The organism is Fodinicurvata sp. EGI_FJ10296, from assembly GCF_040712075.1.
In the GTDB taxonomy this organism is placed as follows: Bacteria; Pseudomonadota; Alphaproteobacteria; order DSM-16000; family Inquilinaceae; genus JBFCVL01.
Genome location: NZ_JBFCVL010000004.1, coordinates 342028 through 399698, shown reverse-complemented (window position 1 = coordinate 399698; position 57671 = coordinate 342028). Strand labels below are relative to the sequence as shown.

Genomic DNA, 57671 nt, shown 5'->3' with positions numbered 1-57671 from the left:
CCGACGGTCGAGGCCGGCGGCAACTGCGTGGCCGACATCATCGCCGACGGGATCATCCCTGCCGGGCTGGAGATGATGGACAAGCCGGCCATCCATGCCGCTGAGGACTTCGTCCATGCCGGATACCCGCGCGACGTCGAGAGCCTGCTGATCTGCGAACTCGACGGGCCCGAGGTTGAAGTCGATGACCTGCTGGGCAAGGTCGAGGCGATCGCCCGGCGCAACAACGCCGTCTATAGCCGCATCAGCCAGAATGAAGAAGAGCGCATGGCGTTCTGGTCGGGTCGCAAGGCGGCATTTCCCGCTGTTGGCCGCATCAGCCCTGATTACTATTGCATGGACGGCACGATTCCGCGCAAACGCCTGCCCGAAGTGCTGGGCAGGATGACCGAACTGTCAAAAAGCTACGGCCTGGGCGTTGCGAACGTCTTCCACGCTGGTGACGGCAATCTCCATCCGCTTATCCTGTATGATGCCAACAAGCCTGGCGAACTGGAAAAGGCGGAAGATTTCGGCAGCGACATTCTTCGGCTGTGCGTCGAGGTCGGCGGCGTTCTGACCGGCGAGCATGGCGTTGGCGTGGAAAAGCGCGATTTGATGGAGGTGCAGTTCGACGAGGTCGATCTGGCCCACCAGCAGCGGGTGAAATGTGCCTTCGATCCCGAAGGCCTGCTGAACCCGGGCAAGATGTTCCCGAAATTGCACCGCTGCGCCGAAATGGGCCGGATGCACATTCAGCGCGGCCAGATACCGTTCCCCGACATCCCGCGGTTCTAGGCGCAGTGGTGGCCTGCCGGGCGCCAGACGATTCTTGCATGATGGAAAGAAACCGATGACCGACCGGGACGCGGGCGAGCGCTTATCTCCCACCACCGTGGATCAACTTCGCGATGCCGTGCGCTGGGCGGTATCGGAAGAGGCGCCGATGGAACTGGTCGGCGCCGGGACGAAACGATCTCTCGGCCGCCCGATCCAGACGAAGATGACCCTCGATACGCGCCAGTTCTCCGGGATCTCGCTCTACGAGCCCGAGGAACTGGTGATGTCCGCCCGGGCTGCGACACCTCTGGCAGAGATCGAGGCGGCCCTGGATGCCAAAGGCCAGGAACTGGCATTCGAACCCGCCGATTACGGTCCGCTATACGGGGGAACGCCGAACGCGGGGACGATCGGCGGCGTATTTGCGGCCAATCTGTCCGGTCCCCGGCGCATGAAGATTGGCGCCGCCCGCGACCATCTGCTGGGATTGCACGCCGTGTCCGGGCGGGGCGAGGTGTTCAAGACCGGCGGCCGCGTGGTCAAGAATGTCACCGGCTATGACTTGTGCAAGCTTTTGACCGGGGCGTTTGGCACGCTCGGCGTCTTGACCGATGTCACGTTCAAGGTGCTGCCCCGTTCTGAAGCGGTGCGGACCTTGTCGGTGTCGGGACTTTCCGCCGCCGACGCTGTCGCGGCGATGACGGTGGCCCTTCGATCGGCCGTTGAGCCCACTGGCGCTGCCTTTCTGCCGTCAGCGCTCGGCCCCGATTCATCTGAAATCGGCGATACCGGCAGGCTGTTGATACGGATCGAAGGATTCAGTGCATCCGTCGATGACAGAGCCCGTACCCTGACCGCACTTTTGGACAAGTATGGCGGGGTCGACAGCCACGACGATGCCGAGAGCCGGACGCTGTGGCGCGGCATCCGCGACGGGGCGGCTTTTGGCAGCGACACGCCACTGGCGCAGATGGCGCTTTGGCGGGTCTCGGTGCCGCCCGTCGCCGCGCCGGCCATACTCGATACGATCCGGGCGGCGATCCCGGACATGCGGTATCTGATCGACTGGGGCGGGGGCCTGTTATGGATCGCCGCGCCTGAAGCCGCAGATGGCGGGGCCGATGCCATTCGCGGCGCGATCGCCGCTTCGGGAGGCCACGCCACCCTGATCCGGGGCAGCAGCCAACTGCGATCCGCGGTGCCGGTCTTTCAGCCGCCGGCCGGCCCGCTGCTGGCACTGTCGGGCCGCATCAAGGAGAGCTTCGACCCCGGCCGGGTCCTTAACCCCGGACGAATGTACGCGGGTATCTGAAAACCCCGGCAAATCAGAAGACGTGTTCGCGCGGAGTAGGCGATGCAGACGAATTTCTCACTGGCCCAACTGGCCGATCCCGATACCCGGGAGTCGGAAAAGATCCTCCGGGCCTGTGTGCATTGTGGCTTCTGTACGGCCACTTGTCCGACCTATGTGCTGCTGGGCGACGAACTCGACAGCCCGCGTGGCCGGATTTATCTGATGAAGGACATGCTGGAGAACGACAAGCCGGCGACGCCGCAGGTCGTCAAGCATATCGACCGGTGCCTGTCGTGTCTGTCCTGCATGACCACCTGTCCGTCCGGTGTCCACTACATGCATCTGGTAGACCACGGCCGCAAACATATCGCGGAGACCTATACACGGCCGCTGCCCGACCGGTTGATGCGCCGGTTGCTGTCGGTCGTGCTGCCGTCGCCATGGCTGTTCCGGCTGGCGCTGATGGGTGCGTGGCCCGTCAGACGGGCGGCGGGTCTGTTCCCCGGGCGGCTGAAGACATTGATGGGGATGGTGCCTCGCACGATTCCGGCCCCCAGCGGTGTCGACAAGCCGCAGGTGTTTCCGGCGGACGGCGTTCACCGGACCCGGCCCAGGCAGCGTGTGGCAATTCTGAACGGTTGCGCCCAGCAGGTGCTTGACCCGTCGATCAATGAGGCGACGATACGGCTTCTGACCCGACACGGCGTCGAAGTCGCGGTTTCCCGCGGTGCCGGATGCTGTGGCGCCCTGACCCACCACATGGGCATGGAAGAACCGGCGCTCGAATCGGCGCGGGCGAATGTCGACGCGTGGTGGCGCGAGACGAAAGAGGGCGGCGGTCCGGGCCTGGACGCCATCGTCATCAACACGTCGGGATGCGGTACGACGGTCAAGGACTATGGCTTCATGCTGCGGGAAGACCCCGACTATCGCGACAAGGCCGAACGGATCAGTGCCCTCGCCAGAGACGTGACCGAGGTGATGGCCGATATCGGATTGAACGCCCCCGTGGCGCCGCGCGGGCAGCGTGTGGCCTATCACTCGGCCTGCTCGATGCAGCACGGCCAGCAGCTGCGCACACAGCCGAAATCGTTGCTCAAGGATGCCGGATTCGACGTCGTCGACGTGCCCGAGGGGCATCTCTGTTGCGGATCGGCGGGAACCTACAACCTGTTGCAGCCCGAGATCGCCGGTCGGCTGCGTGACCGCAAGGTCGCGAATATCGAATCGACGGAGCCCGAATTGGTCGCAACCGGCAATATCGGCTGCATTTCCCAGATCGCCGGCGGCACCGGCATTCCGATCGTTCATACGGTTCATCTGCTCGACTGGGCGACGGGTGGTCCCCGTCCGGCCGGACTTCCGGATTTGCACGGCGACGCGGCGGCGCTGCCGGCGGCCGCCGAATAGCCTGCCCATCGATCAGTATATAAATGGCAGGATCGCGACTGATACAGCGATAATCATTCGGCATCTAATGTAATGCGGCGAATTTGGATCGAAATTTGATCCGGAATTTATTCTTCCAGTAAGAAAACGCGTTTATGATCCACGCCATCATGTTGGATCGACTTTCATTGCGCGCCCAGATCATCGCCGTCGTCGCCTTTCTTTCGGTGGCGCTGGTCGGTGTTGCCGGAACTGCTGTCGGTGTTGTGGGTACCGACCGACTGCGTGGCATGATCACTCATTCGCTTGAAGGTTCGGCGGCGTCGGTCGCAAACGCTCTGGACCGCAGCATTTTCGAGCGCTACCGCGAAATCGATACCCTTTCCCGGATGGCGCATATCCGCCGCCATGCAGCGGATCCCGACGGTGTGGAGCAACTCCGCGCCGTTTTCGACACCGTACAGTCGGATGAGGACCGTTATGCCTGGATCGGTTTTGCCGACGCCGGGGGAACGATCAGGGCCGGAACCGACGACAGGATGATCGGTTTGTCTGCCGCCGACCGGCCATGGTTTCAGGATGGGTCGCGCCGGCCTCACGCTGGTGATGTCGCGCCGGCACCGCTGCTGGAATCCGCCCAGGAGGATCGGGCTTCGCAATCGTTGTCCAACGGGCGGTTCGTCACGATCGCATTTCCGGTTCGCGACAATGCCGGCGACCTGGTCGGCGTGCTTGCGGCCTATCTCGATTGGGATTTCGCGGACGAGATGCGGCGGACGGTGCTCGCCAACGGTGCGACGCCGGACGATCTGCAGATCATCGTCGTGAACATCGCCGGCGAGGTGATCCTCGGCGTCGAAGGCGTTCCGCGAGAGACGATGTTCACACCGCTGATGCCGCTCTGGGGCCGCGGAATCGTTGAAGGGCAGGGACCCGATGGTGGCCTGTACCTGCATGGCTATGCTCTGGCCAGCGGTTATGACAGCTATCCGGGGCCCGGCTGGTCGGTTGTCGCACGCCGGCCGGTCGATGCGGCCCTGGCGCCTGTTCAGGAAACGCGGGCGGCGATCATTGCCATCGCGGTGCCGGTTGCAGCGGCGGGAATTCTGGGCGTCTGGTTTCTCATTGGCCGTCTGGTGCGGCCGCTGGGACACATTACCGATGTGGCGGAGGATCTGGGCCGCGATCCCCGCAGCGGTCAGATGCCCATGGTCGGCGGCTCACGAGAAGTATCGGGCCTTTCTCTCGCGCTGCGCTCGCTGTTGCGGCGAATCGGCGGGCTGGAATCGGCCCTGGATCAGACTCAGCAGGTCATGGAACAACAGGTCGCCGAAAAAACGCGGCGGATGGCCGACGACATCGCCGCGCTCAGGACGCTGGCCGATTACGATCCTATGCTTCATCGCATGCTCAACCGTCGGGCATTTCTGGAGGCTGCTGGCCCGGTGCTGGAAGACGTTGTTGCCGGACGACGTGATGCCGCCGCGATCGTGTTCGACCTCGACCGTTTCAAGGCGATCAATGACACGCACGGCCATGCCGCCGGTGACGCGGTGCTGCAATCGGTTGCAGAGACCACATTGCGATCAACGCGCAATGCCGATCTGGTCGCGCGATTCGGGGGTGAGGAATTCACGGTCCTGATGCCGAACGCCACGATCAATGACGCGCGGTTGTTGGCAGAGCGCCTGCGCCGGGCCATCGCCTCGGAACCGGTCGCCTATGACGGCGGAAATCTGTTCGTTACCGCCAGTTTCGGCTGCGCGACCATCGTCGCGGCCGACCGCGATGTGCTGGAGGCGCTGGATCGGGCGGACCGGGCGCTGTATCGGGCCAAGGAAGGCGGCAGAAACACCGTGATGGCGGCCTAGGTTTCTGCCAATAGTAGGTCCCGGGAAGCGATCTTGGCCCCCACCGATATCGCTTCCCGGGTCGATCCGCCGCCTGACGACGACTGACGATCACTCAGGAGAATAGCGGTCGGCGTGGGGCGAAGCATTGATATATCTCAATTCGTGGGCCTACACAGCCGTATCACTGGAAATTCCGGCGGCTCTCGGCGATCGCGTCCGATACGTTCTCCCAGGCTGGCTCGTCGGTGAAGTGGTGGCGGATGAAAGCGACCAGATCGCTGATTTCGTCGTCCGGCATCGAGCTGAAGCCCGGCATCGACTTGTTCGGCACGCCATCGGGCGGTTCCACACCGTCGATGATCGCGTTGATCAGGTTGATCGGATCGTCCCCCTGGACCGATGACAGGAGCGCCAGCGGCGCAGTATCCGAGACCGACCGATGGCAATTGGCGCATGAATCGGCGAACCGCTGTTGGCCGCGCCGCAACGGTCCTTCTTCGAGTCGTTCGTCTTCGGGCACGCGGTCGTCAGCAAAGGCACGCGCCTCGGCGTCGGCCAGCAGATCGTCACGCGAAACGTCCGATTCATCGTCCTGGAACGACAGCAGATAGGTGGAAATCGCATAGACGTCGTCTTCCGGCAGCCGAGCCAGACTGTTGACGACCGGTTGCATCGGCCCGTTGGCGATGCCGTAGTCCATGTCCCACCCATCGATCAGGTAATTCACCATGCCGAATTCCGACCAGGGGACGGGTGCGGGCGAGTGCGGTATCAGTGGTGTTGCGTACCAGCCATCGACACGGGCACCGGTGAAGCGGGCGTCTTCGTTGACGGCGCCGAAGTCGTTTCGGGGCGTGTGGCAGGCGCCGCAATGGCCCAGTCCTTCGACCAGATAGGCGCCTCTGTTCCATTCGTCGTCCCGGTCCGGGTCCGGTTCGAACCGGCCTTCGTCGAGATACAGCAGAGTCCATCCCGCCAGCAGAGTTCGGACGTTGAAAGGAAAAGACAGGCCGTTTTCGGGTGTCGCCTGCTCAACGGGTTTCCTGGTCATGAAATAGGCGTAGAGCGCATCGATGTCGTCATCGGTGATGCGGGTGAAATGATCATAGGGAAAAACCGGATAAAGATAGGCACCGTCCCGGCGTATCCCCTGATGCATGGCTCGACGGAAGGCGTCGGCCGACCATCGGCCGATGCCGGTTTCCGGGTCCGGCGTGATATTGGTTGCGTGAACCACGCCGAACGGCGTTTCCATGGGCCGTCCACCGGCATAGGGCTCGGCGCTCGACCGGGTGTGGCAACTGGCGCAGAAGCCGGCCGCGGCCAGGGTTTCCCCGCGATCGATCAATTCGCTGTCAAAGGAAGCTGCGTCCGGTGGATCGATCGCATCAAGACTGTCGTGGCGTTCGGCCCAAAGATAGGCCCCGCCGCCTGCGACGACGAGGGTAGCAGCGAGGACGGCGGCGGTACCAAGGGCGATACGCTTGATTTTCATGGGATCGATCGGTCCGGACTATTACGGGCAGGGTATCGGGCGAACGGGAACCGCCGACAATAAGCCGGCGTGAAACGCGTGTTCACGCCGGCTTGTCAGGGTCGGGAACGGCGCCGGTAGACTTAGCTTCGCAACGCCGATTGCACGGCGCTCGGCGTGAACGGCACGCGCCGCAGCCGGATGCCGATGGCGTCATAGACCGCGTTCGCCACCGCGGCGGCAGCTTGCCCCGTCATGGTTTCGCCGGCGCCGAGATAGGGTTCGCCCGGACGGTTGATCAAAACCGTCTCGACGGTCGGCACTTCAGAGAAGGTCAGGATCGGATAGCTGGCCCAATCATTGGACTGAACCCGCGTATCGTCGAACCGGACCTCTTCCTTCAACGCCCAACTCAGCATCTGGATCAGACCGCCTTCGATCTGGTTGGTCAGGCCGTCGGGATTGACGATCTCACCGGCATCGGCAGCGGTCGCCGCGCGTATGACGCGGATCCGTCCGTTACGCGGGTTGACTTCCACTTCCAGCGCTACGGCCGAAAGCGCGGCGTAGTTCTTGTAACGGGCATAGGCAAAACCGCGCCCATGGTTTTCGCGGCGTTCGAAGCTCGCCCAGCCGAACTTTTCCGCCGCGGCATTCATCACGTCCAGGGCTCGCTGGTCGTCAGTATGCCGAAGTCGGTATTCCAGCGTATCGACGCCTGCATCCACCGCCAGCTCGTCCATAAAGGATTCATCGGCGAAGATGTTGGCGAACGCTCCCAATCCGCGGGTTGACGACACCCTGAGCGGAATTTGAGGCACATAATGATCGGTTACGACATGACCCGGGAAAGAATAGTCAGCGATGGCGTTTCGGGCCGTGTTGTAGTTCGGCGGGCCGCCTGAATTTTCAGGAATGCCGATGTCCTCGAACGGTGGATCGAGATACCGCGCGGGCAGCAGCCGCGCCGGGTTGCCGCTGGGCCGCAGGCCATGAGGTGTCGACCAGACGTCATGCTCGAAATCGAGTACGTTGCCGTCTTCATCGACGCCGGCCCGTGTCTTGATGACCATGGCCGAGCCATAGGGTTCCCAACGATGCTCCTGATCGCGTGTATATTGCAGACGGACAGGCCGGCCCGGGACCTCGCGTGCCAACAGCGCGGCGTCAGCGGCCGCGTCATCGGCCATATTGTGACCATAGCAGCCCGACCCCTGGACATGCTGGCAGCGGACCTTGTCCAGGTCGACGCCCAGCATTCCGGCAATCGCCTCGGCCGTGGCAAATACGCTCTGGCTGTGGGTCTGGATGGTCATGACCTCATCGTCGCCCAGTGTGGCGATCGCCGCCGACGTGCCCAGCGAACCATGCATGTGATAGGGGCGATAATAGGTCGCCTCCATCGTGCGGGCCGCCTCGGGGCCGCCGTTACGCGGTTCGTCCTTGGTCTGCTTGACGATCGCGTCCTGCGCCAGCAGCCAGTCGTAAATGTTGTCGTTGCCCGGCAAATTGGCGGGCACGTTCCATTCGGCCATCTGGTTCAGCATTTCGCCGGCGGAAATGGCCTGTTCTGGCCGCTCTGCGACGACACCGAGGAAACTGCCGTTGCGGACGACGGCAATGACGCCCGGCAACCCTTCGGCAGCTGAGGTGTCGACGTCGACCAGACTGGCGTCATAGGTCGGCGGGCGGACGATATAGCCGTGAACCATACCCTCGGGGCGCAGGTCATGCAGGAATGTCGGCTCACCGGTCATCATGCCCGGGATATCAAGCCGGCCGATCGATTGACCGACGATGGTATGTTGATCGGCCGTCTTGGGCGTTGCGGTTCCGCTGATCTCGCGGTGCAGTTCCTCGCCCGTGATCAGGTCCCAATAGGTCGCTTCTGCGCCATCGGGTCCGGTGACCGTGCCGTCGGAAACCGAGAGTTCCGACGCCGGGACGCCCAGGTTCTGGGATGCGAGTTCGAGCATCACCTGCCGAGCTTCGGCTGCGGCCATGCGCAGTGCGCCGTAACCTGCCGGCATCGAGTTCGAGCCGGCTGTCGTTCCCTGATCGGGTGACAGGAACGTGTCGCCGGAAACAATGTCCAGACGGCCGATATCGACATCGAGTTCGTCCGCCACGATCTGGGCGAAAGCGGTAACGATGCCCTGGCCCAGTTCCACCTTGCCGATCAGCATTCTGACCGTGCCGTCGGCATTGATCTGAATCCAGGAATCCAGCATGGGATTTCCGCGAAGATCGCCATGCAGTTGCGACCCGTCGCTGGCAAGGGCACTGCCGATTTTCAGGCTTACCGGCATGCTGAAAGCGATGCTCAGAAAGCCGCTGGTTTGCAGGAACCGGCGGCGGCTGACGCTAAGGAGTTCATTCATGGTCACGCCTCCTCTGCCGCGCGCAGAACGGCGCGGATGATCCGGTTGTGGGTTCCGCAACGGCACAGGATCTCGTTCAGGCCGGACCTGACTTCGGACTCGCTTGGATTGGGGTTGCGATCGAGGAGCGCCTGGGCCTGGAGCATCGCTCCAGACGTGCAGAAGCCGCATTGCGCGGCCTGTTCCTCGATGAACGCCCGTTGCAGCGGACCGGGTGAGCCGTCGGCCTCGCGCAGGCCGCGCAGGCTGGTCACGCTGCGTCCCGCAGCGGCCGATACCGATACGTCGCAGGACCGGACCGGATCGCCGTCGATCAGAACGGTACAGGACCCGCATTGCGATCGGCCACAGCCGTATTTCGGCCCAATATCATTCAGATCGAAATTGAGGACGTAAAGTAATGGCGATTCATTCGGAACGTCGACATCGACGTCCGTACCATTGAGCATGAAAGCTACCACTGGATTTCCTCCCTTGTCGTCCAACGCCGTCCGTTCACCTGAGAGAAGCGTTGCACCCGTCGATCGCCATATCCCGCATTCGTTGCTTTTGGCTGGGATGATGTTCGTTTGAATGGAAAGTATCTCACCGTCGATCGGCCGGATCAACATTTTTCGAGTCTTTCGATTCGAAGAATATTCGGCGGAAAACGATTTCGCAAACCTCGTTATCCTGCGCAGGCGCGCTTTGCGGAGGCCAGTCAGTATAATGTTTCAATTCTTGAATTTCGGAAACCGGAATCGGCAGGGAATGCCCATGCCGATCCAGCCGCCGGGCGGAACCGCGCTCGGCCGTCCCCGCATCCGTGGCTTCGTGTCTGCCGATTCCCTGTTATAATCGGCAGAACTGCGAGTCGGTCGCCGACTGCATCTTCTGGTATTAAATGGGAGGCCTGAGCTGTGGAACTGCTGATTATTCTGGTGATCGTTGTTGCGGTCGCCGGGTATGGCGTCGTGCTCTACAACCGACTGGTGACGCTCCGGAACACCTATCGCAATGCCTACAAGCAGATCGATGTTGCCCTCAAGCAACGCCACGACATGATCCCGGCATTGGTGGAAACGGTCAAAGGCTATGCCGCGCACGAGAAAGAGACTCTCAATGCGGTGATCGAGGCGCGCAACAGCGCCGAGAACCTCCGCGCCCAGGCATCTCAGTCGGCCCAGTCGTCCGGTCAGAGTCCTGACGGCGAGACCATCGCAAAGCTCAGCCAGGCCGAAGGAACACTGGGCTCCGCACTCGGTCGTTTGTTTGCCTTGTCCGAAGCCTATCCCGACCTCAAAGCCGATCAGACATTCCTCAATCTGATGGAAGAGATTTCGACGATGGAGCAGCGGGTCGCGGCGTCCCGGCGCGGCTATAACAACACGGTTCTGGAATACAACAATACTGTGCAGACCGTGCCCAGCAATTTCATCGCCAACATGTTCGCGTTCAAGACGGCGCAGGAACTGGAATTCGAAGACCGTGACGCGATCCAGCAGATGCCCAAGGTCAGCTTTACATGACCTCAGGCGATCGCAGCCACTATGCGATCCAGCGCGAGGCGCGTCGCCGCAGCAGTCTTTTTGTCGGTGTTTTCTTGCTGGCGACCGCCATAATCGCCGCCATTGTCGGCATGCTGGCGGGCGCGTTGCTCAGCCCGGGGCTGCAAACGGCGTTCGATACCGGTGATCCCGGCCGGATTGCGGCGTCGATCGACTGGGAGATCGTCCTTCTGGCCGGACTGGCGGTGGCGGCTGTCATTGGTGGTACGGCAATTTTTCAGATCATTCGGCTGGGGACGGACGGCGCGACCGTCGCCAAGGCGCTGGGCGCGACCGAAGTGACCGGCGAACATTCGAACTTCATGATCCGGCGCTATGTGAATATCGTGGAGGAAACAGCACTGGCGGCGGCGTTGCCGGTGCCGCGCATCTTTGTTCTGAAGGGCGAAAAAGGCATCAATGCATTCGCGGCAGGGGCAGAGCCGTCGAAGGCGGCCGTGGCTGTGACGCACGGGGCGCTGTCCAGCCTGAACCGGGCGGAACTTTCAGGAGTCGTTGCGCACGAAATGGCTCATATCCGCAGCCGCGACACCGCGTTGAACGTTCGGCTGATGGGGCTGGTTCACGGTCTCGTCGCCCTTTACATCATCGGCCGTATCGCCTTGCGCGGCGGTATGGTCGGCGGGGCCGGCCGCCACCGCCGATCGGGCAACAACAAGGGAGCGGGCGCTATTCTGGCCATCGGCCTGGCGCTGCTGATCCTGGGCGGTCTCGGAATGCTCTTCGGGCGCATGATGCAGGCGGCCGTATCGCGCCAGCGCGAATATCTGGCCGACGCGACGGCGGTCTCATTCACCGGCCATCCCGAGGGTCTGGCGAACGCGCTGAAGAAAATCGGCGCCTTGGGCAAAAGCGGCGCCATTGCGTCGCCCAAGGCCGAGGAAGCCCGCCACATGATGTTCAGCAACGCATCAGCGCGGCTCAGCGGTGGCATGATGTCGACACATCCACCGTTGCTGGACCGCATCCGGGCGCTCGACCCGTCGTTTGACCCGGCCACCGACCCGGTCTGGAATGGCCGCCAGAAGGACATGGTGCGTGAAGCCAGGACCGAAGCGGCCAGTGATGCGGGCGGACCGTGGGGCCTTGCCCGAGGAGGATCGGCCAGCCAGTCATAGCTGCCGCATGGGGCTGCCGCATGGGGCTGCCGTATGGGTGGATGGACAGGCTGTGGGCTATTCAGACGGCCGGAGCAAATATCCCAGTCCGGCCCCGGAGATCACCACCGCCGGGATTTCCGTTGCGGATATGTCGAAATAGGCCAGGCGCTGGGGTTCGTAGCGCCCTGATCGGGCTGCCCGCCAGTCGTAATAATCCGCCAGACGCTCCGCCAGTTCCAGGGTCTGTTCCGAACGCCGTTCGTCGTCTTCGACCTCGCCGCGCCGCTGGCGCAGCAGATAATCGCGCAGTGACCGGTTGACCTCCCGCTGGACATAGGGCTCGTTGCCGCTGTGGAGCCAGGTTCGCTGCACCATGAACGACGCCGTCGCAAAGCGGTCGTCGTCGCCAAGGCGATCGGCGGATTCCGCCAGAGCGACCCAGGCGCCCAACCCGTCGGGCCACAGCCGGCCAGCCTGTTCGAACGCGTCCGCTGCCGCAGCCGTGTCGCCTTCTGCGTCCAGTTCGAGACCCTGTTCATACAAACGTATTGCTTCTTCCAGGCGAAACATATCGTCGGGCAGGGCTTCGCCCCGCCGCTCGGCCTCGAAATAGGACTCATAGCTGCGCTGTTCTTCCGCCGGTTCGTCCTGGCCGGGCCATAGCGCCGCACAGCCGGGCAACATCATCACAACCGCCGCCATCGCGGCCGTTCGGATCGTCGAAAGCGTGCGGAATGGGAAGCGTGTCGTGTGTCCGGTCACAGATCCGTACTCTCTTCCTGGTATGCTGTTTTCCGCAAAAGCCGCATGGCCCGCGAATCGACAGTGCTGGCCAAGGTCATTGCGCGTTGATCAGGCCGGCGTCAAGACCCGCCTGACGGTGGCCTTTACCTGACTGTTGAGACGCTATATTGACGGATGTTCCCGACGGACGGAAGCCTGATGCCGCCGTTCGTCGGATGATAGCGGCCGTGACGGAGGAAATGACGTGAAGCAGGGTAACGCCGTGCTGTCGGGGCTGGGCACGACGGTATTCGAATCGATGTCTCGGCTGGCAGCCGAGCATCGTGCCGTCAATCTCGGCCAGGGTTTCCCCGACGACAAGGGTCCCGAGGACATGCTCCGCATCGCCGCCGATGCGGTCGTTGACGGCTGGAACCAGTATCCATCCATGATGGGCGTGCCCGAATTGCGCCAGGCCGTCGCCCGGCACGAGAATCGCTTCTACGGTCTCGATGTCGATTGGCAGCGCGAGGTCATGGTCACATCCGGCGCGACCGAGGCACTGGCCGGCGCGCTTCTCGCGCTGATCGAGCCCGGCGACGAGGTCATCCTGTTTCAGCCCATGTATGACGCCTATGCCCCGCTGGTTCGCCGGGCGGGCGGCGTACCCCGCTACGTGACGCTGACCCCGCCGGACTGGCGCCTGGATATTGCGGCGGTGAAGGCAGCGGTCGGGCCGGCGACCAAGGCAATTCTGTTCAACAACCCGCTCAATCCGGCGGCACGGGTGTTCGGCGAGCCGGAACTGCGCGATCTGGCAGACCTCGTGGTCGTGAACGATCTTTTCGCCATCTGCGATGAGGTCTACGAGCATATCGTCTTCGACGGCCGCCGCCATATACCGTTGATTACGCTACCGGGCATGCGCGAGCGAACCATCAAGATCGGCTCGGCCGGCAAGACATTCTCGCTGACCGGCTGGAAGGTCGGCTATATTACGGCGGCCCCGGAGCTGCTTTCGATTCTCGCCAAGGCGCACCAGTACCTGACATTTACGACGCCGCCCGGTTTGCAGACAGCCGTGGCGCACGGGCTCGAAAAGGACGATGGCTATTTCGATGGCCTTGCCCAAGAGATGCAGCGTCGCCGGGACCGGCTGACCGAGGGATTGCGCCGGACCGGTTTCACGGTTCTTCCGTGCGAGGGTACCTATTTCGTCAACATCGATCTGTCGGATGCCGCCAGCGTCGACGATGTAACCTATTGCCGCCGAATGACCGAAGAAGCCGGCGTCACCTCCATCCCCGTCAGTGCCTTCTGCCCGGAAAACCCGGTGACGACGGTCGCACGCTTCTGCTTTGCCAAGCAGGATCGGGTTCTGGACGAGGCGGTCGACCGGCTGGCCCGATGGCGCGACAGCATGGGCTGATCTCCGTCAGCCGGCATCGCCGGTCAGGCGCCCCGTATAGGCCACCAATGTTTTCAGCCGGTCGGCGGCCGGGCGCAGGAGCAGGCCCGCAATAATGGCCAGCGATAGCCAGGCGACGGGGGCGGGGATGATCTCGGCCGCCGCGCCGGTCAGTGCCGTGACCTGAAAGCCGGTCATGCCGATCAGCAGATCGACCACCAGCCCGACCGCAATCGAGGTCACGGCAATAGCGGCGACATAGCGAATGACGTCGGCCGTCCCGAACGCTGCTCGCAGGGCTGCGAGTGTGGCGAGGCTCGTCACAGGTCCGGCGATCAGGAAGACGAGTGCCGTGCCCGGCGTCATGCCGCCCACCACCAAAGCGGCGGCGATCGGCGTTGCCGCAGCTGCGCATATGTACATCGGGATGCCGATCACCGCCATAAGCAGCATCGCAGCGACGCCCCCGCCAAGTGCGGCCAGACTTTCCGGCGGTAACAGCGACATGATGGCCGCCGCCACCACCAGTCCCAGGACCACGGCCAGGCCTACATCGTCCATGAAATCGGTTACCGCGTCGCGCAGACCGGCGAACAGGGCGGGCGTGCGACGGTTGTCCGGGCCGTGTTCACCGGTGTCGGCCGCTGATCTGCCGTGCGCTCCGCAGCAGGACCCGCAGGCGGCGGGACCGGTGCTGGCCACAGCCGTCTCCCGGTTTCCGAGCAGTGCCGCGCCGACGGCGACAGCCGTCACGAACGCGCCGACGAGGCGGGCGATTGCCATTGCCGGCCCTAAAAGGACCGAGGTCAGGATAAAGGCGTCGGGCCCGATGCCCGGCGTGGCAACCAGAAATGACGCTGAAGGACCGCGTCCGGCCCCGCGCCGATGCAGTTCCAGCGCAACCGGTATGGCGCCGCACGAGCACAGCGGAAGCGGCAACCCGATAACCGACGCGCGCAGCACTGAACCCATGCTGTTGGTGCCGATATGGCGCGCCACCGTCGACTGGGGAAGCCACGCGCGGATCAGGCCAGCCAGCACCAGACCCAGCAGCAGCCATGGCGCCGTCGCCAGCGCCAGATCGAGGAATGTTTGCAGGAAAGTCGTTACCATGGTCATTGCCGTCACCTTGCGTGTCCGCGGCTCGATCCCAACATGGGACCTCTAGCCACTGGAGGTTCAAGGAGAAATCGCGATGGAGCGGCGGAACGCCATGACCATCGGCGCGGTGGCCAAGGCCACCGGGTGCAATATACGCACGATCCGATACTATGAATCGGTGGGTCTGCTGGCGCCGCCGGAGCGGACGGCAGGCAACCAGCGCGTCTACGATCATGGCCGGGTCGAGCGGCTGGCGTTCATCCGACGGGCGCGCGCCCTGGGGTTTCCGCTGGACGATATCCGCGAATTGCTGGGTCTTTCCGATCAGCCGGACCGGCCCTGCGCATCGATCGATGCCGTCGCGCGGCGCCATGCCGACGCGGTCGCCACGCGGATCGAGCAACTCAGCCGCCTGAAAGCCGAACTGGACCGAATGGTCGCCCACTGCGCGGGCGGCCGCGTGGCCGATTGCCGCATCGTCCGGATGCTGGCTGCTGAGGACTCAACCGGCGCGGACCCGACTGACGCATTGTCGGAAGAGGAGCCGGACGGTTTCGTTCCCGAACGGGCCTAGATTTGTGCGGCTTGCGGCGGCTGGCCGTGGGGTTGGGTATCTCCCGACTGTTCCGCCGTTTGTCCCGTGGTCTGCCCCGTGGTCTGCCCCGTGGTCTGCATCGACCAAAGCCGCGCGTACAGCCCGCCGCGGTTGATGAGTTGCTCGTGGTTGCCGGATTCCGCTACCCGGCCCTCGTCCAGAACATAGATCCGGTCGGCATTGACGATGGTCGATAGCCGGTGGGCGATGACCAGCGTGGTACGGCCTTTGATCAGGCGTTGCAGCGCGTCCTGAACCAGACGCTCGCTTTCGGTATCCAGTGCGGACGTCGCTTCGTCCAGCAACAGGATCGGCGCGTCTTTCAGCATCGCCCGGGCGATCGACAGCCGCTGGCGCTGACCGCCGGACAGCTTGACGCCCTGCTCGCCGACCATGGTTTCGTAACCGTCCGGCATTTCGGCGATGAAATCATGGGCCGCGGCGTTGCGGGCGGCGTCGATGACGGCATCGAGCGGCGCATCGGGCCGGCTATAGGCGATATTGTTGCGGACCGTATCGTCGAACAGCGTCACATCCTGGCTGACGAGCGCGATCTGATCGCGCAGCCATGTCAGTTCCAGATCCCGGAGGTCGGTGCCGTCGAGCGTGATCCGCCCCGCTTCGGCATCGTAGAACCGCGGAATCAGGTTGAGGACCGAGGACTTGCCGGCACCGGACGGTCCGACCAATGCCACGGTGCTGCCCGCCGGTACGGCGATCGACAGGTCGTGCAGGGCCGGAGGGCCGCCGCGATAGCCGAAGGTCACGTTGTCCAGCGCGATATCGCCCCTGACCGTCGCCAGCCGCCGGGCGTCGCCGCGGTCGGTTATGGCCGGATTGGCGTCAATGGTTCGAAAGACGCGGTCGGCGGCGGCCAGACCGTGCTGCAGGACCGTATTCAGATTGGCGAGCCGCTTCAGCGGCTCGTAGGCCAGCAGCAGTGCGGTGATAAAGGCGAAGAGCGATCCGGCGCTGCGCTGGTCGTTGATCACCTGCCAGCCGCCCCAAAGGATGACGCCGACGATGGCCATTCCGCCCAATATTTCCATGATCGGCTGCGTTGCGGCCCGGATTCTCGCTGCCTTTTGCATCAGATTGGCGACTTGCCAGATGACGGCGTTGATGCGGGCGGCCTCGCGATCCTCGGCGTTGTAGGCCTTGACGTGGCGAATACCCTGGAAGATCTGCGACAGTTGCGATGTCAGGACGCCGAAATGGGCGTTGGTTTTGCCGGCCACCTTGCGCATCGACCGTGCCAGCCGCGCGACCGGCAGCAGGGCGACGGGGAAGACGACGGCGGCGATGAGCGCCAGTTGCCAGTCCTGATAGATCATGACACCGGTGAGGGCGATTACCGTCAGCACGTCCCGGCCCATGCCGGTCATCGTTTGCGAGACGGAGGCGTAGAGTTGCTGGACGTCGTGCGTGAATCGAGACACCAGCTTGCCGGACGCCATGTCGTGAAAATCCGTCAGGTCGGCACGGACGAGGCTGGAAAACATGCGGACCTGGAGTTCCGCTATGATCGACCGCCCGACATGATCCATCAGCACCGATTGAGCATAGGCGGCACAGCCTTTGGCAAAGAAGATGGCGAACACACCAATGGCCACCGGCACGAGCATATCTTCGCGGCGGTTGGTGAAGATATCGTCTATGATAGGTTCCATCATCTGCGCCATGCCAGCGGTCGCGGCGGCAACGACGATCATGCAGATCGTGGCGATTGCGATCGCGCCCAGGTGATTGCGAAGATGCTCGTCCACCAATCGGCGCACGAGGGGGATGGATGCCGTCGCGGGCGAACTGCTAAAATCTAGACGTGCCAATCGATGCGTCCGCTTGGGTCCATGGGGACTGGCAACCGCGTCGTCCGCTGGTTCCCGCTATCGGTGTGGATCACGGCGACTTCCGGTTGAATGGCGACTGTGTTTAAGGCTACCGTCGATCAGGCGTACCGATGCCAACGGCGCGTCATGGGATACACCAGGTCGGGTCCGTGAACAATACGGCGCCGCCACCCGAGGGAGAAAACGACCATGGCCGAAATGGCCCGAGGCGAATCGAGCCATGTATGGGACCGGGGATACCCGTCCAACGTCGACTGGCGCGCGCCGATCGAGACCAAGCCCGTGTTTCAGGTGCTGGACGAAACCGTCCGGCGTTTTCCCGATACCACGGCCGCCGATTTCATGGGCAAGACCTGGACCTATCGGCAATTGGGTGAATTCGTCGATCGGGCGGCGAAGGGTTTTCAGGCCATCGGTATCGGCAAGGGAACCAAAGTCGGGCTGTTTCTGCCGAACACGCCCTATTTCGTCATCGCGTATTTTGCGGCGCTGAAAGCCGGCGCTACCGTCGTCAACTTCAATCCGCTCTATGCGGATCGGGAAATCCGCCATCAGATCGATGACAGCGGGACCGAAGTGATGGTCACTCTCGATCTCAAGGTGCTTTACGACAAGCTGACGCCGATGCTGACCGGCACAACCCTGCGGAAGATCATCGTCGCGCCGATGGCCGGCATACTCCCCTTTCCGAAGAACTGGCTGTTTCCGCTGCTGAAACACCGCGACCGGGCGCACGGCATTCCGCGCGACGATCGCCATGTCCGCTGGAAGGATCTGGTCGGCAATGACGGGCGGTTCCGTCCGGTCGACATCGATCTGAACGATGTCGCGGTCCTGCAGTATACCGGCGGAACGACCGGTACGCCCAAGGGGGCGATGCTGACGCATGCCAATGTGTCGGCGAACATTCACCAGGCCGCCTTGTGGTTCGACGGTGCCGAGGAAGGCGGCGAGACGATGATGGGCGTTCTGCCGTTCTTTCACGTATTTGCGATGACCGTGGTCATGCTGCTGTCCGTCCGGATCGCTGCGCGCATCGTCATGATGCCCCGATTCGATCTCGTGGAATGCCTGAAGCTGATCCAGCAGAAGAGGGCGACGCTGTTTCCGGCCGTGCCGACCATTTATACGGCCATCAACAATCACCCCAATGTGTCTCAATACGATCTTACCAGCCTCAGGTTCTGCATTTCCGGCGGCGCGGCGCTGCCGGTCGAGGCCAAATCGACCTTCGAAACCAGGACCGGCTGCAAGCTGGTCGAGGGCTATGGCCTGACGGAAAGCTCGCCGATCGCCTGCGCCAATCCGCTGTTCGGCGTGAACAAGCCCGGTTCCATCGGTCTGCCGCTGCCGGGCACGGAGGTGCACATCATTTCGCTTGAGGACGGCCGCACATCAATGCCGATGGGCGAGCGCGGCGAGGTCTGCCTGCGTGGCCCCCAGATCATGACGGGCTATCTGGGCCGTGAGGACGAGACTGCGAGTACCCTGGTCGATGGCCTGCTTCATACCGGCGATGTCGGCTATCTGGACGAAGACGGCTATACCTTCATCGTCGATCGCATCAAGGATCTGATCATCGCCGGCGGTTACAACGTCTATCCCCGCACCGTGGAAGAGGCGATTTATCTGCATCCGGCAGTATCTGAGGTCGTGGTCGCCGGGTTGCCTGATCCCTATCGCGGTCAGACGGTCAAGGCGTATATCAAGCTTGGCGAGGGGGAGAGCCTGACGGCAGAGGATCTGAAGGTATTCCTGAAGGACAAGCTCTCGCCGATCGAAATGCCCAAACAGATCGAATTCCGCGACGAATTGCCGAAGACGATGATCGGCAAATTGAACCGCAAGGCATTGGTCGAGGAAGAGGCTGCCAAGGTGTCGTCCTGAGCACTCTCGACCGTAGCGGTGGTTCGCTGATGCGCACGCCTTGATTGACGCGGCGATTGACGCAGGTGCTCGTAGTCGCTACATTCCCTTTACGTAAAGGGAATGCGGATGCGGTATGGCAGCGTGCGCGTGTTCGAGAACGGGGGAAACGTGATTTCGATGACGATGGCGAAGACCAAAGTCGAACGCGAGGACGACCGGCCCGACGGCCGGACATGGTCGATCGGCGATCTGGCCGACGAATTCGGTCTTACGCATCGCACGATCCGGTTCTACGAGGACGAGGGACTGGTCACACCGGCACGAAAGGGAACCACGCGGGTCTATTCGCGCGCCGATCGCGCCCGGGTCAAACTTATCTGCCGGGGTAAGAGGCTGGGTTTTTCGATCGCCGAGATCGCGGAATTCCTGAAACTCTACGATTCCCGCGACCGGCAGATCGGCCAGATGCGCTTCGCCCTGGAACGGGCCCGCGATCGTATCGGGGCATTGGAGCAGCAGCTTGTCGACGTCCGGCAGACTTTGTCGGAACTGCGGGATATCGAGCAGGCGATCGTCGACCATCTACAGGAACAGGGGGCCGCGGACGCCGGCCGCCCGACAGGAGAGTGAACGATGCACCAGGATGTAGTCATCGCCGCCTACAGGCGTTCGCCACACCATTTCGCCCATAAGGGCGACCTGAAGACCGTGCGTCCGGACGATCTGATCGCCCGCGTGGTGCGGGTCATGGTCGACGATCTGGGTCTGGAGCCGGCGGATATCGAGGATCTGATCCTCGGCAACGCGTTCCCGGAAGGTGAACAGGGCTTCAACATGGGCCGCATGGTCGCGCTGATCGCCGGCCTGCCGCTGTCGGTCGGCGGCGTCACGGTCAACCGCTATTGCGGTTCGTCGATGCAGGCGATCCATATGGCGGCGGGCGCCATTCAATGCGGCGCGGGGCGGGCCTTTGTCTCTGCCGGCGTGGAAAGCATGAGCCGGGTGCCGATGATGGGCTTCAATCCGGCGCCGAACCCCGCGCTGGAGGAGCGTATGCCGGGGGCGTATGTCAGCATGGGCATCACGGCGGAAAATCTGGCGAAGAAATACGACATTCCGCGCCGGGATCAGCAGGATCTGGCGATCATGAGCCACGCGCGCGCCGCCAGGGCCGCTGCTGCCGGTTCCTTCAACGACGAAATCGTGCCAATCGAGACCAAAGCCGGCACCGTGGCTGCGGATGGAACCATCCGGCCGGAAACCACGCACGATGCCCTGGACAATCTGAAGCCGGCTTTCGACGCCGCCGGCACCGTTACCGCCGGCACCTCCAGCCCGCTGACCGACGGCGCGTCGGCGACCATCGTCTGTTCGGCGGCCTACGCCCGCGAGCACGGATTGCAGCCGTTGGCGAAACTGCGTTCGATGGCGATATCCGGCTGTGCCCCGGAGATCATGGGCATTGGCCCCGTCCACGCCGCGCAAAAGGCGATGGAGCGGGCGGGCGTGACACTTTCCGACATCGATATCGTCGAACTGAACGAAGCCTTTGCTGCCCAGTCACTGGCCGTCGCCCACGATCTCGGCCTGGACTGGGACAAGACCAATATCGACGGCGGCGCGCTCGCGCTCGGCCATCCGCTGGGCGCATCGGGCGCGCGGATCACCGGCAAGGCGGCATCGCTGCTCAAGCGCGAGGGCCGGTCGCTGGCGCTCGCCACCATGTGCATCGGCGGCGGTCAGGGCATCGCAACCGTTCTCGAGGCGATCTGACCGGCGGGAAAAGGAGCAAGGCCATGACAGTAAAGAAGGCGGCCGTGATCGGGGCCGGCGTCATGGGCAGCGGTATCGCCGCCCATCTCGCCAATGCCGGAATTCCCGTGATGCTGTTGGACATCGTGCCCGACGGGGCGGCCGACCGGTCGACCCTGGCCAGGGGCGCCATTCAGCGCATGCTGAAGACAGATCCCGCGCCCTTCATGTCGAAGAAGGTTGCCCGGCTTGTCACGCCCGGCAATACCGAGGACGACCTGCAATCGTTGTCCGATTGCGACTGGATCGTGGAAGCGGTGGTCGAGGATCCGGCGGTGAAGGCCGATCTCTATGCCCGGCTGGAACCGGTGATCAAACCCGAGGCCGTGGTGTCGTCGAACACGTCCACGATCCCGCTGTCGATCCTGACCCGGGGCCGATCCGACGCTTTCAAGGCCTCGTTCATGGTCACCCATTTCTTCAATCCGCCGCGCTATATGCGCCTGCTGGAGGTCGTCTCGGCGCCGGAGACCGACGCCGCCAAAGTCGCGATGATCCGCGATGTCGGCGACCGCCGGCTCGGCAAGGGCGTGGTGACCTGCAAGGACACGCCCGGTTTCATCGCCAACCGGATCGGGACGTTCTGGATTCAGGTTGCGATCAACGAGGCCATCGATCTCGGGCTGACCGTCGAGCAGGCGGATCAGATCGTCGGACGGCCAATGGGTGTGCCCAAGACCGGCGTTTTCGGTCTGGTCGATCTCGTCGGGCTGGACCTGATGCCCAAGATCGCACAGTCGTTGCTGACCACGCTGCCCGCGAACGACGCTTATCGGGCAATCTATCGGGTCGATCCGGTCATCGAGCGGCTGATCGCCGACGGCTATACCGGCCGAAAGGGCAAGGGCGGGTTCTATCGCCTTGAGCGTTCGGGCCCGGAAAAGGTAAAAGAGTCGGTCGATCTCCGCACCGGTGAGTTCTCACCATCGACGAAACCGCGGATCGAAGCCGTTGAGGCGACGAAAGCTACCGGCCTCGCCGGTCTCGTCGCCCATGACAGCGTCGAAGGCCAGTATGCCTGGCGGGTACTGGCGCAGACGCTGAGCTATGCCGCCGGCCTGGTGCCCGAGATCAGCGACACCATACACGGCGTCGATGAGGCGATGCGCCTTGGCTATGCGTGGAAATGGGGGCCGTTCGAACTCGCCGATATGATCGGTGCCGACACGCTGGCCGCCCGGCTTGAGGCCGAGGGATTCGCCGTCCCGCCCTTGCTGGAATTGGCCCGCGCCGAAGGGTTCTACAAGACAGTCGACGGCATTCTGCACGCTCTCCATCCCGACGGTGGCTATCGCCCGGTCCCCCGCGCCGAAGGCGTGCTGTGGCTGGACGATATCAAGCGGACGTCGAAGCCCTTGCTCAAGAACGGCTCGGCCTGCCTGTGGGATCTCGGCGATGGTGTCACCGGGTTTGAGGTGACGACGAAGATGAACGCGCTCGACGACCAGGTCATGGACCTGCTCGGCAAGTCGATCGCGCTGACCGGCCGCGATTACAAGGCAATGGTGCTTTACAGCGACGGCACCAATTTCTCCGTCGGCGCCAATCTCGGCCTGGCCCTGTTCGTCATCAATGTCGCGCTGTGGGATCAGGTCGAGCAACTGGTCGAGGGGGGCCAGAAGGCTTATCAGGCGATGAAATACGCGCCGTTCCCGGTCGTCGGCGCCCCCGCGGGTCTGGCCCTGGGCGGAGGCTGCGAGATGCTGTTGCATTGCGACGCGGTTCAGGCGGCGGGCGAATCCTATATCGGTCTCGTCGAAACCGGTGTCGGTCTTGTCCCCGGCTGGGGCGGATGCAAGGAGATGCTGCTGCGCCATATGGTCAATCCCAAACGCCCGAACGGCCCGATGCCGCCGATACAATCGGTGTTCGAGACGCTGGGCACGGCCAAGGTCGCGAAATCGGCCATGGAGGCGCAGGAACTGGGCTTTCTGCGGCCGACCGACGGCATCACCATGAACCGTGACCGCGTTCTGGCCGATGCCAAGGCCCGCGCGCTTGCCATGGTCCAGGCGGGCTATACACCGCCGTCGCCGCCGGAGGAAATTCGCCTGCCGGGACCGACGGCGCGCACCGGCATGAAGATCGCGGTCGACCAGATGGCGCTTGCCGGCGTGGCGACGCCGCACGACCGAGTGGTTGCCGACGCCTTGGCGCGGGTGCTTTCCGGTGGCGACACCGATATCACCGAGACCCTCGATGAAGACGCGATCCTGGCGCTGGAACGGGCGGCGTTTATGGAGATGGTCCGGCATCCGGCCACCATCGCCCGGATCGAGCATATGCTCGAAACCAACAAGCCGCTGCGCAACTGACGGGTCGGGTAAGGAGATCACAGCCATGCCGAGTTACAAGGCGCCACTCGACGACATCCGCTTCATCCTGGAAGACGTGCTGGATGTCGGCGCACTGGCCGAACTGCCGGGATACGAAGACGCCACGCCCGATGTCGTCGCCGCCATATTGGAGGAGGGTGCAAGATTCGCCGAGCGCGAACTGTACCCGCTGAACCGCGTCGGCGACGAAGAAGGGTGCACTTACGAAGACGGGACCGTACGCACGCCGGCCGGCTTCAAGGACGCGTACAAGGCGTTCGCCGAAGGCGGCTGGACGGCGCTGTCGTCGGACCCCGCCCATGGCGGACAGGGGCTGCCGAAGTCGGTGAACTTCGTGATGGAGGAGATTCTGTCATCGGCCAACATGGCGTTTGCCATGTATCCGGGGCTGACGCACGGCGCCATCAACGCGTTGGAAACGTTCGGCAGTGACGATCAGAAGCGCACCTATCTGCCGCCCATGATCAGTGGGCGCTGGGCCGGCACCATGTGCCTGACCGAGCCGCAATGCGGCACCGATCTGGGACTGGTCCGCACCAAGGCGACCGCCGACCCCGGTTTAGACGGCGCCTATCGCCTGACCGGGACCAAGATCTTCATCTCGGCCGGTGAACACGATCTGACCGAGAACATCGTTCATCTGGTGCTGGCACGGCTGCCCGATGCGCCGTCGGGCACCCGCGGTATCAGCCTGTTCGTTGTGCCGAAGTTCCTGCCCGAGGGTCAGGGCGACGATGCGACGCCCGGCGCGCGAAACGGCGTTCGCTGCGCGTCGATCGAGCACAAGATGGGGATCAACGGCTCGGCGACCTGCGTGCTGAACTTCGACGGCGCGCAGGGCTGGCTGGTCGGAGAACCGCATCGCGGCCTCAAGGCCATGTTCGTGATGATGAACGTCGCCCGGCTCGGCGTCGGGTTGCAGGGTCTGGGCATCGCCGAGGTCGCCTATCAGAATGCACTCGCCTACGCAAAGGACAGACGTCAGGGCCGGGCGCTGGACGGGCCGAAATCGCCCGATCAGCCGGCGGACAGCCTGATGGTGCATCCCGATGTCCGGCGCATGCTGCTGACCATGAAGGCGTTCAACGAAGGCGCCCGCATGATCGCATACGAGGTCGGACAGGCGATCGACGTTGCGGATCGTCACCCGGACGCCGAACGGCGGCGGGAGGCCGAGGCGTTCGTTTCGCTGATGACGCCGATCATCAAGGCGTATTTCACCGATATGGGCTTTGACTGCGCCAATATGGGCGTCCAGATCTTCGGCGGTCATGGTTATATCCGCGAATGGGGTATGGAACAGCATGTCCGCGATGCCCGGATCGCCCAGATCTACGAAGGGGCGAACGGCGTTCAGGCCATGGATCTGGTCGGGCGCAAGCTGCCCCAGGAGACGGGTCGCCTGCTCAGGTACTTCTTCCATCCGACCGAGGCGCTGCTTCGGTCCCACGCCGAAGACGGGCAACTTGCCGGTCTCGTCGGACCGCTGGCAAAGGCCTTCGGCAAGCTTCAGCAGGCGACCCTGATCGTCGCCCAGCGCGGGCTGAAGGATCCCAACGAGGCCGGTGCCGCAGCCAGTGACTATCTGAGGCTGTTTGCCCTGGTCGCCATGGGGCGGGCCTGGCTGCGCATGGCCGTCGTCGCGCACGAAAAACTGGCGGCGGGGACCGACAACCCCGGATTCCACGAGGCCAAGCTGGCAACGGCGCGGTTCTTCATGGAGCGGATGTTGCCGGAAGCCAATGGACGGTTCATCGCGATCATGAACGGCGGCGGAAGTATCATGGGGTTGGCCGATGACGATTTCTGATCGCGGCCGCGAGCGGTCTGCCTTGGTATGAACCTGTATATGCGATTGCTACGGGTGCTGGTGGCGGCTTTTCTGGGCCGGCCCGTGCGGGATGTCATGGCCGAGCGCCAATTGACGTTCCGTTGCTGGCCGCACGATCTGGACGGCAACTTCCATATGAACAACGGCCGGTTCCTCACTCTGATGGATCTTGGCCGTCTGGATCTGGTCGTGCGCGCCGGGTTCACCGGTTCGATGCGCAAGAATGGCTGGATGGCGGTGATCGGCGGTGCGATGATCCGCTATCGGCGCAGCATCGCCCCGTTCGAGCGCTTTCATCTCACCAGCCGTCTGATCGGCTGGGACGACCGCTGGTTCTATATTCGCCAGCGGTTCGAACGCGCCGATGGTACGCTGATTGCCGTGGCCCTGGTGCGCGGCGCGTATCGAACCCGCGATGGTGCGGTCTCCGTGCCCACCGTGATGCAAGCCCTCGGCCTGCCGGCGGAAAGCCCGGCCCTGCCGGAGGCTGTCGGGCATTTCGCGGCATCCGATGCGGTGCTGGGCGATATCGCATGATACGGGTTAGTTAGCCGGACGGTCGCCCGCGCCCGGTTACGATTCCGAAAATCCGAACGGCGAGCAGCATCGCCTGGCATCGTGTGCGTTCCAGCACGGTCAACGCCGGATCGTCGGCCCGACAGTACCAGTGATTGACACCAGTCACGCGCATGATGCGATAGCCCTGGTGCTGCAGATGCCGGCGAACCGTCTGATCTCGGCCGAAGCTGTTGTCTTCGAGAATCAGAAATCGTGGATTCCAACGGCTGAGGGAAAATCCGTTCAGCACGTTCAGCTCGTTGCCTTCGACGTCAACGCTGACGACATCGGCGCGGTCAAGGCCGGCATCGTGCAGGATGTCGTCGAGGCGGCGGGTCCGCACCTGAATGCGGCTAACGGCGCCAGTATGTTCGCCGATACGGGAATGAGCGGTGTTTTCGTTGTCCAGCGTTGCGATCGTCTCGCTGCCCTCGGGCACCAGAAAATCAGCTTGCCCCTCGGTCGTGTCCGCCGCGGCTTCAACGACGATGCAGGTCCGCCGGCGGCGGATCGCCTCGGCCAGCGCCGGGATCGGCTCCACGACCAGACAGGGCCAGCCGAGTTCCTCGAAATAGAGGCTCATGCTGCCGGTTACGCCGTCGTGGCCACCCACCTCGACGATGGTCGCAGGGCCGGCGCCGATGAGGGCGTGGAGTGCCACGTCCTCACCGAATTGCGCGCGCGAGCGCGGCCTTGCGCTCGCTTCTGTCACCGCCGCTGATACTGCGCGGCGCCGAACAGCACAGCCTTGGCACTGTCGTCCATCTGTGGCGACCGGAGTTCCTGAAGCAGACTAACGCCTTTCCCGGTTGCCGGGCGGGCTTCAATCTCCTGGAACCATCGCTTGACGTTCGGGAAGTCGTCATAGCTGTGGCCTTGGCGCTCGATCGTTCGTGCCCAGGGCCATGTGGCGACATCTGCGATGGTATAGGTGTCGCTGACCATGAAGCGTCCCTTGCCGAGTTGCTTGTCGAGAACATTATAGAGCCGACCAGCTTCGTTGGTATAGCGATCATAGGGGTAGTCGATTCGCTCGGGCGCATACTGCCGGAAATGGTGCGCCTGACCGAGCATCGGGCCGAATCCGCCCATCTGCCACATCAGCCATTGCAGGACTTCGTAACGTTGCCGTGGATCAGCGGGCAGGAAGCTGCTCTTCGTCTTTTCCGCCAGATAGATCAGGATAGCGCCGGATTCAAAGATGCTGATCGGTTTTCCATCAGGGCCGTCGGTGTCGACGATCGCCGGTATCTTGTTGTTCGGGCTGATCTCCAGGAATTCCGGCTTGAACTGGTCGCCGGCGCCGATATTCACGGGCACGACCTCGTAGGGGAGGCCCAATTCCTCAAGCAACATGGAAACCTTGAATCCGTTGGGCGTCGCCCAGGTATAAAGCGTAATCATACAGTGCCCTTTGTGTGTCCGGGAATTCACGGATGGGGATTGTGAAACGATGGCTGAATAGCCATTTGGGTGAATGCAAACGTGAAATGACATCGGGAAGGGCGTGTTTCAAGGGTCGGTTAACCCTCACGCCGGGCGGATTGCGGCGCGCGAAAGGCGACGAAGTTCATGCGGTGCGTGTAGAACCCTGTGTGTCGCGCTTTTGCTATCATGATGGTAGCGGGCGGGAGAATTCCCCTTCCCCGGACGCGCTGCGGCACGGACGTGACGCGGCGCTGATCCGGGGACCACACTATCAGCTCTCTACCGGTGCGTGTGGACCCCGGATGGTGCTTCGCACCTCGGGGGATGAGATAGGGGGCGGATGCTGCATTGACAAACACAGTTGCCAAACAGAGCTTCGCGCTTCCGGGGTGTGGAAGAGGCGAGTTTCCACCTTCTCCAATTCCCGTGCACGGCGCGTCACGAGAGTGGCGCGCCGGAGACCCGGGATCGGGTGCAGTAACTTCCAGCGGCGTATCGACAGAGGCTACAGCGCCTTTTCCAGTTCGGGCACGGCCGTGAACAGATCGGCGACCAGGCCATAATCGGCTACCTGGAAGATCGGCGCGTCCTCGTCCTTGTTGATGGCGACGATGACCTTGCTGTCCTTCATCCCGGCCAGATGCTGAATCGCGCCGGAGATACCGACCGCGATGTAGAGGTCGGGGGCGACGACCTTGCCGGTCTGGCCGACCTGATAGTCATTGGGCACGAAGCCGGCGTCGACCGCGGCCCGTGACGCGCCGATCGCCGCGTTCAGCTTGTCGGCGACGCCTTCCAGAATCTTGAAGTTCTCGCCTGATCCCAGACCACGGCCGCCGGAGATCACAACCCGTGCAGCCGTCAGTTCCGGCCGGTCGGAACTGCTGAGCTCGGCGCCGACATAGCGCGACAGTCCCGGGTCTTCGCCGGCTGATATCGATTCAATGGACGCACTGCCACCCTCGGCCGGAGCCGGGTCGAACGAGGTGCCGCGCACGGTGATTACCTTGGTGGCGTCGGAAGACTTGACCGTCGCAATCGCGTTACCGGCATAGATCGGCCGCTTGAAGGTGTCGGCGGATTCAACCGACTGGATCTCGCTGATCTGCTGCACGTCGAGAAGCGCGGCAACCCGCGGCATGACGTTCTTTCCGAAATTCGACGCCCCGGCCAGAACATAGCGGTACGAGCCGCTCTTGACCGCCGATACCAGTGTCGGCGCTGCGGTCTCGGCGAGGCTGTGCTCCAGATGGGCGGAATCGGCGCACAATACCTTGGAGACGCCGGCAATCGTCGATGCCGCCTTGGCCGCGGCGTCGCAGCCGGAGCCCGCGACCAGAACATGGATTTCCGCCCCGCCATCGGCTTCCGACAGCCGCTGCGCCGCGGTCACCGCGCTGAGCGTCGCTCCCGCGATCGCGCCGTCGGTATGTTCGGCAAATACCAGGATGCTCATGGATATTACCCTCTTCCTTCGGTCACGAAACCGATCAAATGACGCGCGCGTCGTTGCGCAGCTTGTCCACCAGTTCGGCCACGTCCGCGACCTTGACGCCACCCTTGCGCTGGGGCGGTTCCTCGACCTTCAGCGTTTCGAGCCGGGGCGCGATGTCGAGCCCGAGATCGGCTGCCTGACGGCTGTCGATCGGCTTTTTCTTGGCCTTCATGATGTTCGGTAGCGAGGCGTAGCGTGGCTCGTTCAGGCGCAGATCGGTGGTGATCACCGCCGGCAGCTTCAGCCAGACCGTTTCCAGTCCGCCATCGATCTCGCGGGTCACCGTCACGCCGTCGTCCGAGGGCTCGACCCTGGATGCGAACGTGCCTTGCGGCCAGCCCAGCAGCGCGGCCAGCATCTGGCCGGTCTGATTGCTGTCGTCGTCGATCGCCTGCTTGCCCAGGATGACGAGTTGCGGGTCTTCTTCGTCGACCAGCGCCTTGAGCATCTTTGCCACGGCCAGCGGCTGCAATTCCGCGTCATGCAGGATGTGGATGCCGCGATCGGCCCCCATTGCAAGACCGTTGCGCAATGTTTCCTGGCACTGTTGCGGCCCGAGCGAGACGACCACGACTTCCGTCGCGACACCGGCTTCCTTCATCCGGATCGCCTGTTCCACCGCGATCTCGTCGAACGGGTTCATCGACATCTTCACGTTGGCCAGTTCTACGCCGGTCTGATCGGACTTGACCCGAACTTTCACGTTGTAGTCTATCACCCTTTTGACGGGCACCAGGATCTTCATCCGTCACACTCCTCGTGGTGGCGTATCGATTACGGTCCGCCGGACAGCCACCGCCAGACCGCCCCCGCCTGACGGGGCTCGCATTCATGGCCGGCAATGTTCCGCGTCGGCGGACCGAAGTCAACGGTTCGAGCGACATCTTCGGCCCGTTTTCCGACACGGACGCCCGCCGCCGCAGCACTATGGCGCTGTCAGGGAATCCAGGCAGGTTTGAAAGATCGGCGCGCACTGGCCAAAGCGGCTGGTGCCCGATCCGCCGGCGGTGTTATAGGCCACTTGCTGAACGATGCCGTTATGAAGCGTCACTGTTGCCTCGCAACTGGAATAGCGGGTCTGAGCACCCAGCGGTACCGCAAAACCGGCGCCGAACCCCACACTGCCGCCCGTCGCCGCCGAGGCGCCCAGGCTGACGCGGCTCTCCACCCTGTCGGTGCGGAATGTCATGAACTCCGTCGGGCCGTCGACACGGCTTCGCACCGGCACGCCGGCACAGCTGACCAGCTGGGCTTCCGGCATACCCACCAGCAACTGACGGGCAGCCATGGCCCGCTCGACCTGCGGACTGGCGCATGAGCCCACAAACATGGCGGCGCCGACGGCGAAAAGCAGAACTGTGACACGGCCCATCCTCTGCTCCCTAAGCTGCCAAATCGCGCCCCTGTCTAAAGTGACTCATTCATCAGTGTTCGAATTGAGGCGGTCATGGTTTCCGCGTCCAGTTCGATCGGGAATATGCCCAGATTCTCGCCGTCCGGCCCCATCAGATAGGTAAAAGTCGAGTGGTCCATGGTGTATTCCTCGAACCGGTCGTTCTCGACGCGCTGGTAGAATACCCGGTAGGCAGAGGCGATTTCCTCGACCTGTTCCGGCGATCCCGTCAGTCCGGTGATGTCCGGATGAAACAGATCGACGAAATCGGCCATCGCCTCCGGTGTGTCGCGCTCCGGGTCGATGGACACGAACAACGCGTTCAGATCCTCGGCGTCGTCGCCCAATTGGTCGAGAACGCGCGAAATGGTCGACAATTCCTGAGGGCAGATGTCGGGGCAATAGGTAAACCCGAAAAACAGCAGCATGAACTCGCCCTGCATGTCACTGCTGGAGACCTCCTGCCCGGTGTGGTCAACCATGGTGAACGGGCCGCCGATCTCCGGGCTTGAAGCGACCGTCTGGGACTGGGCGTTCGGGCCGGCTGTGCGGTCGGGCAGCGAAATATAGGCGACGATCGCCGCGACGATCAGTGTCGGGATGGACAGGATGGCGATTCGGATCAGGCGTTTGCTCATGATACTCGATTATTTCGAATGGGAAGGTTCGGTTCGGCGCCGGTCGTAAGATAGTGCTTGAGAGCGTCTGGCCCCTTGACGATACTGTAGCCTCCCCGCCGCCCGGCGGCAAAGGGGGCGGCATGCCGCAGCGCGCCGGCCATTTGGGAAAAGAGGGTGATCGTATGACCAGGGGGTTCAAATCGGTGTGGGGCGAAAAACCGTCGACCCGGCGCGCGCCATCCGCCACGACGGCGGGTACCGACGCGGAAAGCGGTAATGACGGCGGTGGCGAAGACGGCGGCATCGGCCAGGCGCTCCATGCACTCGACGCCATGTTCAAGCGCGGGCTGATCCCGGAGGAAGAATACCGCCGCCGCCGGGCGCAGATCGAGGCGGGCAAGGTATCGCCCGACGACTGACCGGCGATGGACCGACGGCGTCCTGTCGACCATCACAGAATTGCCAGCAACAGCAGCGGCAGCAACAGGAACATCATCAGCGTGGAGACGACGACGACGCCGGCGATGTCCTCGGCCGGGCCGTTGTAGCGCGCCGCCATAAGATAGTTCAGCACTGCAGCCGGCATCGAGCACTGGATAATGACGATACCGGCTTCCATTGGACCCAGATCCATGAGGTAGGCGAGCGCGAACCCCGTCGCCGCGCCCAGGCCCAGGCGCACACCGCTTATGGCAAATGCCCGGCCCAGATTCCGGACTTCCAGCCCGGCAAGGGAAACGCCCAGCGAAATCAGCATGATCGGGATCGTCATGCCGGCAAGCAGCCCGGTGGTATTCGCCAGCCACACCGGCGGGTCCACCTGGAACGCGATGAAGCCGACCGCGACGACAATGGCGATGATGGCCGGAGAAGTGACGAGCGTCCTGATCGAGAACCTTCCGGACGCCAGACTGACGCCGACGGTGAAATGGGCGAAGGTGCCCGAAGCCGAGAAAACGACCGCCAGCGCCAACCCCGCCTCGCCATAGGCGAAAAGAGCGATCGGCAGCCCCATATTGCCGACATTGGGCAGCATGACCGAGGGCAGGAACGCCCGCACGGGCTGCCTCATCGCGCGAAGCAGCAGCGCCCCGACGAGCCCGAAGATGGTGAACGCCATCAGAGCCACCAGCGCCATGACGCCGAAATCGTCGAGCGCCAGATCGTGCGAGGTCAGCGCGGAAAATGCCAGGCACGGTGTCCCGACACTGAATATCAGACGCGAGATAAACGCCGTCTCGTAACGATAGCCGAGTTTCGACCACGCGACGCCGATTGCAACGCAGAGAAAAACCGGAACGAGCACCGGCGCCAGAATGGAAATGACGTCAATCATGGACATTCCTTCGAGCCGACAGAGATCTCGCGGCGGTGCGGCGTGCTGCAGCGCAACAACATTTGGATGGACTCATTATCGGCAATCGCGGAAGACTTAAAGACATTTGATGCCGGCCTGACCCGGCTAGACTTATGCCGCGTTCCTGCCCGCTTCATGCATGGATCCTGTACCGCCACCTGCTATGGTGCTTGTTGCCAATAGGGGGGAATATAGTTCATGATCAATCCTTAAGGCTTCTGTACCAGAGATTTCCGCAACCTCTCGGCGTAGGTGGCGTTATCCGATGTTCATAGACGGCGCGCACTGCCTGGCCGGCAACCCGGCCCAGCTTCACTACGGTGTCTGCGTCACGGATATCGATGGCGACGGCGCGTTCGAGATCATCGTCACCGGATTCGGCTGCCCGACCCAGGTATTGAAATGGGACGGCGCGGCGCTGTTCGACGTTGCCGATGCTGCAATCGCCGATCCGGAAAGCCGCTCTATCGGCATCGCGGCGGCGGATATCGATGGCGACGGCCTCGAAGAGGTCTACATCCTCAATACCGATACATTCGCCGGGCCCAAGCGGCAGGGCGACCGGTTGTTCAGCCGGATCGGCGGCGAATTGACCGATATCTTCCGGCTGAGCGAAAATCGCGGTGTTCGCAACGTGACCGCCGGGCGCTCCGTTGCGGCGCTGGATCGGTACGGCAATGGGCGGTACGGGTTCGTAGTGGCGAATTACGGCGGCCCGTTCCGTCTCTACGAAGCGCCCGATCCGCCATGGCTCGTGGATATGGCGGGGCAGGCGAGGATCAATGTGATTGCAGGGGGGCGGGGGCTGGTCACGGCGCCCCTGTTCGGCACCGGAACCGATATCTTCGCTGCCACCGAAAACGGCGCCAATCTTCTGTTCCGAAACGACGGCACCGGCCGGTTCGACGAGGTCGCTGCGGAAATGGGACTATCGGATCGACTGACCCATGGCCGTGGTGTGGTCGTCTTCGACCCCCCGGACGCAGCGCGGTGCGGGTTCGCACCAGGACTGGCCCCGGTTCTCGCCCCGGGGCTCGCATATGTGAACTGGGAAGGGGTCAATCGGCTTTACCATCGCAGTTCTGACGGCCGTTTCATCGATCGGGCGCCGGCGTCCTTCATGGTACCCGGGCGCGCACGGACCGTCATCGCGGCGGATTTCGACAATGACGGTTTTCAGGAAATCTTCGTGAACAATATCGGCCAGCCGAACAAGCTGTTCGCATGGCGAAACGACGCCTGGTGTGCCGTGGACATCGGCGCGGCCGCCGAGCCGCGCGGTCTCGGCACCGGGGCGGCCGTGGCCGATATCGACGGTGATGGACGTCTGGAACTTCTGATCGCTCATGGCGAAGCCGGCGCGCAGCCGCTGACGCTCTACCGGGCTCGTGACCGCGACCACAACTGGATCCGGATTGCGCCATTGACGGCGGCGGGGGCGCCGGCGCGGGGGGCGAGCGTGCTTTGCGACGCCGGCGGCCGGCGTCAGCATCGGGTTGTCGATGCGGGCAGTGGATATCTGTGTCAGATGGAGCCTGTGGCCCATTTCGGGCTGGGGGCCGTGGCGGCCGTCGAACGGGTCGAAATCATCTGGCCCGATGGTGTGCGCAGTGTCCTGGAGGCACCGGAACCCGGTCGCCAACACCGGGTCGCCTATCCGGATAGTCAGCCGCGGATCGGCTCGGGGCCGGCGATCTCAGGCCGTCGCTTGTCCGATTGACCTCCCGGCTTGACGCCGCAACGGGGGTTGGGCAAACAAGCGGGCATGGCACGAAACTTTCAGCGGCGGGTCGAGGATTTCGTCTGTGCACACTGTGGCACGGCCGTAACCGGCGACGGATATACGAACCACTGCCCGTCCTGCCTTTGCAGCCTTCACGTCGATATCCATCCGGGAGACCGGGCGGCGGCTTGCGGCGGCCTTATGGAGCCGATTGCCGTCGAACAGCGTGGGCCCGGTTTCGTTATCGTCCACCGGTGCCGGCGATGCAAATTCGAACGGACGAACCGCTGCTCGGCGAACGACGATCTGGACGGAATTCTGGCGGTAATGCGGGCGCGGTTTCACAGGCTGGACTGAAACCAGGATCGGCCGCGGCGGTTCAGGCCACGCGCTTTCCCGCCGCCCATACCGACCGGATGATCGGTCTGTCCTGGACGAGGTCGAATATCACAATATCTGCCCGTTTGCCGGGCGCGATCCGCCCTCGGTCGCTCAACCCGGCAACATCGGCCGGGGTGGCCGTGACCGTCGCGATTGCCTGCTCCAATGGCCAATGATAGGGCGCCTGGGTCAGCCGCATGGCGCCTGCCAGCAAGCTGATCGGGATGTAATCCGACGACAGGATGTCGAGCAGCCCGTCCGCGGCCAGATCGCCGGCAGAGATGTTGCCGGTATGGGATCCGCCGCGGATCAGATTGGGCGCCCCCATCAGGATTTTCATTCCGTGATCGCGGGCTGCGCTGGCGGCTGCAAGTGTGGTCGGGAATTCGCTGACCACGGCGCCGGTTTCGGCCGCCTCGCGGACATGGGCGGGCGTTTCGTCGTCGTGACTGGCAACGGGAAAGTGCCGTTGCTGCGCCAGTTTGGCCAGCCGGGCGCGGTTGGGGGCGGCATGATCGCGGGCAAGCGCCTGACGGCTGCTGATCTCGGCGTCGAGTTCCGCGTCGGTGGCGTTGAGCGATTTCCGGTGGATTTCCCTGAACAGATCCAGATCGGCGAACTGTCGTTGACCCGGCGTATGGTCCATGATCGACAGGAACTGCACCAGCGGGTTGGCCAGATGCGGTTCCATGAGGTCGAACAGGTCCGGGTCGGGCACCTCACACCGCAGATGGATGAAATGCGTGGCGCGCAGCGTTCCGGCTTCGGCGGCGGCGGTCAACCCCTCGACCATCGGTCCGATGACCTTGTGCCGGCTTCCCCGATCGCGGCCGCCGACCATTGCCAGGGCATCGAACACGGTGGTGATACCCGACATGACGATCTGTCCGTCATGGGCGACGGCGGCGGAGAACGGGTCCCACAGAACCCAGGATCGCGGCTGGACGTGGCGTTCCAGTGTGTCGGTGTGCAGTTCGATCAGACCCGGTATCAGATACGCCCCGCCCAGATCCTCGGCCGCCGGATCGGCCGTCGGCTTGTCGTCGACGTCGATGATCCGTCCATCGGCGATCGCCACGGTCCCGGAGCGAAGGATCGAGCCGGGATCGGCGATGACGGTGGCGTTCGTGAGAATCGTGTCCGGTTTCATCCTTCGGTCGAACTCCAGCATGACGGGACCGGCAGTGGCCCCGTGATGGGTATTGAGGTCGGGAAACTAGTAGGAGTCGGGCGGATCCGGAAGCAGCGAGCGGGCCCGGCGGATCGATTCCGGCTGAACGCCGGCATTCTCGCAGAAGGTCATGAGATCCGGCTCGTGCTGCATCAGGAAATCCATCGCGCCCGCCAGAGTGCTGCGGTTTCGAATTGCCGTGGGCAGATCGTCGGACGTCAGACCCGTCAACGACAGGAACCGCAGAAGCAGATGCTCCTCCGCCACGATGTGCATGATGACCTTATAGGCGAGGACGTCCGCGTCCTCCGTCGTCATGGATGTACGGGACGGGTGCGCTGATCGCATGGCGGACCGCTCCTTGGAACCATTGGCCGAGACCGTCGCAATGATTGCGTTTGATCAGGGGTAAACACTTCCGCTTCGAATTGGAAGGGGCGCGTTCCCGGGAACCAAACGATCCGACGGGTTGTTGTTCCTCTGAACGGGTTGCGGCTGCACCCCGCTTGAGGGAAAGGTATTGGCGAGCCGCTGCGATGCCCAGAAAATTATTGTCGATAGGTAACGTGGAAACCGGGCGTCCCTTGTCTCCGGGGTCTCAAACGACGACGTCCGGAATGCGGGAGTCCGGAATGATCCTGCGGATCGCCTTGTTGTCGGCTGCGGCCGTTTTTCTGATGGTCATCGCCGGTCAGGCCATTCTTGTCGTGACGGCCGGGGCATTGCTCGCCGTCTTCCTGAATGCCATGACGATTGCGATCATGAATCGCAGCGGCCTCGGACGAGGCGCCGCACTCAGTGTCGTTCTGGTTTGTCTTTTTCTGGTACTGGCGCTGTTCGCTTTGCAGATCGGCCCCGAGGTCACACTTCAGGTCAACCAATTGCTCTCGGTGACCCAGGCCACGATCCAGGACCTTCAGACGGCGCTGGCCGAAAGCAACTGGGGCGATTCGATCGAGGCGGACTGGGAAGGCGCCGTTCAGCGCCTGTTCACCGAAGCTTTCAATATTTTCGGCCATATCACGGGGGTTGCCAGTACGACGTCGCAGGTAATCGGCGGCATGATCGTCATCGGTTTCATCGGTCTCTACGGCGCCGCCGAACCCGGCACCTATCGGCGTGGTGTGGTGTATCTGTTTCCGCTGGAGCGCCGGAACCGGATCGATGAGGTCATGTGCCTGCTCGGACGAACGCTGGGCCGATGGTTGTTCGCACGGGCGCTGTCGATGCTTATTGCAGGCGGCCTGACCTGGATCGGTCTGATCCTGCTCGACATACCGCTTGCCCTGACGCTTGCCGTCATTGCCACGCTGCTGACCTTCATTCCCTATCTGGGGCCGATAATCGCGGCCATTCCCGCCATCATCGTCGGCGTCGGCGAGAGCTGGGCCGATGCGGCTTATGTAACGTTGCTGTACGCAGTCGTGCAAACGGTCGAAGGCTATATCATCACGCCGCTGCTGCTGCGCCGCACCATCGCAATGCCGCCGGCACTGACTTTGGCAGCACAGATCATCATGGGCGTGATGTTCGGGTTCATGGGCATTGCGCTCGCGATGCCGCTGTCGGTCGTCGGGCTGGTCCTGGTCCAGAAGCTCTATATCGAGGATGTTCTCGGAGACGAGCCGTTCCCCGAAACCGACGTCAACGGGGGGGCGTTCGGTTCCGTGGGCGTCGATCCGCTTGGACCCAGGGCGCCGGAACCCGAGGCCGCGCGAGTCGATCCATCGGTTGGGGAGCCGGGAACGATGCCCGATCAGGCGGCGGCATCCCGGATGGAAAGCTGATCCCAGACATCGCGAAGCGCCTCGACGACCCGCGCCATCTGTGTGTCGTCGTGGAACGGGCTGGGCGTCAGGCGCAACCGTTCCGTTCCACGGGGCACCGTCGGATAGTTGATGGGCTGGACATAGATCCGGTGGCGGTTCAGCAACTCGTCGCTGGCCTGTTTGCATAGCCGCGGATCGCCGACCAGAACCGGAACGATATGACTGGCTGACGGAATCACCGGCAGTCCGGCGTCCGCCAGCATCGATTTCAGCGTCCGGGCGCGTTCCTGGTGGCGCAGACGCTCTTCGTCGCTGTTTTTCAGATGGCGGACGCTGGCCAATGCTGCAGCGGTGACTGCAGGCGGCAACGCGGTCGTGAAGATGAACCCCGGTGCATATGACCTTATGACGTCGACCAGCGATGCAGACGCGGCGATATAGCCGCCCATGACGCCATAGGCTTTGCCCAGCGTTCCCTCGATGACGGTCAGACGATCCATCAGGCCATCGCGCTCGGCCACGCCGCCGCCACGCGGTCCGTACATGCCGACGGCATGAACCTCGTCCAGATAGGTCATGGCGTTGTGTCGGTCCGCGACATCGCAGAGTTCTGCGATCGGCGCGATATCGCCGTCCATCGAATAGACGCTTTCGAAGGCGACGAGTTTGGGACGGTCCTTCGGGTACCGGCTCATGAGGCGGTCGAGATCGTCAGGGTCGTTGTGCTTGAAGATGTGACGTTCGGCCCCGGACTGGCAGATGCCCTGTATCATGGATGCGTGGTTCAGCGCGTCGGAGAAGACGACGCATTCCGGCACCACTTTTGCCAGCGTGGAGAGCGTAGCCTCGTTCGAGATATAACCGGAGGTAAAGAGCAGCGCGGCATCCTTGCCGTGCAGATCCGCCAGCTCACGTTCCAGCGCGACATGCAGGTTGTTGGTGCCGGAGATGTTGCGCGTTCCGCCGGCCCCGGCGCCATATCGCTTGACGCCGTCCATCATCGCCGCGAGGACGTCGGGATGCTGACCCATGCCGAGATAGTCGTTCGAACACCAGACGGTGACGTCGCCGCCGTCCAGGCCGTGATGTGCGGCACTTGGGTAGCCTCCCGCCCGCCGCTCCAACTCGGCGAAGATACGATAACGTCCTTCGGTTCTGAGATTTGAAATCGCACGTTCGAACAGGGTATCGTAAGTCATCGCCAAGCCAGCCTCGAAACATGATTGGGACCATCGACCGGACACGGCAGACAAACGCTCCCCAACCCGATCCGACAGTCCATATCCGATGATCCCGGGCTTTTCCGCCCATTGCATCCCAATCACACCATAAACGGAATAGTTCCCGGACGCCATGATGAGGAGACGCCCCCCCAAAGACCTTTCGCGCGGCAAGGTGTCGCCGCGATCCCGGCCTTCGTCGTGCCGATACGTGGTGTTCAACAAGCCGTTCGGCATACTCAGCCAGTTCACCGATGCCGACGGTCATTCCGGACTGTCGGGATTCGGGCTGCCGCCGAACGTCTATGCCGCCGGCCGCCTGGACCGGGACAGCGAGGGGCTTCTGCTGTTGACCGACGACGGGCCGCTTGTCAACCGGTTGCTGTCGCCTGCCTCGGCGCATGAGCGCACCTATTGGGTTCAGGTCGAGGGCGTTCCCGACGATACGGCGCTGGCGCGGCTGCGTGAGGGTGTTACCGTTCAGGGCCGCCGGACGCGTCCGTGCCGAGCGGCGAAGCTGAACGATCCGCCGTCGCTGTGGCCGCGCAATCCGCCAATACGCTATCGCGCCGAAATCCCCGACAGTTGGCTCGAACTCGTCCTGACGGAAGGCCGCAACCGTCAGGTTCGGCGGATGACGGCGGCGGTTGGCCATCCGACCTTGCGGCTGGTGCGGGCCGCGATGGCCGGCCTGGCCCTCGGCGTTCCGCCGATCGGCGACCTCGCGCCCGGCCAGTGGCGCGAGATTGCGCGTCATGATATCGGCGTGACCTGATCTCAGCCGCGCCGGGCGGTGCCCTTCTGTTTTGCGCACACCGGTGCGATGCGGGTCAGGGCATCGCCCACCAGCGCCCGGCTGTTTGCGGTCAGGATCGACTCGGGGTGAAACTGGACGCTCTCGAAATGGGCGCCGCGCACCGCGTGAACATGGCCGGTGACACCGTCGGCGGCAATCTCGACGGCCGGAGATGCCGACGCTGCTGCATCTGCCAGGGCTGCAAAGGTATTGTAGAAGCCCACCCGTTCCGGCTGCCCGAAGTAATCGATAACCTCCTGATGGCCCTGGCTTGCATGTTCCTTCCGGGCAATCGGCATGCCCAACCGCCGGCACAGCACCTGATGTCCCAGGCACAGCGCATAGAATGGTCGCTGATCCGCCAGCAACGATTCAACGACACCATTCATGCGGGCGATCTTTGGCGCGTGATCGTCAGCCGGGTCGCCAGGACCGGGGCCGACGATGACGATGTCGGCATCGGCGGCCAGGCTGAAATTCTCGTACCGGTCAATGGTGACTGACAGCCCGAGCGTGCGCAGCAGATGGGCCAGCATGCGTGTGAAGCCGTCCTCATTGTCCATGATCTGGACGTTAAGCCCTTCCAGTGCCGGATGGCGCTGTGGGTGGGCGCTCTGGTCCTCCATCCAGAACCGGGACAGCGTCGCGTTGCGTGGTGCCAGCGCGGCGGTGATGCCCGGATCGCCAAGGGCGGCGCCCAGGGCATAGCCGGGCCGGGCACCCGCCGGGGCGGCGCCCAGCGCGGCCAGCATGCCGCCTGCCTTGGCCAGCGTCTCCTTGGTTTCAGAGGCAGGATCGCTGTCGCGGACGACGGTTGCGCCGGCGCCGATCCGGACGCGGCCATCGGCGTCGATTTCGGCCGTGCGGATCGTGATCGGCGCGTCCAGGGTGTCGCCTCCGGCGGCGTCCCGGCCGATCAGCGCCATGACCGCGGCATAGTAGCCCCGCGACGTGGTTTCGTAGCGGTCGATGATCCGACACGCGTTCTCGACCGGGCTGCCGGTGACGGTCGCGGCGTACATGCTTTCGCGCAGCAGATCGATGATGTCCCGGTCGCTGCGTCCTTCCAGCAGGTATTCAGTGTGAATGACCTTCGACATTTCCTTGAGCAGGGGGCCGATGACCCGGCCGCCCGAGGTGCAGAGGTCGGCCATCATCTTGAGTTCCTCGTCCACCACCATCAGCAGTTCGAAGATTTCCTTCTCGTCCTTCAGGAACTCGGCCAGCGCGGGCACGGCGCTATTGCGGTCGTGCTCCGTTTTGCGGAACGTGCCGCTGATCGGGTTCATACTGACCAGGCCGTCGCGATAGGATATGTGGCGCTCCGGCGTGGCGCCGATGAAGCATTTCTCGCCGGTCCAGGTCAGAAACGTCCAGTAGGCCCCGGTTTCGTTTTCCAGCAGATGGCGAAAGATCGACAACGCCGTTCGTATCGAAAAATCTTCGATCCTCGCTTCATAGGTGCGCCGAATGACGAAATTGGCCCCTTCGCCGCGGCCGATTTCGTCGGTAATGACATGGCCGACCGCGTCGGCATAGCTTTCCTCGCTCTCGATGAAGCCGCCACCGGGCGCCAGCGAAACGGCGAGGTTGGGCAGTAGCTCGATCAATTCGGCGGTTGGAACGGCGTCGCGGGCCTCGATTTCGAGGCAATGGATCGGCTCGCCGTCGCTCTTGGCGACAAAGCCGCGTTCGCGGATCTGGTGGAACGGGATCATGCTGATCGTGTCGAAGCACTCGGCGCCGGAGCCGGTCTTTCGCGGAATCGCGTCCAGTCGGTCGAGCGCCAGATGGCGTCCGGAAAACACGTGGACGGCCTCTTCGCCTTCGCGGCGCAAGAGGCAGAAAGGGCGGTTGGCGGCAAGCGCCGCTTCCAGGGTCTTTGACATCGTGGATACCTGTCGAAGAGATTTGCGTCGCCGGTCGGCGGCGGAAGCGGGGATGATCAGTTCGGCGTGCCGTCGGTCGGTCCGGATGCGGCCGGCCCGCCTGTCCTTCATCCTCGGTCATTGCCGCCGATACCGAACACCGGAAGTCGGAATTCAGGCGGGCGCGCGACGCCATCGTTTCCCGTCAATGCCAGACCAGCACCACCAGACCGGATGGGCGGCGGTCGGTGCTGCGGGAACGGGTTTCGGCATGACAGGGTTTGTCGACATGGTCTTTCCGTATAAGGGCCATGGTGGTAGGGCTAAGGTGACCGGGCCTGGAACATCCAGGGCCAAAGCGCGTCGGTGCTCCGGGTCGATAGGCGCGGGGCGACGGCAGCACCGTCACGACTTGTCTGATCTCTCTGTCCAGGTCGTCGTCAATTCAGGGTAGAAGGCTTTCTAATGGCGTACCGTTCAAGTGCCTCGGCAAATGCGGTACTCAGGCAACAGGATGATCCGGCCGGGAACGGCTTTCAAGACATTTCTGGGCGCTGGTCTCGGCGCGGGATACTACTGGGAGATCGGGCATGAGTAAGGGAATATTGCTGGTCGGTTGTGGCAAGATGGGTGGCGCGCTGTTGCGCGGCTGGTTGGCCGATCCGGCCTTCGGCGACGTCACTGTGGTCGATCCGGTTGCCGCCGATCTGCCCAGGGACGACCGGCTGACGGTCGTGTCCGACTTTGGCGGAGTCCGCGACCCGGCCTCGGCGGCGCTTGTCGTTCTGGCCGTCAAACCGCAGGTGATGGCGGACGTTCTGCCTGCCTATGCCGGACTGGCAACGGCTGAGCGCGTCTTTCTGTCGGTTGCGGCCGGCAAGTCGATCGATTTCTTCCGGCGCATTCTCGGGGCCGAGGCGCGGGTCGTCAGAGCCATGCCCAACATTCCGGTAGCGCTCGGACAGGGCGCTTCGGGGCTGTTCGCGGGGCCGGGCGTCGACGATGCTCAGATCGCCCTTTGCGACCGCGCGATGCGCGCCGCGGGTTCCGTCGAATGGGTCGGAGACGAGAAACTTATCGATGCCGTCACGGGTGTCTCCGGCAGCGGTCCGGCCTATTTCTTTTATATGGTCGAATGCCTGGCTGCCGCCGGCCGAAAGCAGGGCCTGTCGCCGGAGGTTGCCGACAGGCTGGCGCAGCGTACCCTGTGGGGGGCGGCGTCGATGGTCGAGCAGGGCGATGAGACACCGTCGGTTCTGCGAAAGAATGTCAGCAGTCCCGGTGGAACGACTGAAGCGGCGCTCGGGGTCCTGATGAAGGATGGCGGCCTGGAAAGCCTGATGGACGAGGCGGTCGCCGCGGCTGCGGCAAGGGGCCGCGAACTTTCCGACTGACGGGTGTCGTGGCAACTAAAGGATACTGAACCTATGGCTAAATCCACCGACCCTTCGGAAAAGCTCGTCGAGGCTGCGCTGGATATTGCGGCAGAGCAGGGCTGGCGGCGCGTAAGCCCGGCTGGTGCCGCGGCCCGGGCCGGGCTGGGAATTGCCCATGCCTATGACTGCGCCGGCGATCGGGGCCGCTTGCTGGCGCTGATCGTCCGGTCGGTCGATCTGGCCGTTCTGCGTCGGATCGACGTCGAGGACGAGGATCCGGCCCGGGAACGGCTGTTCGACGTCTTGATGACGCGGTTCGACGTGCTCAATGAACACCGCGATGCCTTTCTGTCGATTCTGCTGGAACTGCCTGAATCGCCGGCTGTGGCCCTGTGTTCGGTGCCGCGGCTGGAGACGTCGATGCGGTGGATGCTCGAAGCGGCAGGAATTGAGGCGCGCGGCGTCGCGGGCGGAGCGACGGTCAGGGGGCTTTGCCTTTTGTGGATTGCCGTCCTGCGGGTTTGGGCCGCCGACGACAGCGCCGACATGGCCAGGACGATGGCCGCCCTCGACCAAAGGCTTTCCCAGGCCGAGCAGTGGGCGTCCAGCCTGACGCCGCGTCTGGAAGCGCTCGACCGGTTCTTCGTGCGGGCCGCAGAAACTGCCCGGAGCCGTGGAAAGCGCAAGGTAGACTCCGGCCCGACCGACGAACTTCAAGCCTAGCGTGCGGTTTGCGCCGGTGTGCCGGTTGGTTGGCCGGGTGTGCCAATCGGGGGCTACGTTGCTGATACGGCTTGAATTTTCCAGCCTTGCGGGCGGAGCGCATCGGCTATGTTGCACTGCACAACAAAACCCGTTGACATATTGTAATGGGATGCGCATCTTCGTGGAGTGTTGCGATGCAATATCGCCAGGTACAGGAGAATTTCAAGATGGCCAATCAAACCAATCCGTTTAGCGAAATGGACGTCACCAAGATGATGGGCGCCTTCCGCATGCCGAACGTCGACATGGAATCCATGATGACCACCCATCGCCGGAACGTCGAGGCGATGACCAAGGCCAATCAGGTTGCCATCGACGGAATGCAGACTCTTGTTCAGCGGCAGATGGAAATCGCCCGCCAGAACATGGACGATGCCATGATTGCGGCCCGCGACATGATGGCCACGAACGGAACCGACGGTGTTTCCAAGCAGGCCGACACGGCAAAGGCGCAGTTCGAGCGCATGCTGGGCCAGATGAAGGAAATGAGCGACATTCTTTCGAAGTCGCAGTCGGAAGCCGCCGATGTGGTCAATGCCCGCATCACCTCCATGATGGACGAAATGAAAACGACCGCCGCTTCGTTCAACGACGCGGGCAAGGAAGCCGGCAAGAAGGCCAACTAATCTGGCTGAAAGCGCTTCGGACGCATAGCGTCCGTCAAGCGCCCGCACAGCGGACATGGAGCCGGGATCATCAAGGATGATTCCGGCTTGAATGTTTGCGCCTCTTGATTCCCGCCGGCTGTCCGGCTACCAGCAATCCGTGTCTCATTCGGGCGCATTTTTCCGAGTGGCGGGTTTTCGAGTATCGGGCAGTGCGGGAGAGGGGCATGACGATCGGGTTCGAGGATTTTCTGGCGGTTGATATCCGCGTTGGCACCGTAACGGCCGCCGACGCGTTTCCCGAGGCCCGGAAGCCGGCTTTCAAGCTGACGATCGATCTGGGGCCGGATATCGGTATCAAGGTCAGTTCCGCGCAGGTAACCGATCTCTATCGCGCGGAGGATCTTGTCGGGCGGCAGGTTATGGCGGTCGTGAATTTTCCGCCCAAGCGCATCGGCCCGTTTCTGTCCGAGGTTCTGATCCTTGGCGTTGCGGATGCCGATGGCGCCATCAGTCTGATCCGGCCGGATCATCCGTCGCCCAACGGTTCGCGGATGCATTGACGGCCGGCTGAGGCTCTGATCCGGGTTCCATCCTCCTGATAGCCCGCGACCTGACCGCTACGGTATAAATACATCGAGATCGATAGCGGAAATGGTGATCTCCACACCCTGATCGTCGGGCGCTGCCTGAGACGATCTCGCGTCAGACGGGCAGCCGGACGGTCGCCCGCAATCCGCCGGCGGCGTGGGCGTGCCCGTCTTCTGGGGGCTGCGAACCGGCAAGGTTTGCCAGTTTGACGTCGCCACCGTGACTGCGCGCGATGTCGCGGGCGATCGACAGTCCCAGACCGCTGCCGCCGGTCGCGGCGTTGCGGGACGCGTCCAGGCGCAGGAAAGGCTTGAACACGGTTTCGAGTTGCGAGTCCGGGATGCCGGGACCATCGTCATCGATGGTCACATAGACGTACGACCCACTTAATCCCTCGAATTCCGGATCGTCGTCGCCGGTTTCGAAATCCCGACGGCGCACCGCGACCCTGACATTGTTGCCGAAGCGAACGGCATTCGCGATCAGGTTGCCAAAGCACCGTCGCAGGGCATTTTCCCGGGCGGGAATTTCCAGGTCGTCGTCGGCGATATCGACGGTGATCGAGACACCGCGTTCGGCCCCGACGCGCCGCCCATCGGCTGCGACGCTGTCGACCAATGCGCCGATATCGATCGGCGCCAGATCTTCGGTGCCCTCGCCCCGGGCGAAAGCCAGATATCCGTCGACCATGGCCTCCATTTCCATGACATCGGCTTTGAGATCTTCGATCTCGGGACCGTCGCCAAGCATGGCCAGTTGCAGCTTCATGCGGGTCAACGGTGTGCGGAGGTCGTGGCTGACGCCGGCCAGCATCTCCGTGCGCTGGCTGATCTGGCGTTGCAGCCTTTCACGCATCACCAGGAATGCTCTGGCTGCCTGACGCACTTCGGTCGCGCCTTCCAGACGGAATGTCTGAACTTCACGCCCTTTGCCGAAATTTTCCGCCGCACGGGCAAGACGGCGTATTGGACGGATCTGGTTGCGCATGAAAAGGACGGCCACTGAAAAAAGGATCATGCCCGACCCGACCATCCAGACGATGAAGACCTGACTGGTCGAGCTGAACAATCGCTGGCGCGGGACCAGCACTTCAAGGATACCGTCGTCCATCAGGACGGCGATTTCGATCCAGTTATGGGCGAAGTCCGGATTCAAGGTAAAAGGGCGGTCGAGAGTGATCTCCAGTTCGGCTTCGAGCACGTCGGTCAGAAACAGATAGCCGCGCGCCGGCTCTGACGGGCGCAGGGTTTCACCCGGGCGATGCGTCACCAGGATCGAAAGGTTGCGGCGGACCTTGTCGGCCAGCCGCCGGCGGTCCTGATCGGACGGCGCATCGGCGAAATCCTCGACGAACATTGCCGTCTCACTGGCCACGGCGACGGCCAGCCGCCGTGTCATGGTGTCCCAATGCCGCTCGTAAAAATAATAGGTGGCGATTGCCTGGGTCAGCAAAACGGGCGTTACGATGATGACCAAGGTCCGGCCGAAGAGCGTCTTGGGAAGGAATCGTTTGAAAAAGCGGAACACCGGTCTGCCGAGCGCCAGATCCGCCGCCGAGCGAATAACCCGGTCCCAGAACCGCCTGTCCGGACGAGGCAGGAAGCGTCGCGAACGATGGAACACCGTCATTATCCGTCCGGCCTCAGCACATAGCCTTCACCACGCACGGTCTGGAGGTAGCGCGGCGCCTTGGCGTCGGGTTCGACCTTCCGGCGCAGCCGGGTCACCTGCACGTCGATGCTGCGCAGGCTGCCGCCGATGCCGGTCCGCTCCATCATCTCTTCCCTGCTCATCGGCTGGCCCGGCTGATCGGCCAGCACCCCCAACAGCGCGATCTCGGCGCTGGTCAGCCGAACGGGGCGGCCATTCTGGCTCAGTTCGCGCCGCCGGCTGTCGAACACATGCTCGCCCAGGCGTAGCAGTGCCTGATCGTTGACCTCCGGCGCCGTGCGGATGCGTTTGAGGATGTTGGTCAGGCGCAGAAGCAATTCGCGCGGTTCGAACGGTTTGGCGAGGTAGTCGTCGGCGCCGGCTTCGAGCCCCGTGATGCGGTCCTGCGGATCGCCCCGCGCGGTCAGCAACAGGATGCCCGACGGCACGGTGTCGCGGATCGATCGAACCAGCTCGATGCCGTTTTCACCCGGCATCATGACGTCGACGACGAGGATATCGAAACTGAACAGCCGCAGCGCCGAACGGGCTTCTGCCGCGTCGGCGGCGGCTGAAACGGTAAAGGCGTTGTCGGTCAGATAACGCCGGAGAAGAGACCTGAGGCGGGTATCGTCGTCGACGACCAGCACATGGGGGCCCATGTCGGCTGTCGACGGCTGCTCGTTGGGCATCCCTTCATTCGGCATAATCATACTCTGGCACACGTCATACTCTGGGGTACCGGTATCGCTGTGGTTCCATTCGGTTGCAGTCGGACCGCGACCGGGCCACAATGCCATGAATCGCTGAATCGACGGAGTCCTGAATGTCTGACCTTAGCCTGGATCAAGCCCGCACAATCGTTTCCAGGGCCCTTGCCCATGGGCGAGAGCTGAAGCTGAAGCCCTTGTCCGTGATCATGCTCGACAGTCGCGGGGCCCTGAAGGCGGCCGAGTCCGAGGACGGCGTCAGCCTGAAGCGGGCAGAGATCGCTCACGGAAAAGCTTATGGCGCCCTGGCGCTGGGCATGGGAAGCCGTGCTCTGGACAAGCGCGCTCAGGATCAGGCTTATTTCATGTCGGCCGTCTCGCACGTCGTCGGCGGATCCATGGTGCCGGTTCCCGGCGGTGTGCTGGTGCGCGACGAGGCTGGCCGGCTGCTCGGCGCTGTCGGAATCTCCGGCGATCTCTCCGACAACGATGAGGCCGCTGCCGTTGCCGGAATCGAAGCCGCCGGTCTGAGGGCGGATACCGGCGCCTGAGCGAAGTTTTCCCGATTCGGCTCTGAAAATCGGATCCCGGATCGGGATCATCCATTGGCGTCGGGAGTTGGGTACCCGGAATCCGGATGGTCCAGTTGTGGGTCCCTGGCGCGTTGGCGTCTCGGGATCATCGAGGCATGATGTCCATGATGCGGCAAAGCGGCAACAGTCATCCCGACGCGCCCGAACGCTTCGATCCATCGGCGTTGGCCGATATTCCGGCGTTGCTCCTGGACGGCCTGAGGGTTCTGCGCAATGCCCTGACGGGTTGGATCGTTCTCTATGCCGCCATGGTCGTGGGGTCGCTGGCGGCGGCCTTTCTGATATCCGCCGGCCTTACCCTGACCGGGCGTGCCTTTCAGTTCGTGCTGCCCGGCATCTTTCTGCTGGGGGCATTCAGGGTGGCGGCGCTGGCCGATGGATACAAGCCGATCGAGACCCAGGGCGACGTCCCCTGGGGGGCGATATGGGTCCTTGGCGCGGCCGGTTGTGTGAGCCTGTCGCTCTATCTGCTCTACGTCGCTGCCGGATCTGGGGGTGATATGGGTCCGATCTCGCTCGGGCTCTTCATCCTTACGGTCGTGCAGCTACAGGTCAGCATCGGTCTGGTGGTTCTGTCGGGTGTCGCTCTGCTTTGGCCGGGGGTCGGCATTCTCGTTCTGCCGCTCAGCCTGATGCTTCGCCGTCATCCTGCAGATCTCGTGCCACCCGGACCGCCGGTGCCGGCGTTCATGGCCCGGGTCGTGCCCGCTTTGGTGTTGCTATGGCTGGGCATGAGCGTGACCATGCTGGGGTCGCTCGCTGTGCTGGTCATGCCGGTGATCGTCGCCCTGATTCAGGTGGCCGCCCGCCGCGCCTTTTGGGGGGTGGCGGCGGGATGATCCATGCGATCGCTCGTTCTGCGCGCATGGCGCAAGGAAACTACCTACAAATCTGTTGAATTTCTGCTTCCGATCTATTGTTATGCATTCCGGGCTGTGCAGTCGAGGTGAACGACCGGGATAATCGGCCGGGCGTGACTGCGTTCTTTTCAGCGAGGGGTGGCATGCCGAAACTGTTTGGAAAATCGATTTCGCTTCCGAAGATGTTCAGACGCGGAAGAGGGAATAACGCCAATACCGGCGCTACGGGTCTGGGCGGATTCAGCGATCCGATGCTGGACATCAACTGGATCATGACAAGGTTCAATCCGGGCAGCGTCGAAGTCGCCGCACGATACCAGGGCTGCTATTTCGCGGCCTGGATGCATGTGGACACGCCGGAGTATCTCAGCAGCACCGATCTGGAGAATTTCCGCTCGGCTTCCGATCAGCTCAATCCGTCCAGTCCGCAGGCTGACAGTGTCATGCAGCTGGCAGATATGTCGATGAGTGCCAGTATAACAGCCGAGGCTGCCGAGCAGCTTCGGAAATACTATCATCTGCTGTCAGTGGTGCGCTCTGCGCAGCACGAAGCGACGCGATACAAGGTTTCGTCCGTCTGGGGGTCCATGGTTGCCGCATGCGGCGGTGACGGGACGATGGCCGGACAGGTCGCTCAACAATTGAACGACAACATCGTGCCGGTCGTGATGGAAGAGTACCTGCGCTATCTCCAGGGATTCGGACCCAACAGTCAGCCGGCCGGCAGCATTCTGATCCCGACGGGCGACGGTTATCAACTGCGCACGGTGGTCATGTAGGCACGGTTCGGCGGGCCGGTGTTCATTCCGGCCCGCCAATCCGACCTATCTGTGCCGGCAAGTCAAACCCTGTCGGCATCACAATGACGAGATCATGTGCCGACTCTCAGGGGGTCGACCAGTGACCGCAAGGCTGCGACCACGCTCAGTCCGGTGATCCGGCCCGTGCGCGGGTTGATGTCGCTGGGAATGTTTTCGATCTTCAGATGGAACCGCGCGCTGTCGGAATCGACGTCGATGATGTGCGTGTTGCGCGTCACCGTCGGATCGGCCCAGATCTGCAGCCGGGTCTTGTCCGGGCCTATTCCCGCAAGGCTGAGCGCGACGGCGACGTTCAGATTGGCCGGGAATCCGGCGGCCGCCTCGCGGGCGGTGCCCTCGAAAACCATCGTCGGCTCGGTAATGGAGTCCATCGACGGACCATGCTCAAGAAGATACGGCGCACCGGCAAGACCGCCGGGGGGCTTCCGGGTCGTCATGGTGATGCTGTTGATCGTCCCTTGTGCCGCCGCGCGGACCGCGTCGAGGCCGAGCAGGGCGCCGGTCGGGACGATGATGCGGCCGCCATGGGCGCGGGCGAGATCCACGAGATCGAAATTCGTCAGCAGGGCGCCGACCGAGGCCGGCACGAATATGCCGCCCTTTTTCAATATCGGTTCGGCGACGCTTCTGAAAAGACTGGCCGGAAGCCCCTCTACGACGACGTCGGCATGCTCGGCCAGAGCGTCAATGTCGACGATTTCCGGCACTGTCGCGAATCCCTCGACGTGGCGGCGGGCCTTCTCACGGTCGCGCACCGCCACCGCAGAAAGCACCAGGCCGTCGATGCCGCGGTCGAGATGTTCGGCGACCGGAATGCCGACGGCGCCCAGGCCCGCCAGACCGATCCGCAGGGGGCGGTTCCCGTCGCGATTCAATTTTCCCTCCACCATAGTCTGGACACTCCATCATATTCATGCATTTTAGGGGAACGTGATCGTAGCGGGATAGATGTTTGCAAAGAATCTGTCCACCAGCTTCGTCCTTCGGGCAAGTGCGGTCACAAGTGAACAGGGAAGGAAGAATGCTATGATGTTACGTAAATCGGGAATGATTGTATCTGCTGTGGCGCTCGCTTATGGCGTGTCTGGCATGGCAGCCGTCGATGCCCAGGCGCAGGATGGTCTGGATTTGCCCTGCAACTCGGTTCAGTTGATCGTTCCTTGGGGTGCCGGCGGCGATACCGATATCATATTCCGTCAGGTCGTGGAAAAGGCCAACGAACTCGGCGCCGATCCGGAGCTACGCGTCGTCAATGTGGGCGGTCAGGGCGGCAACCGCGGTGCCGCGGAAGTCCTCGATGCCGACGCCGACGGCTGCACGCTTCTTGCACTTCACGACAGCGCGATCACCAGTTATCTGACCGAACGTGTCGATTTCAACTGGGATGAATTCGACACGATTTCACTGCTCACCTATACGCCGTCAGTGGTCGGCGCTGCGCTCGGAACGCCCTATGACGACATGTCGGGCATGATCGAGCATGCCGAGGCCAATCCCGGTGAGATTTCTGCAGGATCGACCATCGGGTCGACCAGCCATTTCATCTTCCTGATGATCGAAGACGAAGCCGGTGTCGAATTCAACCACGTGCCGTTCGACGGGACGCGCGAGCGGTTGACGGGCATGCTGGCCGGTACTGTCGATCTGGGCGAGATGAACATCATCACCGCCAACCAGTACATCGAGGACGAAGAGTTGAAGGCGCTCGGCATTGCCTTGCCGGAACGCGATCCGACCGCTCCGGACATCCCGACCCTCGCCGAGCAGGGCTATGATGTTGAATACGGGCTGAGCCGGGGGGTCGTTGCGCCTCCAGGCACGGATGCCGAGATCATCTCGTACTACGAGGATCTTTTCGGCGAAGCCATGGAAGCGCCGGAGGTTGCCGAGGCCCTGGAAGGCGCCGGCACCAGCGTTCGCTACATGAACGCCGAAGATTATGCCGCGTTCATGGAAGACAACTATGAACTCCACGAGCGTATCGCCATCGCGATTGGCCTCTATAATCCCGAAGGCTGATCCAACCGGAATGGCCGCGTTGAACGACGGCGTCGATTGATTGGGGCCGGCCGAGCGGCAGATACCGCTCGGCCGGCCCGATCGCTTGTCGGCAATTCCAGCAGAAAATGACGGGGGTTTGATGTCCAGGGTATCGCGCGACGTCGTCGTCGCGCTCGTCTTGATCGGTCTGACGCTTGCGTTCTTCTGGACGACTTTCGACGTTCGCCGCGCACCGTTCGCCGCTATTGGCGCGGAAGTGTGGCCGCGGGTGATTCTGGTCCCGATGTTTCTTCTGTCGGTCGCGCTGCTGATCAAGGCGCTACGGGAAGGCGATCCACCGGAAAAACCGGATTTCGACTCGTTTCGCGACTGGCTGGCCTATTACCGGAATCCGATCGTCTGCTTTAGTCTGTTCTTCGTGTTCCTGCTGGGCCTTCGATCGCTCGGAATTCTGGTGGCCGGAATGCTGTTCACATTTGCGATGCAGGCTGTTCTGGGACATCGATCTCCCGGTCATTTCATTATGTACGCCGCTGTGGCCGTGGCCACGGTCGGCGGCATGTGGGCCGTTTTTACCTATGGTCTCGGCGTGCAGTTGCCGCGCGGCCGTATGACAGGCATCTGACGGGATCAGGGATCGATGGAACTACCATTTTTCGAAATTCTCGGGTCAGCCTTCGGCAATGTGCTGACCCCCTATAATCTAATGCTTATTGCGGTTGGCGTTCTGGCCGGCCTGATCGCCGGGTCGATACCCGGCTTCACGATCGCGATGGCCGTGATCCTGACCCTGCCGTTCACGTTCCTGATGCCGCCCGTGGAAGGCCTGTCCATGATGATGGGCGTTTTCGTCGGCGGGCTTGCTGGCGGTCTCATCCCCGGAATTCTGGTCGGCATTCCCGGCACGCCGTCGTCGGTCGCAACGACATTCGATGGTTTCCCCATGGCGCGGGCTGGAAAGCCAGGCCTGGCGCTGGGCATAGGCATTTGGTCGTGCTTCTTCGGCGGCATATTCAGCGCCGTCATACTGGCCATCTTCGCGCCGGCTCTGGCGCGGGTCGGCCTCGAATTCGGGCCCTGGGACTATTTCGCGCTCGTGATTTTCGCGCTGACCATTACCGCCAGTCTGGCCGGCGAACAACTGGTCAAGGGCCTTATTGCCGGTTGTATCGGTCTGCTGATCGCCGCCATCGGAGAGGACAGTCTGAACGGTGTGACACGGCTGACATTCGGTTTCGACATACTGGACCAGGGCTTTTCGTTTCTTGCCGTTCTGATCGGGCTCTTCGCCTTCAGCCAATTGATGGGCGATATTCGCGACACCGATTCCGCACGCCGGCCGATGGCTTTGGCCGATCCCTCTGCTGCCCGTGTTCCGCATATCGAGTCAATCCGCACCATCTTCGGGGATGTGGGCAACCTGCTGCGTTCTTCGGTCATCGGTACGCTGGTCGGGGTGCTTCCGGCTGCCGGTGGGTCGATCGCCAATATTCTTGCCTATGACCAGGCGAAGAAGGCGTCCAGGACGCCGGAACGCTTCGGCAAGGGCGCCCCTGAGGGCGTGGTTGCTGCGGAATCGGCCAACAATGCGACCGCCGGCGGCGCGCTGATCACCATGATGGCGCTGGGCATTCCCGGCGACGTCATCACGGCTGTCATGTTGGGCGCCCTTCTGGCCCATAATGTCGCGCCGAGCCCGAGCTTCATTCCGAACCAGCCGGTGCTGGCATACAGCATCATCGTGGCCTTCTTCGTCGCCAATTTCATCATGTTGGCGGTTCAGATATTCTCGCTACGAATCTTCACGGTCGTCACGAAGATACCGCTCTACGCCCTTGCTTCAGTAATTTTGATCTACTGCGCAATCGGCGTGTTCAACCTGAACAACGTGACCTTCGACATATGGGCGCTGTTCGCTTTCGGTGTTCTGGGCTACATCATGAAGGTGCTCGGCTTTCCGATCGCCCCGATCATTCTGGGCGTGGTCCTGGGGCCGATTGCCGAGGCCAACCTGGTTCGGGCCGTCTCTGTCAGCAGTGACCCGACCCTGTTCATCACGCGGCCATGGTCGCTGTTCTTCCTGATCCTGGCCGGCTTTTCGGTACTGTTCGTCTGGTATCAGGCGCAAAGGCGCACTCATCGCTGGACACTGGCCTATCCCATCGCTCTTGTCATCGCGATATCGCTGCCGATACTGATGATGCCGGGCACCGTGCGACCCGTCATCGGCGCCGCTTTGCTGCTGCTGGGTGCGTTCCTGTTGTGGCGGCGCTGGCGCATCGGGTGGGTCCTTCCCACGGATTGAGTTGGCGGACCAGTGGGCGGAGTAAGCCCTGAGCTGCAGCAATCTCTGACGGGGATCAAGGCGTCTTGCCCTTGCCGCAAAGGCGTGTTCTATCGTTGCCGAGAATGAGAGACGAGGGCCGGTGGCGGTAATGAAAGATGGCAGTGGTCATGATCAGGCGCGGCCGTTCGGCAAGAACATGAGTCTTGGCGCACGTATGCGGGCCTATTTTATCGCGGGCGTTCTGGTCACCGCGCCGATCGTGATAACTTTCTATGTTATCTGGATGGTGGTCAGTTTCGTCGACGATGTCGTCGCCAGCGTTCTTCCACCGCGCTTCGACCCCACGAATTTTCTGCCGTTTCCGACACCCGGCCTGGGACTGATTCTGGTCGTTGCCGGACTGATCCTGATCGGGGCGACGACCGCCGGTTATGCGGGGCGGCTGCTGGTTCGACTGTCCGACCGGATCATGGTGCGCATTCCGGCCGTCAGCAGTATCTATGGCGCGACAAAACAGGTTTTCGAGACGCTGCTGGCCAACCAGTCCTCAGCCTTTCGTCAGGTCGTTCTTGTCGAATATCCGCGGCCCGGGATCTGGGCGCTGGCCTTCGTCACCGGCGATACCAAAGCCGAAGTACAGAATTTGACCGAGGACGATGTCGTCAACATCTTCCTGCCGACGACGCCCAATCCGACTTCAGGGTTCCTGCTGTTCGTGCCGAAGCGCGACATCCTGCTGCTGACAATGACGGTGGAAGAAGGGATCAAGATGGTGATGTCGGGCGGCATCGTCACACCGCCCGACCGGCGGCGCCCTGAAGAGCAGGCTGTGCCGACGATCGCGAGCCGCCCGCCGCCGTCGGACCTCGTTCCCGCCGATATGCGTCCCCGGCCGCCGGGGGCTCGCGGTTGCGACGACGATGATCCCGACCGCCAGGATCGGGCCTATGGAGTCGGCGAGTAGGCCGGCGGGAGTTCCGTAGCCGAGTATTGAATATCGGGTGGATGGACGGCCGTGGCGCCAGCCTTTATCGTGTCGCCGGAGGACGGGTTGCGGCAGCAGAGGAAAGGCACGACGCAGCATGAATCCGTTCGCACCGCGCGCCACTCTGGCCACGCATGAGGTCACCAACCAGCCCGTCCCGCCGGCGGCACTGTCCCTGTGGGACGACGATCGCGTGCTGCGCGACCTGGTGGTGCAGGGGGCACCGGAACTGGCCGAACGGGTGGTAGTGTTCGCAGCCGAAATCGGATCCGCCCGGTCGCTCGATGACGGCCGGCTCGCCAACCGGTTCCCGCCTGAACTCGTGACATTCGACAGGGGCGGGCGGCGGATCGACGAGGTGTCCTTCCATCCCGGATATCACGCCCTGATGGAAAAGGGCATCTCGGCCGGGTACTGCGCGCTGCCATGGACGGTAGCCAAGGGTGGCCATCTGGCGCACGGGGCCATGGTCTATCTGATGTCGCAGGTAGAGCCCGGCGTCTGCTGCCCGATGACCATGACCTATGCGGCCGTGCCGGCGCTTTCGGCCTCGCCCGAGGCGATGGCGCCATGGACCGCCGGCTGCCTTTCCGGACGCTATGATTCTTCCTCGCAACCTGCGGCCGCCAAGGCCGGGCTTACCATCGGCATGGCAATGACCGAAAAGCAGGGCGGCTCGGATCTGCGGGGGACGACCACTCGGGCGCAGCCCGTTGGCGACGCCTTCAGGCTGGTCGGCCACAAATGGTTCTGCTCGGCACCGATGTCGGATGCCTTTCTGACGCTCGCCCGGGTGGACCAGAAACTGACGGCATTTCTCGTGCCGCGCTGGACGCCGGACGGCGACCGCAACGCCATCCACCTGATGCGCCTGAAAGACAAGCTCGGCAATCGCGCGAACGCCTCGTCGGAAATCGAATACCACGGTGCCTGGGCCGTGCCGGTCGGCGAGCCCGGCCGCGGCATCGCCACCATCCTGGAAATGGTGCACCACACGCGCCTCGATACCTGCCTGGCGCCCGCGGGTCTGATGCGGCGCGCGCTGGTCGAGGCCGTGTGGTGGACGCGCCACCGGACAGCATTCGGCAAGCCTCTGGCCGACCATCCGTTGATGACTGCCGTGCTTGCGGATCTCGCGCTCGATTGGCAGGCGGCGCTGACACTGGGCCTGCGGGTTGCGGAGGCCTTCGACAACAGCGGCGACGCCGAAGAACGTGCTTTCGCCCGGCTCGCGGTCGCGCTGGCGAAGTATTGGTCGAACAAGCGATGCCCCGTGGTCGTGGCCGAAGCGATGGAGTGTCTTGGCGGCATGGGGTACGTCGAGGATACGCCGATGCCGTGGCTCTATCGCGAGGCGCCGCTGAACGGCATCTGGGAAGGCACGGGCAATGTCATCTGTCTGGATATACTGCGCACCGTCTCGAAAGTCCCGGAGTCATTGGCAGCTTTGCACCGGGAACTCGAACGCGCGGCCGGGGCGGATCAGCGCTATGACGCCGCGCTGAAAGCCGCGATCGTCCGCTGGTCCGGCGGTGTTGCCGAAAACGACGCCCGTCGCTTCGCTGAAACCATGGCGCGGCTGTTGCAGGCCGGTCTTCTGATCCGGCGCGGCGATCCGGTCGTCGCCGAGGCGTTCGTCGCGTCGCGGCTGGCGGGCGACTGGGGACAGGCACCCGGCACGCTGGCGCCGGGCACCGACTGCGGCCACATCCTCAGCCTCGTGTGAGGGCAAACTCAACGTTCCAGAAAAAAGGTACACTTCCATATGGAAATTGCCTACCGAGGCCGACCCGCCCGCAGACCGCGGCGTATCGCAACCGGTTCTCTTGTCGGGGTGGTCGCGCTTGCGGTGCTGCACCTGATGCCCCAGAGCGCTGCCGCAGACTGGCCGACGACGGAGTGGGCTGTATTGTGCAGTTCCCCGACGAAAGTAAGCGCGGGTCTTGCCGCCTGCGCCGACGACGGAATCGGGGCCGCCGCTGCAATCCGTCAGGAGTTGGAGGCGGCAAGTCGATGGTTGGCCGGCCAGGGCTTCCGGAAGCCGAACCTGGATCGAATGAGTGCGGAGCCGCACGCATACTTCGCGGAAATCGCGGACGAGAGACTGGGCGAAGATGTGGGCGGATCCTATAGTCCGCCGGACAATCCCGACGGCACAGGGGATCTCGAACTTTCCAGCGACATCGCAGGCATGGCGATCGGCGGGGAAAGTGTCCACGAACTGTTTCACGCCGTGCAGCAGACCTACCACGCGCTGGGGCCTCTCTATTCCAGTTCGCTTAGCAGCGGACTGCCATACCCGCCGGAATATTCGGACTCGCCTCTGATGCCGGACCATCGCTGGATTACCGAGGGAACGGCGGATGCCATACGCATCGCGTTCGGCCAGCATGCCGGGCTGGCCTATACGGGTCGTCCCAATCGTGATTACGACTATTCCCTCCATTACCCCTGCGGCGACTGCGCACCACGCGAACAGCGGCTCCAGACCTATGATACCGCCAATTTCTGGCTGGGGCTCGGCGAGATGCTGGGCAGCAGGGACCGCGTTGCGTATCTCGAGCGGGTCTGGTCGCACATCGGAGCCAATCCCGACCTTGCCCATCAAGGCATCGGTCCGGTGGACAGCGCCTTGCGCAGCCTGAGCGGCGACGGGCTGGCCACCCATTTCCCGGCCTTCATCGCACGATACGCCAATGCGCCGGATTATTTTTCACGTGCGCCGATCATCGAATTGCGAGGGGCGACAGGCACCGAATCCCGAATTGGTGAGGCAGAACCACTCGCCGCTGACGCCTATCGGGTTCGCATGATCGTGCCCGAAGGCACGACAACCGAGATGGAAATCGACATCGTCGAAGATTATCGGGACCTGCATCTCGTTGTCGATGGCCAGCTCTACAACGAGGCTACGCCGGACCGGAAGCGCAACATGTTCCGCCGTGACCTCGAAGGGCGCGAAGAACCGTATGATTTCTTCGTGCGCGTCGCCAACGTGGCCGAGAATGCGGCCGCGAGCCGGGAGCTTGGCTATACTCTGCGCGTGGCCCTGCCGTCCGATCCCCTGGCCGGGAACATGACGGCGAATTTCGATGGCGCGTTCCAGGGGCCGCCGGACGAGATTCCCTTTGCCGAGAAGGCGACGATGCAATGGCAGGCGGTTCTCGACATCCAGACCGGTCCGCCGGAAACGGAAACCGACCGGCTCACGGGCGAGGAGCGGGTCATCTATCCGAACGACGGGTCGGAAATGACACTGAGTGGCGGCTACCTGCATGAGCGCTGCGCGCCCGGGCACCCGGATATCTGCAACTACTGGACACAGG

The 57671-nt window shown here is 63.1% G+C and carries 52 protein-coding genes (2 of these 52 only partly in view); 32 read left to right on the top strand and 20 right to left on the bottom strand.

Translation table 11 applies throughout. The annotated features are described in order from the left end of the window. The 4 genes from ABZ728_RS10705 to ABZ728_RS10690 all read left to right on the top strand — a co-directional run. On the top strand, window positions 1-777 hold the 3' portion of the coding sequence (locus ABZ728_RS10705) for an FAD-linked oxidase C-terminal domain-containing protein (protein ID WP_366656093.1). The gene continues 711 nt to the left of window position 1, outside the view; the window shows 777 of its 1488 coding nt (coding positions 712-1488); its start codon lies beyond the left edge, outside the window; the stop codon is at window positions 775-777. A 55-nt stretch (window positions 778-832) separates the two neighbouring features. Continuing rightward, window positions 833-2071, top strand: coding sequence for a glycolate oxidase subunit GlcE (gene glcE, locus ABZ728_RS10700; protein WP_366656092.1), 1239 nt, complete (start codon window positions 833-835; stop codon window positions 2069-2071). Between the two features lie 42 nt (window positions 2072-2113). Further along, window positions 2114-3463, top strand: coding sequence for a glycolate oxidase subunit GlcF (gene glcF / locus ABZ728_RS10695; protein WP_366656091.1), 1350 nt, complete (start codon window positions 2114-2116; stop codon window positions 3461-3463). A gap of 149 nt (window positions 3464-3612) precedes the next feature. Beyond that, window positions 3613-5313 carry a sensor domain-containing diguanylate cyclase gene (locus ABZ728_RS10690; RefSeq protein WP_366656090.1) on the top strand — a complete coding sequence of 567 codons (1701 nt, stop codon included), beginning with the start codon at window positions 3613-3615 and terminating at the stop codon, window positions 5311-5313. A gap of 163 nt (window positions 5314-5476) precedes the next feature. Here ABZ728_RS10690 and ABZ728_RS10685 read toward each other — a convergent pair whose 3' ends face one another. The 3 genes from ABZ728_RS10685 to ABZ728_RS10675 all read right to left on the bottom strand — a co-directional run bounded on the left by ABZ728_RS10685 (window position 5477) and on the right by ABZ728_RS10675 (window position 9611). After that, window positions 5477-6790: a cytochrome c gene (locus tag ABZ728_RS10685; RefSeq protein WP_366656089.1), complete on the bottom strand. Its 1314-nt coding sequence runs from the start codon at window positions 6788-6790 to the stop codon at window positions 5477-5479. A 122-nt stretch (window positions 6791-6912) separates the two neighbouring features. Then, a complete protein-coding gene (locus tag ABZ728_RS10680; RefSeq protein WP_366656088.1) occupies window positions 6913-9150 on the bottom strand; it encodes a molybdopterin cofactor-binding domain-containing protein in 2238 nt (745 codons plus the stop codon). 2 nt (window positions 9151-9152) lie between these two features. Beyond that, window positions 9153-9611, bottom strand: coding sequence for a (2Fe-2S)-binding protein (locus ABZ728_RS10675; protein WP_366656087.1), 459 nt, complete (start codon window positions 9609-9611; stop codon window positions 9153-9155). 438 nt (window positions 9612-10049) lie between these two features. On the opposite strand from ABZ728_RS10675, the gene ABZ728_RS10670 reads away from it, so the two are divergent. Then, window positions 10050-10658, top strand: coding sequence for a LemA family protein (locus ABZ728_RS10670; protein WP_366656086.1), 609 nt, complete (start codon window positions 10050-10052; stop codon window positions 10656-10658). Next, the gene (locus ABZ728_RS10665) at window positions 10655-11815 is read left to right on the top strand and encodes a M48 family metalloprotease (protein ID WP_366656085.1); all 1161 of its coding nucleotides are present in this window, start codon (window positions 10655-10657) and stop codon (window positions 11813-11815) included. The genes ABZ728_RS10670 and ABZ728_RS10665 overlap by 4 nt, the downstream gene beginning before the upstream one ends. Before the next feature lie 57 nt (window positions 11816-11872). Here ABZ728_RS10665 and ABZ728_RS10660 read toward each other — a convergent pair whose 3' ends face one another. Beyond that, window positions 11873-12559, bottom strand: coding sequence for a hypothetical protein (locus ABZ728_RS10660; RefSeq protein ID WP_366656084.1), 687 nt, complete (start codon window positions 12557-12559; stop codon window positions 11873-11875). Window positions 12560-12785: 226 nt separating this feature from the next. On the opposite strand from ABZ728_RS10660, the gene ABZ728_RS10655 reads away from it, so the two are divergent. Then, the gene (locus ABZ728_RS10655; RefSeq protein ID WP_366656083.1) at window positions 12786-13949 is read left to right on the top strand and encodes an aminotransferase; all 1164 of its coding nucleotides are present in this window, start codon (window positions 12786-12788) and stop codon (window positions 13947-13949) included. A gap of 6 nt (window positions 13950-13955) precedes the next feature. On the opposite strand, the gene ABZ728_RS10650 is transcribed toward ABZ728_RS10655, so the two are convergent. After that, entirely contained in the window at window positions 13956-15047 is a 1092-nt protein-coding gene (locus ABZ728_RS10650; RefSeq protein WP_366656082.1) for an SO_0444 family Cu/Zn efflux transporter, read from the bottom strand. A gap of 76 nt (window positions 15048-15123) precedes the next feature. Between ABZ728_RS10650 and ABZ728_RS10645 the strand changes: the two genes are divergently transcribed. After that, a complete protein-coding gene (locus tag ABZ728_RS10645) occupies window positions 15124-15603 on the top strand; it encodes a helix-turn-helix domain-containing protein (protein ID WP_366656081.1) in 480 nt (159 codons plus the stop codon). Here the strand turns inward: ABZ728_RS10645 and ABZ728_RS10640 are convergent. After that, window positions 15600-17453 carry an ABC transporter ATP-binding protein gene (locus ABZ728_RS10640; protein WP_366656080.1) on the bottom strand — a complete coding sequence of 618 codons (1854 nt, stop codon included), beginning with the start codon at window positions 17451-17453 and terminating at the stop codon, window positions 15600-15602. The genes ABZ728_RS10645 and ABZ728_RS10640 overlap by 4 nt on opposite strands. 210 nt (window positions 17454-17663) lie before the next feature. Between ABZ728_RS10640 and ABZ728_RS10635 the strand changes: the two genes are divergently transcribed. From ABZ728_RS10635 to ABZ728_RS10610, 6 genes are all read left to right on the top strand, one after another. After that, window positions 17664-19361, top strand: a complete 1698-nt coding sequence (locus tag ABZ728_RS10635; RefSeq protein ID WP_366656079.1) for a long-chain fatty acid--CoA ligase — start codon at window positions 17664-17666, stop codon at window positions 19359-19361. A gap of 108 nt (window positions 19362-19469) precedes the next feature. Next, window positions 19470-19973: a MerR family DNA-binding transcriptional regulator gene (locus tag ABZ728_RS10630; protein WP_366656078.1), complete on the top strand. Its 504-nt coding sequence runs from the start codon at window positions 19470-19472 to the stop codon at window positions 19971-19973. Between the two features lie 3 nt (window positions 19974-19976). Beyond that, entirely contained in the window at window positions 19977-21116 is a 1140-nt protein-coding gene (locus tag ABZ728_RS10625) for a thiolase family protein (RefSeq protein ID WP_366656077.1), read from the top strand. 23 nt (window positions 21117-21139) lie between these two features. Continuing rightward, window positions 21140-23470, top strand: coding sequence for a 3-hydroxyacyl-CoA dehydrogenase NAD-binding domain-containing protein (locus ABZ728_RS10620; RefSeq protein WP_366656076.1), 2331 nt, complete (start codon window positions 21140-21142; stop codon window positions 23468-23470). 25 nt (window positions 23471-23495) lie between these two features. After that, entirely contained in the window at window positions 23496-25301 is a 1806-nt protein-coding gene (locus tag ABZ728_RS10615) for an acyl-CoA dehydrogenase C-terminal domain-containing protein (protein ID WP_366656075.1), read from the top strand. Between the two features lie 39 nt (window positions 25302-25340). Continuing rightward, a complete protein-coding gene (locus ABZ728_RS10610; RefSeq protein ID WP_366656074.1) occupies window positions 25341-25859 on the top strand; it encodes a thioesterase family protein in 519 nt (172 codons plus the stop codon). Between the two features lie 10 nt (window positions 25860-25869). On the opposite strand, the gene ABZ728_RS10605 is transcribed toward ABZ728_RS10610, so the two are convergent. From ABZ728_RS10605 to ABZ728_RS10580, 6 genes are all read right to left on the bottom strand, one after another. After that, window positions 25870-26541 (bottom strand): FkbM family methyltransferase, encoded by a 672-nt coding sequence (locus ABZ728_RS10605; RefSeq protein ID WP_366656073.1) that lies wholly within the window; start codon window positions 26539-26541, stop codon window positions 25870-25872. Window positions 26542-26588: 47 nt separating this feature from the next. Continuing rightward, entirely contained in the window at window positions 26589-27284 is a 696-nt protein-coding gene (locus tag ABZ728_RS10600) for a glutathione S-transferase N-terminal domain-containing protein (protein WP_366656072.1), read from the bottom strand. Window positions 27285-27813: 529 nt separating this feature from the next. Beyond that, window positions 27814-28764, bottom strand: coding sequence for an FAD-binding protein (locus ABZ728_RS10595; protein WP_366656071.1), 951 nt, complete (start codon window positions 28762-28764; stop codon window positions 27814-27816). Window positions 28765-28798: 34 nt separating this feature from the next. Next, window positions 28799-29548 (bottom strand): electron transfer flavoprotein subunit beta/FixA family protein, encoded by a 750-nt coding sequence (locus ABZ728_RS10590; protein ID WP_366656070.1) that lies wholly within the window; start codon window positions 29546-29548, stop codon window positions 28799-28801. Window positions 29549-29728: 180 nt separating this feature from the next. Next, a complete protein-coding gene (locus ABZ728_RS10585; protein ID WP_366656069.1) occupies window positions 29729-30175 on the bottom strand; it encodes a hypothetical protein in 447 nt (148 codons plus the stop codon). A gap of 35 nt (window positions 30176-30210) precedes the next feature. Next, window positions 30211-30834 (bottom strand): SCO family protein, encoded by a 624-nt coding sequence (locus ABZ728_RS10580; RefSeq protein ID WP_366656068.1) that lies wholly within the window; start codon window positions 30832-30834, stop codon window positions 30211-30213. A gap of 164 nt (window positions 30835-30998) precedes the next feature. On the opposite strand from ABZ728_RS10580, the gene ABZ728_RS10575 reads away from it, so the two are divergent. After that, complete coding sequence (locus ABZ728_RS10575) at window positions 30999-31235, top strand: SHOCT domain-containing protein (protein ID WP_366656067.1); 237 nt, start codon at window positions 30999-31001, stop codon at window positions 31233-31235. A 32-nt stretch (window positions 31236-31267) separates the two neighbouring features. Here the strand turns inward: ABZ728_RS10575 and ABZ728_RS10570 are convergent, their stop codons facing one another. Next, entirely contained in the window at window positions 31268-32152 is an 885-nt protein-coding gene (locus ABZ728_RS10570; protein ID WP_366656066.1) for an AEC family transporter, read from the bottom strand. 286 nt (window positions 32153-32438) lie between these two features. Between ABZ728_RS10570 and ABZ728_RS10565 the strand changes: the two genes are divergently transcribed. Both ABZ728_RS10565 and ABZ728_RS10560 read left to right on the top strand, forming a co-directional pair. Then, window positions 32439-33893, top strand: a complete 1455-nt coding sequence (locus ABZ728_RS10565; protein ID WP_366656065.1) for a CRTAC1 family protein — start codon at window positions 32439-32441, stop codon at window positions 33891-33893. Window positions 33894-33938: 45 nt separating this feature from the next. Then, a complete protein-coding gene (locus ABZ728_RS10560) occupies window positions 33939-34253 on the top strand; it encodes an RNHCP domain-containing protein (protein WP_366656064.1) in 315 nt (104 codons plus the stop codon). Between the two features lie 22 nt (window positions 34254-34275). Here the strand turns inward: ABZ728_RS10560 and ABZ728_RS10555 are convergent, their stop codons facing one another. After that, window positions 34276-35427 carry an alpha-D-ribose 1-methylphosphonate 5-triphosphate diphosphatase gene (locus ABZ728_RS10555; RefSeq protein ID WP_366656063.1) on the bottom strand — a complete coding sequence of 384 codons (1152 nt, stop codon included), beginning with the start codon at window positions 35425-35427 and terminating at the stop codon, window positions 34276-34278. A gap of 66 nt (window positions 35428-35493) precedes the next feature. Beyond that, window positions 35494-35796 (bottom strand): DUF3572 domain-containing protein, encoded by a 303-nt coding sequence (locus tag ABZ728_RS10550; RefSeq protein ID WP_366656062.1) that lies wholly within the window; start codon window positions 35794-35796, stop codon window positions 35494-35496. Between the two features lie 284 nt (window positions 35797-36080). On the opposite strand from ABZ728_RS10550, the gene ABZ728_RS10545 reads away from it, so the two are divergent. Beyond that, window positions 36081-37235: an AI-2E family transporter gene (locus tag ABZ728_RS10545; protein ID WP_366656061.1), complete on the top strand. Its 1155-nt coding sequence runs from the start codon at window positions 36081-36083 to the stop codon at window positions 37233-37235. Here the strand turns inward: ABZ728_RS10545 and hemA are convergent. Beyond that, complete coding sequence (hemA, locus tag ABZ728_RS10540; RefSeq protein ID WP_366656060.1) at window positions 37205-38416, bottom strand: 5-aminolevulinate synthase; 1212 nt, start codon at window positions 38414-38416, stop codon at window positions 37205-37207. The two genes, ABZ728_RS10545 and hemA, sit on opposite strands and share 31 nt — an antisense overlap. A 154-nt stretch (window positions 38417-38570) precedes the next feature. Here hemA and ABZ728_RS10535 point away from each other — a divergent pair, with 154 nt between their 5' ends. Further along, on the top strand, window positions 38571-39212 hold the full coding sequence (locus tag ABZ728_RS10535; RefSeq protein WP_366656059.1) for a pseudouridine synthase: 642 nt from the start codon (window positions 38571-38573) through the stop codon (window positions 39210-39212). 2 nt (window positions 39213-39214) lie between these two features. Here ABZ728_RS10535 and ABZ728_RS10530 read toward each other — a convergent pair whose 3' ends face one another. Next, the gene (locus tag ABZ728_RS10530) at window positions 39215-41122 is read right to left on the bottom strand and encodes an anthranilate synthase family protein (protein WP_366656058.1); all 1908 of its coding nucleotides are present in this window, start codon (window positions 41120-41122) and stop codon (window positions 39215-39217) included. 569 nt (window positions 41123-41691) lie between these two features. Between ABZ728_RS10530 and proC the strand changes: the two genes are divergently transcribed. The 4 genes from proC to ABZ728_RS10510 all read left to right on the top strand — a co-directional run bounded on the left by proC (window position 41692) and on the right by ABZ728_RS10510 (window position 44410). After that, window positions 41692-42495 (top strand): pyrroline-5-carboxylate reductase, encoded by an 804-nt coding sequence (proC, locus tag ABZ728_RS10525; RefSeq protein ID WP_366656057.1) that lies wholly within the window; start codon window positions 41692-41694, stop codon window positions 42493-42495. A gap of 33 nt (window positions 42496-42528) precedes the next feature. Then, entirely contained in the window at window positions 42529-43200 is a 672-nt protein-coding gene (locus ABZ728_RS10520; RefSeq protein ID WP_366656056.1) for a TetR family transcriptional regulator, read from the top strand. A 209-nt stretch (window positions 43201-43409) separates the two neighbouring features. After that, entirely contained in the window at window positions 43410-43868 is a 459-nt protein-coding gene (locus tag ABZ728_RS10515; RefSeq protein ID WP_366656055.1) for a phasin family protein, read from the top strand. 206 nt (window positions 43869-44074) lie between these two features. Next, the gene (locus ABZ728_RS10510; protein WP_366656054.1) at window positions 44075-44410 is read left to right on the top strand and encodes a tRNA-binding protein; all 336 of its coding nucleotides are present in this window, start codon (window positions 44075-44077) and stop codon (window positions 44408-44410) included. A gap of 142 nt (window positions 44411-44552) precedes the next feature. Here the strand turns inward: ABZ728_RS10510 and ABZ728_RS10505 are convergent, their stop codons facing one another. Together ABZ728_RS10505 and ABZ728_RS10500 are read right to left on the bottom strand one after the other, a co-directional pair. Further along, on the bottom strand, window positions 44553-46067 hold the full coding sequence (locus ABZ728_RS10505) for an ATP-binding protein (protein ID WP_366656053.1): 1515 nt from the start codon (window positions 46065-46067) through the stop codon (window positions 44553-44555). Further along, window positions 46067-46801: a response regulator transcription factor gene (locus tag ABZ728_RS10500; RefSeq protein ID WP_366656052.1), complete on the bottom strand. Its 735-nt coding sequence runs from the start codon at window positions 46799-46801 to the stop codon at window positions 46067-46069. Before ABZ728_RS10500 ends, ABZ728_RS10505 begins: the two co-directional genes overlap by 1 nt. A gap of 113 nt (window positions 46802-46914) precedes the next feature. Here ABZ728_RS10500 and ABZ728_RS10495 point away from each other — a divergent pair, with 113 nt between their 5' ends. The 3 genes from ABZ728_RS10495 (at window position 46915) to ABZ728_RS10485 (ending at window position 49030) form a co-directional block, all read left to right on the top strand. After that, on the top strand, window positions 46915-47349 hold the full coding sequence (locus tag ABZ728_RS10495) for a heme-binding protein (RefSeq protein ID WP_366656051.1): 435 nt from the start codon (window positions 46915-46917) through the stop codon (window positions 47347-47349). Between the two features lie 137 nt (window positions 47350-47486). Then, complete coding sequence (locus ABZ728_RS10490; protein WP_366656050.1) at window positions 47487-48230, top strand: hypothetical protein; 744 nt, start codon at window positions 47487-47489, stop codon at window positions 48228-48230. 164 nt (window positions 48231-48394) lie between these two features. Further along, on the top strand, window positions 48395-49030 hold the full coding sequence (locus tag ABZ728_RS10485) for a hypothetical protein (protein ID WP_366656049.1): 636 nt from the start codon (window positions 48395-48397) through the stop codon (window positions 49028-49030). A gap of 92 nt (window positions 49031-49122) precedes the next feature. Here the strand turns inward: ABZ728_RS10485 and ABZ728_RS10480 are convergent, their stop codons facing one another. After that, window positions 49123-49962 (bottom strand): aspartate dehydrogenase, encoded by an 840-nt coding sequence (locus tag ABZ728_RS10480; protein WP_366656048.1) that lies wholly within the window; start codon window positions 49960-49962, stop codon window positions 49123-49125. 157 nt (window positions 49963-50119) lie between these two features. On the opposite strand from ABZ728_RS10480, the gene ABZ728_RS10475 reads away from it, so the two are divergent. The 6 genes from ABZ728_RS10475 to ABZ728_RS10450 all read left to right on the top strand — a co-directional run. After that, window positions 50120-51091: a tripartite tricarboxylate transporter substrate binding protein gene (locus ABZ728_RS10475; protein ID WP_366656047.1), complete on the top strand. Its 972-nt coding sequence runs from the start codon at window positions 50120-50122 to the stop codon at window positions 51089-51091. 121 nt (window positions 51092-51212) lie between these two features. Then, complete coding sequence (locus ABZ728_RS10470) at window positions 51213-51698, top strand: tripartite tricarboxylate transporter TctB family protein (RefSeq protein WP_366656046.1); 486 nt, start codon at window positions 51213-51215, stop codon at window positions 51696-51698. A gap of 15 nt (window positions 51699-51713) precedes the next feature. Continuing rightward, window positions 51714-53378, top strand: coding sequence for a tripartite tricarboxylate transporter permease (locus ABZ728_RS10465; RefSeq protein ID WP_366656045.1), 1665 nt, complete (start codon window positions 51714-51716; stop codon window positions 53376-53378). A 130-nt stretch (window positions 53379-53508) separates the two neighbouring features. Continuing rightward, on the top strand, window positions 53509-54324 hold the full coding sequence (locus ABZ728_RS10460) for a DUF502 domain-containing protein (RefSeq protein ID WP_366656044.1): 816 nt from the start codon (window positions 53509-53511) through the stop codon (window positions 54322-54324). 118 nt (window positions 54325-54442) lie between these two features. Further along, complete coding sequence (locus ABZ728_RS10455) at window positions 54443-56071, top strand: acyl-CoA dehydrogenase family protein (protein ID WP_366656043.1); 1629 nt, start codon at window positions 54443-54445, stop codon at window positions 56069-56071. 330 nt (window positions 56072-56401) lie between these two features. Further along, window positions 56402-57671, top strand: the 5' portion of a protein-coding gene (locus ABZ728_RS10450) for a hypothetical protein (RefSeq protein WP_366656042.1). Its footprint extends 398 nt past the window's final position; 1270 of the gene's 1668 nt are visible here — the first part of the coding sequence; the start codon lies at window positions 56402-56404; the stop codon falls past the right edge of the window.

Excerpts from the sequence above, each read along its gene's own strand:
- glcE (WP_366656092.1), top strand. The coding sequence starts at position 833 with ATGACCGACCGGGACGCGGGCGAGCGCTTATCTCCCACCACCGTGGAT.
- glcF (WP_366656091.1), top strand. The coding sequence starts at position 2,114 with ATGCAGACGAATTTCTCACTGGCCCAACTGGCCGATCCCGATACCCGG.
- ABZ728_RS10690 (WP_366656090.1), top strand. The coding sequence starts at position 3,613 with ATGTTGGATCGACTTTCATTGCGCGCCCAGATCATCGCCGTCGTCGCC.
- ABZ728_RS10685 (WP_366656089.1), bottom strand. The coding sequence starts at position 6,790 with ATGAAAATCAAGCGTATCGCCCTTGGTACCGCCGCCGTCCTCGCTGCT.
- ABZ728_RS10680 (WP_366656088.1), bottom strand. The coding sequence starts at position 9,150 with ATGAATGAACTCCTTAGCGTCAGCCGCCGCCGGTTCCTGCAAACCAGC.
- ABZ728_RS10665 (WP_366656085.1), top strand. The coding sequence starts at position 10,655 with ATGACCTCAGGCGATCGCAGCCACTATGCGATCCAGCGCGAGGCGCGT.
- ABZ728_RS10650 (WP_366656082.1), bottom strand. The coding sequence starts at position 15,047 with ATGACCATGGTAACGACTTTCCTGCAAACATTCCTCGATCTGGCGCTG.
- ABZ728_RS10645 (WP_366656081.1), top strand. The coding sequence starts at position 15,124 with ATGGAGCGGCGGAACGCCATGACCATCGGCGCGGTGGCCAAGGCCACC.
- ABZ728_RS10635 (WP_366656079.1), top strand. The coding sequence starts at position 17,664 with ATGGCCGAAATGGCCCGAGGCGAATCGAGCCATGTATGGGACCGGGGA.
- ABZ728_RS10630 (WP_366656078.1), top strand. The coding sequence starts at position 19,470 with ATGCGGTATGGCAGCGTGCGCGTGTTCGAGAACGGGGGAAACGTGATT.
- ABZ728_RS10625 (WP_366656077.1), top strand. The coding sequence starts at position 19,977 with ATGCACCAGGATGTAGTCATCGCCGCCTACAGGCGTTCGCCACACCAT.
- ABZ728_RS10620 (WP_366656076.1), top strand. The coding sequence starts at position 21,140 with ATGACAGTAAAGAAGGCGGCCGTGATCGGGGCCGGCGTCATGGGCAGC.
- ABZ728_RS10615 (WP_366656075.1), top strand. The coding sequence starts at position 23,496 with ATGCCGAGTTACAAGGCGCCACTCGACGACATCCGCTTCATCCTGGAA.
- ABZ728_RS10610 (WP_366656074.1), top strand. The coding sequence starts at position 25,341 with ATGCGATTGCTACGGGTGCTGGTGGCGGCTTTTCTGGGCCGGCCCGTG.
- ABZ728_RS10600 (WP_366656072.1), bottom strand. The coding sequence starts at position 27,284 with ATGATTACGCTTTATACCTGGGCGACGCCCAACGGATTCAAGGTTTCC.
- ABZ728_RS10595 (WP_366656071.1), bottom strand. The coding sequence starts at position 28,764 with ATGAGCATCCTGGTATTTGCCGAACATACCGACGGCGCGATCGCGGGA.
- ABZ728_RS10590 (WP_366656070.1), bottom strand. The coding sequence starts at position 29,548 with ATGAAGATCCTGGTGCCCGTCAAAAGGGTGATAGACTACAACGTGAAA.
- ABZ728_RS10585 (WP_366656069.1), bottom strand. The coding sequence starts at position 30,175 with ATGGGCCGTGTCACAGTTCTGCTTTTCGCCGTCGGCGCCGCCATGTTT.
- ABZ728_RS10580 (WP_366656068.1), bottom strand. The coding sequence starts at position 30,834 with ATGAGCAAACGCCTGATCCGAATCGCCATCCTGTCCATCCCGACACTG.
- ABZ728_RS10575 (WP_366656067.1), top strand. The coding sequence starts at position 30,999 with ATGACCAGGGGGTTCAAATCGGTGTGGGGCGAAAAACCGTCGACCCGG.
- ABZ728_RS10570 (WP_366656066.1), bottom strand. The coding sequence starts at position 32,152 with ATGATTGACGTCATTTCCATTCTGGCGCCGGTGCTCGTTCCGGTTTTT.
- ABZ728_RS10565 (WP_366656065.1), top strand. The coding sequence starts at position 32,439 with ATGTTCATAGACGGCGCGCACTGCCTGGCCGGCAACCCGGCCCAGCTT.
- ABZ728_RS10560 (WP_366656064.1), top strand. The coding sequence starts at position 33,939 with ATGGCACGAAACTTTCAGCGGCGGGTCGAGGATTTCGTCTGTGCACAC.
- ABZ728_RS10555 (WP_366656063.1), bottom strand. The coding sequence starts at position 35,427 with ATGAAACCGGACACGATTCTCACGAACGCCACCGTCATCGCCGATCCC.
- ABZ728_RS10550 (WP_366656062.1), bottom strand. The coding sequence starts at position 35,796 with ATGCGATCAGCGCACCCGTCCCGTACATCCATGACGACGGAGGACGCG.
- ABZ728_RS10545 (WP_366656061.1), top strand. The coding sequence starts at position 36,081 with ATGATCCTGCGGATCGCCTTGTTGTCGGCTGCGGCCGTTTTTCTGATG.
- hemA (WP_366656060.1), bottom strand. The coding sequence starts at position 38,416 with ATGACTTACGATACCCTGTTCGAACGTGCGATTTCAAATCTCAGAACC.
- ABZ728_RS10535 (WP_366656059.1), top strand. The coding sequence starts at position 38,571 with ATGATGAGGAGACGCCCCCCCAAAGACCTTTCGCGCGGCAAGGTGTCG.
- ABZ728_RS10530 (WP_366656058.1), bottom strand. The coding sequence starts at position 41,122 with ATGTCAAAGACCCTGGAAGCGGCGCTTGCCGCCAACCGCCCTTTCTGC.
- proC (WP_366656057.1), top strand. The coding sequence starts at position 41,692 with ATGAGTAAGGGAATATTGCTGGTCGGTTGTGGCAAGATGGGTGGCGCG.
- ABZ728_RS10520 (WP_366656056.1), top strand. The coding sequence starts at position 42,529 with ATGGCTAAATCCACCGACCCTTCGGAAAAGCTCGTCGAGGCTGCGCTG.
- ABZ728_RS10515 (WP_366656055.1), top strand. The coding sequence starts at position 43,410 with ATGGCCAATCAAACCAATCCGTTTAGCGAAATGGACGTCACCAAGATG.
- ABZ728_RS10510 (WP_366656054.1), top strand. The coding sequence starts at position 44,075 with ATGACGATCGGGTTCGAGGATTTTCTGGCGGTTGATATCCGCGTTGGC.
- ABZ728_RS10505 (WP_366656053.1), bottom strand. The coding sequence starts at position 46,067 with ATGACGGTGTTCCATCGTTCGCGACGCTTCCTGCCTCGTCCGGACAGG.
- ABZ728_RS10500 (WP_366656052.1), bottom strand. The coding sequence starts at position 46,801 with ATGATTATGCCGAATGAAGGGATGCCCAACGAGCAGCCGTCGACAGCC.
- ABZ728_RS10495 (WP_366656051.1), top strand. The coding sequence starts at position 46,915 with ATGTCTGACCTTAGCCTGGATCAAGCCCGCACAATCGTTTCCAGGGCC.
- ABZ728_RS10490 (WP_366656050.1), top strand. The coding sequence starts at position 47,487 with ATGATGTCCATGATGCGGCAAAGCGGCAACAGTCATCCCGACGCGCCC.
- ABZ728_RS10485 (WP_366656049.1), top strand. The coding sequence starts at position 48,395 with ATGCCGAAACTGTTTGGAAAATCGATTTCGCTTCCGAAGATGTTCAGA.
- ABZ728_RS10480 (WP_366656048.1), bottom strand. The coding sequence starts at position 49,962 with ATGGTGGAGGGAAAATTGAATCGCGACGGGAACCGCCCCCTGCGGATC.
- ABZ728_RS10475 (WP_366656047.1), top strand. The coding sequence starts at position 50,120 with ATGATTGTATCTGCTGTGGCGCTCGCTTATGGCGTGTCTGGCATGGCA.
- ABZ728_RS10470 (WP_366656046.1), top strand. The coding sequence starts at position 51,213 with ATGTCCAGGGTATCGCGCGACGTCGTCGTCGCGCTCGTCTTGATCGGT.
- ABZ728_RS10465 (WP_366656045.1), top strand. The coding sequence starts at position 51,714 with ATGGAACTACCATTTTTCGAAATTCTCGGGTCAGCCTTCGGCAATGTG.
- ABZ728_RS10460 (WP_366656044.1), top strand. The coding sequence starts at position 53,509 with ATGAAAGATGGCAGTGGTCATGATCAGGCGCGGCCGTTCGGCAAGAAC.
- ABZ728_RS10455 (WP_366656043.1), top strand. The coding sequence starts at position 54,443 with ATGAATCCGTTCGCACCGCGCGCCACTCTGGCCACGCATGAGGTCACC.